At 70.8% G+C, this 55,902-nt stretch carries 53 protein-coding genes and 1 tRNA gene (2 of these 54 cut by a window edge); 29 read left to right on the top strand and 25 right to left on the bottom strand.

What is annotated here, in order from left to right; genetic code table 11:
* The 3 genes in view from ABIA35_RS14995 to ABIA35_RS14985 are tightly spaced (at most 32 nt apart) and all read right to left on the bottom strand, a layout consistent with a single transcriptional unit that may run on beyond the window.
* Nucleotides 1-1,516, bottom strand: partial view of an RNA repair domain-containing protein gene (locus tag ABIA35_RS14995; protein WP_370358280.1) — the 5' portion only. It extends 1,226 nt beyond the left edge of the window; the window shows 1,516 of its 2,742 coding nt (coding positions 1-1,516); the start codon lies at nucleotides 1,514-1,516; its stop codon lies beyond the left edge, outside the window.
* Between the two features lie 6 nt (nucleotides 1,517-1,522).
* Nucleotides 1,523-3,250, bottom strand: a complete 1,728-nt coding sequence (locus ABIA35_RS14990; protein ID WP_370358279.1) for an RNA ligase family protein — start codon at nucleotides 3,248-3,250, stop codon at nucleotides 1,523-1,525.
* A gap of 32 nt (nucleotides 3,251-3,282) precedes the next feature.
* Complete coding sequence (locus ABIA35_RS14985; RefSeq protein ID WP_370338507.1) at nucleotides 3,283-3,777, bottom strand: GNAT family N-acetyltransferase; 495 nt, start codon at nucleotides 3,775-3,777, stop codon at nucleotides 3,283-3,285.
* A gap of 233 nt (nucleotides 3,778-4,010) precedes the next feature.
* Between ABIA35_RS14985 and ABIA35_RS14980 the strand changes: the two genes are divergently transcribed.
* From ABIA35_RS14980 to ABIA35_RS14960, 5 genes are all read left to right on the top strand, one after another.
* A complete protein-coding gene (locus ABIA35_RS14980) occupies nucleotides 4,011-5,231 on the top strand; it encodes an MFS transporter (RefSeq protein ID WP_370358278.1) in 1,221 nt (406 codons plus the stop codon).
* Between the two features lie 208 nt (nucleotides 5,232-5,439).
* Entirely contained in the window at nucleotides 5,440-6,291 is an 852-nt protein-coding gene (locus tag ABIA35_RS14975) for an SDR family NAD(P)-dependent oxidoreductase (RefSeq protein ID WP_370338511.1), read from the top strand.
* Nucleotides 6,292-6,312: 21 nt separating this feature from the next.
* The gene (gene hemW / locus ABIA35_RS14970) at nucleotides 6,313-7,539 is read left to right on the top strand and encodes a radical SAM family heme chaperone HemW (RefSeq protein ID WP_370358277.1); all 1,227 of its coding nucleotides are present in this window, start codon (nucleotides 6,313-6,315) and stop codon (nucleotides 7,537-7,539) included.
* A gap of 13 nt (nucleotides 7,540-7,552) precedes the next feature.
* On the top strand, nucleotides 7,553-8,248 hold the full coding sequence (locus ABIA35_RS14965) for an MOSC domain-containing protein (protein ID WP_370338515.1): 696 nt from the start codon (nucleotides 7,553-7,555) through the stop codon (nucleotides 8,246-8,248).
* A 66-nt stretch (nucleotides 8,249-8,314) separates the two neighbouring features.
* Nucleotides 8,315-9,007, top strand: a complete 693-nt coding sequence (locus tag ABIA35_RS14960) for a DUF4232 domain-containing protein (protein WP_370358276.1) — start codon at nucleotides 8,315-8,317, stop codon at nucleotides 9,005-9,007.
* 24 nt (nucleotides 9,008-9,031) lie between these two features.
* Here ABIA35_RS14960 and ABIA35_RS14955 read toward each other — a convergent pair whose 3' ends face one another.
* Together ABIA35_RS14955 and ABIA35_RS14950 are read right to left on the bottom strand one after the other, a co-directional pair.
* Nucleotides 9,032-9,844, bottom strand: a complete 813-nt coding sequence (locus ABIA35_RS14955; protein WP_370358325.1) for a DUF3097 domain-containing protein — start codon at nucleotides 9,842-9,844, stop codon at nucleotides 9,032-9,034.
* 52 nt (nucleotides 9,845-9,896) lie between these two features.
* Nucleotides 9,897-10,748 (bottom strand): MBL fold metallo-hydrolase, encoded by an 852-nt coding sequence (locus ABIA35_RS14950; RefSeq protein WP_370358275.1) that lies wholly within the window; start codon nucleotides 10,746-10,748, stop codon nucleotides 9,897-9,899.
* 228 nt (nucleotides 10,749-10,976) lie between these two features.
* Here ABIA35_RS14950 and hrcA point away from each other — a divergent pair, with 228 nt between their 5' ends.
* From hrcA to ABIA35_RS14935, 3 genes are all read left to right on the top strand, one after another.
* Nucleotides 10,977-12,008: a heat-inducible transcriptional repressor HrcA gene (gene hrcA / locus ABIA35_RS14945; RefSeq protein WP_370338521.1), complete on the top strand. Its 1,032-nt coding sequence runs from the start codon at nucleotides 10,977-10,979 to the stop codon at nucleotides 12,006-12,008.
* A 123-nt stretch (nucleotides 12,009-12,131) separates the two neighbouring features.
* Complete coding sequence (gene dnaJ / locus ABIA35_RS14940; RefSeq protein ID WP_370339234.1) at nucleotides 12,132-13,253, top strand: molecular chaperone DnaJ; 1,122 nt, start codon at nucleotides 12,132-12,134, stop codon at nucleotides 13,251-13,253.
* 76 nt (nucleotides 13,254-13,329) lie between these two features.
* Nucleotides 13,330-14,073: a 16S rRNA (uracil(1498)-N(3))-methyltransferase gene (locus ABIA35_RS14935; protein ID WP_370338523.1), complete on the top strand. Its 744-nt coding sequence runs from the start codon at nucleotides 13,330-13,332 to the stop codon at nucleotides 14,071-14,073.
* 6 nt (nucleotides 14,074-14,079) lie between these two features.
* On the opposite strand, the gene ABIA35_RS14930 is transcribed toward ABIA35_RS14935, so the two are convergent.
* The 3 genes from ABIA35_RS14930 to ABIA35_RS14920 form a co-directional block, all read right to left on the bottom strand.
* Entirely contained in the window at nucleotides 14,080-14,784 is a 705-nt protein-coding gene (locus ABIA35_RS14930) for an ABC-2 transporter permease (protein ID WP_370358274.1), read from the bottom strand.
* Entirely contained in the window at nucleotides 14,781-15,665 is an 885-nt protein-coding gene (locus tag ABIA35_RS14925) for an ABC transporter ATP-binding protein (RefSeq protein WP_370338527.1), read from the bottom strand. Before ABIA35_RS14925 ends, ABIA35_RS14930 begins: the two co-directional genes overlap by 4 nt.
* 105 nt (nucleotides 15,666-15,770) lie before the next feature.
* Entirely contained in the window at nucleotides 15,771-16,163 is a 393-nt protein-coding gene (locus ABIA35_RS14920; RefSeq protein ID WP_370338529.1) for a GntR family transcriptional regulator, read from the bottom strand.
* A 198-nt stretch (nucleotides 16,164-16,361) separates the two neighbouring features.
* Between ABIA35_RS14920 and ABIA35_RS14915 the strand changes: the two genes are divergently transcribed.
* Nucleotides 16,362-16,685: a hypothetical protein gene (locus ABIA35_RS14915; protein WP_370358273.1), complete on the top strand. Its 324-nt coding sequence runs from the start codon at nucleotides 16,362-16,364 to the stop codon at nucleotides 16,683-16,685.
* 1 nt (nucleotide 16,686) lies between these two features.
* On the opposite strand, the gene ABIA35_RS14910 is transcribed toward ABIA35_RS14915, so the two are convergent.
* Complete coding sequence (locus ABIA35_RS14910; RefSeq protein ID WP_370358272.1) at nucleotides 16,687-17,187, bottom strand: GNAT family N-acetyltransferase; 501 nt, start codon at nucleotides 17,185-17,187, stop codon at nucleotides 16,687-16,689.
* Between the two features lie 24 nt (nucleotides 17,188-17,211).
* On the bottom strand, nucleotides 17,212-18,717 hold the full coding sequence (locus ABIA35_RS14905) for a N,N-dimethylformamidase beta subunit family domain-containing protein (protein ID WP_370358271.1): 1,506 nt from the start codon (nucleotides 18,715-18,717) through the stop codon (nucleotides 17,212-17,214).
* Between the two features lie 80 nt (nucleotides 18,718-18,797).
* Between ABIA35_RS14905 and ABIA35_RS14900 the strand changes: the two genes are divergently transcribed.
* Nucleotides 18,798-19,160: a histidine triad nucleotide-binding protein gene (locus ABIA35_RS14900; protein WP_370338537.1), complete on the top strand. Its 363-nt coding sequence runs from the start codon at nucleotides 18,798-18,800 to the stop codon at nucleotides 19,158-19,160.
* A gap of 82 nt (nucleotides 19,161-19,242) precedes the next feature.
* Here the strand turns inward: ABIA35_RS14900 and ABIA35_RS14895 are convergent, their stop codons facing one another.
* From ABIA35_RS14895 to ABIA35_RS14885, 3 genes are all read right to left on the bottom strand, one after another.
* Entirely contained in the window at nucleotides 19,243-19,596 is a 354-nt protein-coding gene (locus ABIA35_RS14895) for a hypothetical protein (protein ID WP_370358270.1), read from the bottom strand.
* A 130-nt stretch (nucleotides 19,597-19,726) separates the two neighbouring features.
* Nucleotides 19,727-21,127 carry an adenylosuccinate synthetase gene (locus ABIA35_RS14890; protein WP_370358269.1) on the bottom strand — a complete coding sequence of 467 codons (1,401 nt, stop codon included), beginning with the start codon at nucleotides 21,125-21,127 and terminating at the stop codon, nucleotides 19,727-19,729.
* A gap of 13 nt (nucleotides 21,128-21,140) precedes the next feature.
* Nucleotides 21,141-22,316: a hypothetical protein gene (locus tag ABIA35_RS14885; protein ID WP_370358324.1), complete on the bottom strand. Its 1,176-nt coding sequence runs from the start codon at nucleotides 22,314-22,316 to the stop codon at nucleotides 21,141-21,143.
* Nucleotides 22,317-22,503: 187 nt separating this feature from the next.
* Here ABIA35_RS14885 and ABIA35_RS14880 point away from each other — a divergent pair, with 187 nt between their 5' ends.
* From ABIA35_RS14880 to ABIA35_RS14850, 7 genes are all read left to right on the top strand, one after another.
* Nucleotides 22,504-23,727, top strand: a complete 1,224-nt coding sequence (locus tag ABIA35_RS14880) for a PhoH family protein (protein WP_370358268.1) — start codon at nucleotides 22,504-22,506, stop codon at nucleotides 23,725-23,727.
* 5 nt (nucleotides 23,728-23,732) lie between these two features.
* Nucleotides 23,733-24,212 (top strand): rRNA maturation RNase YbeY, encoded by a 480-nt coding sequence (ybeY, locus tag ABIA35_RS14875; protein WP_370358267.1) that lies wholly within the window; start codon nucleotides 23,733-23,735, stop codon nucleotides 24,210-24,212.
* 49 nt (nucleotides 24,213-24,261) lie between these two features.
* Nucleotides 24,262-25,539: a hemolysin family protein gene (locus tag ABIA35_RS14870; protein ID WP_370358266.1), complete on the top strand. Its 1,278-nt coding sequence runs from the start codon at nucleotides 24,262-24,264 to the stop codon at nucleotides 25,537-25,539.
* 154 nt (nucleotides 25,540-25,693) lie between these two features.
* A tRNA-Gly gene (locus ABIA35_RS14865) sits at nucleotides 25,694-25,766 on the top strand.
* Nucleotides 25,767-25,829: 63 nt separating this feature from the next.
* A complete protein-coding gene (locus ABIA35_RS14860; protein WP_370338549.1) occupies nucleotides 25,830-26,159 on the top strand; it encodes a cytidine deaminase in 330 nt (109 codons plus the stop codon).
* Between the two features lie 78 nt (nucleotides 26,160-26,237).
* Nucleotides 26,238-27,365, top strand: coding sequence for a GTPase Era (gene era / locus ABIA35_RS14855; protein WP_370338551.1), 1,128 nt, complete (start codon nucleotides 26,238-26,240; stop codon nucleotides 27,363-27,365).
* A gap of 100 nt (nucleotides 27,366-27,465) precedes the next feature.
* On the top strand, nucleotides 27,466-29,487 hold the full coding sequence (locus ABIA35_RS14850) for a cell wall-binding repeat-containing protein (protein ID WP_370338553.1): 2,022 nt from the start codon (nucleotides 27,466-27,468) through the stop codon (nucleotides 29,485-29,487).
* Between the two features lie 124 nt (nucleotides 29,488-29,611).
* Here ABIA35_RS14850 and ABIA35_RS14845 read toward each other — a convergent pair whose 3' ends face one another.
* The 4 genes from ABIA35_RS14845 to ABIA35_RS14830 are packed head-to-tail and all read right to left on the bottom strand — an operon-like array spanning nucleotide 29,612 to nucleotide 34,173.
* Nucleotides 29,612-31,033, bottom strand: coding sequence for a hypothetical protein (locus ABIA35_RS14845; protein ID WP_370358265.1), 1,422 nt, complete (start codon nucleotides 31,031-31,033; stop codon nucleotides 29,612-29,614).
* A 56-nt stretch (nucleotides 31,034-31,089) separates the two neighbouring features.
* On the bottom strand, nucleotides 31,090-32,070 hold the full coding sequence (locus ABIA35_RS14840) for a hypothetical protein (RefSeq protein WP_370358264.1): 981 nt from the start codon (nucleotides 32,068-32,070) through the stop codon (nucleotides 31,090-31,092).
* 8 nt (nucleotides 32,071-32,078) lie between these two features.
* Nucleotides 32,079-33,056: a GNAT family N-acetyltransferase gene (locus tag ABIA35_RS14835; RefSeq protein WP_370338559.1), complete on the bottom strand. Its 978-nt coding sequence runs from the start codon at nucleotides 33,054-33,056 to the stop codon at nucleotides 32,079-32,081.
* A 52-nt stretch (nucleotides 33,057-33,108) separates the two neighbouring features.
* Nucleotides 33,109-34,173, bottom strand: coding sequence for a M4 family metallopeptidase (locus tag ABIA35_RS14830; RefSeq protein WP_370358263.1), 1,065 nt, complete (start codon nucleotides 34,171-34,173; stop codon nucleotides 33,109-33,111).
* Between the two features lie 329 nt (nucleotides 34,174-34,502).
* On the opposite strand from ABIA35_RS14830, the gene leuA reads away from it, so the two are divergent.
* From leuA to ABIA35_RS14800, 6 genes are all read left to right on the top strand, one after another.
* A complete protein-coding gene (leuA, locus tag ABIA35_RS14825) occupies nucleotides 34,503-36,236 on the top strand; it encodes a 2-isopropylmalate synthase (protein WP_370358262.1) in 1,734 nt (577 codons plus the stop codon).
* Nucleotides 36,237-36,297: 61 nt separating this feature from the next.
* Nucleotides 36,298-37,662, top strand: a complete 1,365-nt coding sequence (locus ABIA35_RS14820; protein WP_370358261.1) for a zinc-ribbon domain-containing protein — start codon at nucleotides 36,298-36,300, stop codon at nucleotides 37,660-37,662.
* Nucleotides 37,663-37,776: 114 nt separating this feature from the next.
* On the top strand, nucleotides 37,777-38,508 hold the full coding sequence (gene recO / locus ABIA35_RS14815) for a DNA repair protein RecO (RefSeq protein ID WP_370338567.1): 732 nt from the start codon (nucleotides 37,777-37,779) through the stop codon (nucleotides 38,506-38,508).
* Between the two features lie 57 nt (nucleotides 38,509-38,565).
* On the top strand, nucleotides 38,566-39,462 hold the full coding sequence (locus ABIA35_RS14810; RefSeq protein ID WP_370339239.1) for an isoprenyl transferase: 897 nt from the start codon (nucleotides 38,566-38,568) through the stop codon (nucleotides 39,460-39,462).
* Between the two features lie 70 nt (nucleotides 39,463-39,532).
* Entirely contained in the window at nucleotides 39,533-40,066 is a 534-nt protein-coding gene (locus ABIA35_RS14805; protein ID WP_370338569.1) for a SigE family RNA polymerase sigma factor, read from the top strand.
* Nucleotides 40,063-40,866: a hypothetical protein gene (locus tag ABIA35_RS14800; protein ID WP_370358260.1), complete on the top strand. Its 804-nt coding sequence runs from the start codon at nucleotides 40,063-40,065 to the stop codon at nucleotides 40,864-40,866. Before ABIA35_RS14805 ends, ABIA35_RS14800 begins: the two co-directional genes overlap by 4 nt.
* 210 nt (nucleotides 40,867-41,076) lie before the next feature.
* Here the strand turns inward: ABIA35_RS14800 and ABIA35_RS14795 are convergent, their stop codons facing one another.
* From ABIA35_RS14795 to ABIA35_RS14780, 4 genes are all read right to left on the bottom strand, one after another.
* Nucleotides 41,077-41,517 (bottom strand): Fur family transcriptional regulator, encoded by a 441-nt coding sequence (locus ABIA35_RS14795; RefSeq protein ID WP_323748192.1) that lies wholly within the window; start codon nucleotides 41,515-41,517, stop codon nucleotides 41,077-41,079.
* A 76-nt stretch (nucleotides 41,518-41,593) separates the two neighbouring features.
* Complete coding sequence (locus ABIA35_RS14790; RefSeq protein WP_370338573.1) at nucleotides 41,594-42,514, bottom strand: metal ABC transporter permease; 921 nt, start codon at nucleotides 42,512-42,514, stop codon at nucleotides 41,594-41,596.
* A gap of 244 nt (nucleotides 42,515-42,758) precedes the next feature.
* Nucleotides 42,759-43,658: a metal ABC transporter ATP-binding protein gene (locus ABIA35_RS14785; protein ID WP_370358259.1), complete on the bottom strand. Its 900-nt coding sequence runs from the start codon at nucleotides 43,656-43,658 to the stop codon at nucleotides 42,759-42,761.
* Nucleotides 43,658-44,596 carry a metal ABC transporter substrate-binding protein gene (locus ABIA35_RS14780; protein ID WP_370358258.1) on the bottom strand — a complete coding sequence of 313 codons (939 nt, stop codon included), beginning with the start codon at nucleotides 44,594-44,596 and terminating at the stop codon, nucleotides 43,658-43,660. The genes ABIA35_RS14785 and ABIA35_RS14780 overlap by 1 nt, the downstream gene beginning before the upstream one ends.
* A 250-nt stretch (nucleotides 44,597-44,846) precedes the next feature.
* Between ABIA35_RS14780 and ABIA35_RS14775 the strand changes: the two genes are divergently transcribed.
* On the top strand, nucleotides 44,847-46,229 hold the full coding sequence (locus ABIA35_RS14775; RefSeq protein ID WP_370338577.1) for a glycine--tRNA ligase: 1,383 nt from the start codon (nucleotides 44,847-44,849) through the stop codon (nucleotides 46,227-46,229).
* A gap of 75 nt (nucleotides 46,230-46,304) precedes the next feature.
* Here the strand turns inward: ABIA35_RS14775 and ABIA35_RS14770 are convergent, their stop codons facing one another.
* Nucleotides 46,305-46,607: a hypothetical protein gene (locus ABIA35_RS14770; RefSeq protein WP_370358257.1), complete on the bottom strand. Its 303-nt coding sequence runs from the start codon at nucleotides 46,605-46,607 to the stop codon at nucleotides 46,305-46,307.
* 144 nt (nucleotides 46,608-46,751) lie between these two features.
* On the bottom strand, nucleotides 46,752-47,525 hold the full coding sequence (locus tag ABIA35_RS14765; protein ID WP_370338582.1) for a hypothetical protein: 774 nt from the start codon (nucleotides 47,523-47,525) through the stop codon (nucleotides 46,752-46,754).
* 239 nt (nucleotides 47,526-47,764) lie between these two features.
* Here ABIA35_RS14765 and dusB point away from each other — a divergent pair, with 239 nt between their 5' ends.
* The gene (gene dusB / locus ABIA35_RS14760; protein WP_370358323.1) at nucleotides 47,765-48,832 is read left to right on the top strand and encodes a tRNA dihydrouridine synthase DusB; all 1,068 of its coding nucleotides are present in this window, start codon (nucleotides 47,765-47,767) and stop codon (nucleotides 48,830-48,832) included.
* An 81-nt stretch (nucleotides 48,833-48,913) separates the two neighbouring features.
* Here dusB and ABIA35_RS14755 read toward each other — a convergent pair whose 3' ends face one another.
* Nucleotides 48,914-49,465, bottom strand: coding sequence for a YceI family protein (locus tag ABIA35_RS14755; protein ID WP_370338584.1), 552 nt, complete (start codon nucleotides 49,463-49,465; stop codon nucleotides 48,914-48,916).
* A 327-nt stretch (nucleotides 49,466-49,792) separates the two neighbouring features.
* Between ABIA35_RS14755 and ppdK the strand changes: the two genes are divergently transcribed.
* Nucleotides 49,793-52,510, top strand: coding sequence for a pyruvate, phosphate dikinase (gene ppdK, locus ABIA35_RS14750; RefSeq protein WP_370338586.1), 2,718 nt, complete (start codon nucleotides 49,793-49,795; stop codon nucleotides 52,508-52,510).
* Nucleotides 52,511-52,653: 143 nt separating this feature from the next.
* On the opposite strand, the gene ABIA35_RS14745 is transcribed toward ppdK, so the two are convergent.
* Nucleotides 52,654-53,121 carry a DinB family protein gene (locus tag ABIA35_RS14745; RefSeq protein ID WP_370358256.1) on the bottom strand — a complete coding sequence of 156 codons (468 nt, stop codon included), beginning with the start codon at nucleotides 53,119-53,121 and terminating at the stop codon, nucleotides 52,654-52,656.
* A gap of 55 nt (nucleotides 53,122-53,176) precedes the next feature.
* Here ABIA35_RS14745 and ABIA35_RS14740 point away from each other — a divergent pair, with 55 nt between their 5' ends.
* The 3 genes from ABIA35_RS14740 to ABIA35_RS14730 form a co-directional block, all read left to right on the top strand.
* On the top strand, nucleotides 53,177-54,094 hold the full coding sequence (locus ABIA35_RS14740; RefSeq protein WP_370338590.1) for a sigma-70 family RNA polymerase sigma factor: 918 nt from the start codon (nucleotides 53,177-53,179) through the stop codon (nucleotides 54,092-54,094).
* A 56-nt stretch (nucleotides 54,095-54,150) separates the two neighbouring features.
* Nucleotides 54,151-54,492, top strand: a complete 342-nt coding sequence (locus ABIA35_RS14735) for an EthD family reductase (RefSeq protein ID WP_370358255.1) — start codon at nucleotides 54,151-54,153, stop codon at nucleotides 54,490-54,492.
* Nucleotides 54,493-54,669: 177 nt separating this feature from the next.
* Nucleotides 54,670-55,902, top strand: the 5' portion of a protein-coding gene (locus tag ABIA35_RS14730) for a deoxyguanosinetriphosphate triphosphohydrolase (protein WP_370358322.1). The gene runs 63 nt beyond the window's last position; 1,233 of the gene's 1,296 nt are visible here — the first part of the coding sequence; it begins with the start codon at nucleotides 54,670-54,672; the stop codon falls past the right edge of the window.

The raw sequence follows: 55,902 nt of genomic DNA, 5'->3' as shown, positions 1-55,902 counted from the left end.
TGCCGATCGTCAGGTGCGGCGTGAACGTCTCGCGGCTTCGGCAGGCCGGGAACGCTTCGACCAGCGCGGCATACAGCTTCTGCCACGCATCGCCGGTGGGCCGCAGCCACAGGGTGCTGTCGCTGCGATGCGTGAAGTGCCGGACGTCGGCGAGCTCGGTCGCGAACAGGCCGACGGTGGCGGCGGCCTTGCCGAGCAAAGGGATCGCGGCATCGAACTCCGACTCGGAGACGAAGCCGAACAGCAGATTGACATGCGGGGGCCAACGCAGCACCTGGGGATCGAGCCGCTGCCGGACCTCCTGGATCCCGTCCCAGGACGAGACCGGCGGAATCCAGGCGACGGCGGTGCGAGCGGTCGGTGTCGTGTCCATCGCCGGCGTGTCAGCCGGGGCCGCGCCCGACATGCTCGTGGTCGCGACAGTGGGAGCAACCACCGCGGTGATCCCGTAGTGGTCCGAGACGAACAGCCCGTCGCCGCTCGGCACCTCGCCGATCAGCCGCGCGTCCGAAGCCGCGGCGCCCAGCAGCAGCACCCGGTCCAACCGCTTCGCCTGCCCGGTCAGCGACGACACCGCAGCCAGCGGATTCGCCACCGGATCGAACGTCGCGGTCTCGTCCGCCACCCCATGGACCTGCGTCCACGCGTCGGTCATGCCCAGGCGCGTGGCCGGAGCCTCGCTGTCGTCGTTGAAATCGCCGACCAGGACCACCGGCACAGCGTCGATGTCCCGCAGCCCGTCAGCCAGCTGCCCGAGCTGCTGAGTGCGCAGCCCCGCGCCGTCGGTGGAGTGATCGCTGCTCAGATGCGTGTTCGCGACCACGACCGGGCCGGCGGCCGTCTCCACGACCACCGCCGTGACCGCCTTGTACCGGGCCAGCGCGTGCCACCCGGCCTCGATCACCGGCAGCCGGCTGAGCACCAGCACCCCGCTGTCCGCGACATCCGCCGAGCGCGGATCGCCGCCGAGCGTCCACTCCGCGCGCACCCAGTCCTCGGCCAGCAGCATCTTCACCAGCGCCGGCTCGGCCTCCTGCAACGCGATCACGTCCACATCGGCGTCGCGCAAGGCCGCGAGCAGCATCGGACGGCGCTCGGCCGTGCGGATCAGGGCCCCGTCATAGCGGTCCCACAGCGTGTTCCATGTCAGGACACGCAGTTCGGCGCCGACTGTGGCGCCGGATGAAGGGCCGGTCGCCGGCTGCCAGCGACCGTCCACGAATGCGTGCGGCGTCCGCGGCTCGAAGAACGGGGCCGCCAGCAGCCGCGTCCGTTGCGCCAGCCCTGCCCCGGAGGCGTCCAGGGCATCGACCCCCGAAGCCCGGTCCCACACCAGCTGGCCGTCGGCCTCGAAGAACACCACCCGATGCCACGGGATGTCCCCCTGCGGATCGAACGAGGGCAGCGGCACCCGCTTCGGCTCCCGCCCGCGCTGCTCCAGCCCCATCACGAACCGCGACGCGTCGAACCGCGCGTCCCACCGCACGCGGTGATAGATCTCCTGACTGGTACGCATCGCCGTTCAGCCCTCCCAGATGGAGTACGCGAGAACGTCGTGGGCCGCATCGTCCGCGACCGTGTCGGCGTAGACCGTGCGATGCGCCTCGCCCGGATACGGCGGGTCGAAGCGGCGCAGCTGGGCCGCCAGCACCTTCGCGGGCACCGGATGCGCACGTTCCGCGTTCCGCTCCTGCACCACCGGCTCCGGAGCCAGATGCACCAGATGCTCGACCAGCGCATTGCGGCGCCGTGCGACGGCATCGACCAAGCCCCGTTGCTGCCGGGTCAGGGAGGTCGCGTCCCAGACCACGTCCGTTCCCCGCGCCAAAGCCTCGTCGAGCAGCCGCAAACCCTCGCTCAGCACTTCCTGGTTCGCCGACTGATCCGTTCGTGATCCGCGCGCCGTGCGCAGGTCGTCGAGGCTGACCAGCTCTGTGCCGGCCGCTGTGTCGGCGCGTCCCGCGAGTGCTTTCGCCGTCGAGCTCTTACCGCTCCCGGACACGCCGACCATGTGCAGCAGCTTCGGGAACGCCCCGTCCCGCCAGCGCCACGTCGCCGCCGTCGCCTCCTCGGACGAGGCGATGCGCCCCTCGGCGAACAGCTGACGCGCTTCGCCCCAGCAGCGGTCGGCCGCTCGCGGGGGAAGCTCGGCGAAGGCCTCGCGGCAGGCCAGCCGGAGCGTTCCGGGAAGCACCGCGAGATCATCGGCGAACAACACAGACCACGCGACGTTCTCCGCGGCAGCGGCATCCGGAGCGGTGGCGGCGGCGACGGCGTGGAGCACCGCCAAGTCCGTGCCGAACGCCATGCGGACGAGCCCCGCGCGCCTGTACTCGTCGTCGATAGCCGTCTGCACACGAGGAGCGAGTCCGACGACGTCCGCGATCCGCCGCACGGTCGGCATCTCCAACGACGCCGCGAGGTCTGCCATAAGCGCGGCGCGCGGCCGGTGATGCAGAAGCGCGGCGACGGAGCCGACCAGGCGCGCGTTGCCGTAGCAGCCGGCGGCGTCAAGACGCACATAGGCGTCGGCCAAGAGATCGTCGTGCTTAGGCGGCTCTGTAGAGAGCGCAGTGGCCAGTTCCTCGGCGCCGACGTCCATACCGCTGCGCACGGCCCAGAACGGAGCCTTGGCCCCGAGCTTGTTGGGCACCACCTCGGCATGCATCCAGTGCGTGTCGGTCTGCACATGAGACGGTCGGACCCACTTGGCGACTCGCTCCGCGAACTCCGTATAAGCGAATCCCTCTGCGGGACGCACTACGTAGCCCTCTTGGCGGGTCAGATCCAGTTTCAGCTGCTGCTGGATCAGCTTCTCGTCGAAGTCGCCGGCCCACAGGACGCGCGGCGTCGGAATCCCCAGTCCCTGAAGGAACGCCACCGTCGACATCCAGTCGAGACACTGGTCGCCGTCCCATACAGAGAACCCATAGAAGAACCCGTCCAGGTCCTCATAAGGGATCGAATGCTTGGCGAACAGGTTCTCGCCGGAGATCCGCCACCCTTCGGGGATCCGTGCGGCGATCCGGCTGTGCAGCGCCTTCACCCAGGCGCGCGACGGATGATGCGCGGAGTCCAAGGAACGCGCGTGCAGTCCGTCCGCGTAGAGAGTGGTGTTCTCCCCGTCCATCTTCTCGGTGACGACGACGCGGCGGCCTGCGAGCCCTGACAGATCCCGGGCACGCACGTCGTCTGCGGTGGCGCCGGGCGACCAGGGCAGATGAGGGGTGCGGGGATAGTGGACTCGCATTCCGCCACTGTAGGGACCGATCCCGTACGGCTCTACGGAATAACGACCCACACGTCCGTCGCCGTCCCGCCGGCCATCGGCGGTCGCACCTCCTCGTGCCAGGCGTCGCCGGCGACCTCCGAGGCCACGCGTCGCCAGAACTGCGCGCCCTCGACGTTGCGCTCCTGGAACGCGATCTCCCACGGGCCCGGATGCGCGGCCAGCACCTGCTTGACGAACTGCGTCCCGTATCCGCTACGTCGGGCGCCCCGCACGATGAAGAAGCTGTTGAGCACGCGCGCGGGCTGCTCCAAGGCTCGGACGAAGGCGAAACCCGCGGGACGGTCTCCGACGAGTGCCAGGTACGCGGCCCAGTTCTCGTCCTCCAACGCCGAATGCAGCCTCTCGGTCCGGAACGAGCCGTCGGGGTTGGGCAGCTGCTCGGCGAACTCCGACATGTCGTGGCGGAACATCAGCCACATGCGCTCCAGCGCCGCGCGGTCGACGGGATCGGCGGAGTCGGCGCGGCGTACCAGCAGTTCAGGCATGGGAATCTCCCGGAAAGGGTGTCAGGGAACAGAAAAAGCCTCCCGGAGAACCGGGAGGCCTGCAGATGCGAGGACAGTCTATCGTCCTGCGGCGGTAATGGTCTTTCCGGGGCGTGGGGCATGACGGTACGGTCTGGCTGTCAAGGCGTTGGCGAGATTGCGGCTGGGAAGATACCTTCGCCGCTGGGGAGGGTGTTTTGAGTTTGCTGCCACAGAACCGGGTTCAACGGACCATGGCCGTCGCCACGTTCGTCAACACGATCGGCAACGGCATGTACATGACCGTCATGGTCATGTACTTCACGCGGTCGGTGGGCCTGCCGGCCTCGCAGGTGGGCCTGGGCTTCACCATCGCCGGCCTGATCGGGCTGGCCGCCGGGGTTCCGGTCGGCCACCTCGCGGACCGGCGCGGGCCGCGGGAGGTGAGCGTGGTGCTCGGTCTGCTGGCCGGTGTGGTGATGGTGGGGTTCACCATGGTGCACAGCTTCTGGCAGTTTCTCGGGGTCGCGATCGTCGAGAACCTGGTCGCCTCCAGCAACCGGGCCGCGCGCGGGGCGATGATCGCGCGGTTCGGGGGCGAGGACAAGGCGGTGTTCCGGGCGTATCTGCGCTCGGTGACGAATGTCGGGATCGCGTTGGGCGGGGTGGCCGGCGGGCTCGGCCTGGTCTTCGACACGCGCGCCTGGTACGTCGGGCTGATCGGGTTCAATGCCCTGTCGTTCGTCGTGTCCTCGCTGATCGCGCTGCGCGTGCCGCGGATGGATCCGCTGCCGGTGCCGCCGGGGGCCAACCGGTGGATCGCGATGGGGGACCGGCGGTTCCTCGCCTCCGCGGGGCTGATCGGCTTGATGAGCATGCAGTTCGAGGTGCTGCTGTTCGCCGCGCCGCTGTGGATCGCCAAGCTGGGGCACGCTCCGCGCTGGACCGTCGGCGCGGTGCTGGTGATCAACACGGTCCTGGTGGCGACGCTGCAGGTGCGGATGAGCCGGGGCGTGGACACGGTCGCGAAGGGTGTGAAGGCCACCGTGCGATCCGGGTGGATCTTCGCCGGGGCCGCGGTGCTGTTCGGGTCGATCGGGTGGGTGCCGGCGTGGGCGGCGGTGGTGCTGCTGCTGGTCGCCGCCGCGGTGCACTCGCTCGGCGAGATCGTGCAGCAGGCCGGGGTGTTCGAGCTCGGGTACGAGCTGGCCGCCGAGCACGCGCAGGGGCAGTACCAGGGGCTGCTCTCGATGATGACCGGGGCCGCCATGTCGCTGGCACCGGGGGTCTTCGCGCTGGCGTGTGTGGACTGGGCTCCGGCCGGCTGGTTCGTGATCGGGGCGGTGTTCGCGGCCGCCGGGTGCGCGATGCCGCTGGCGGTGCGGATCCGGCCCCCGGCGCTGCTGGCCGCGATGGAGGCGGCTGTGGCGATGGAGGCGGGACCGGTCGCGGTCGCCGAGGTGCAGGCGGTCTGAGTCTGAAGGCGGGCCGGTCGACCGGGCTGACAGCTCGGCCTGACAGCTCGGGCTGATGAGCTCGGCCTGACAGCTTGGCCCTACAGATCGGGCTGGACAGATCGGCCTGATGAGCTCGGGCAGATAGATCGGGCGGGTGCCGTCTGCTTGCGGACACCGCCGCGGTCCGGTGCGATGATGCCGACAACGCCTCGGATGTGGAGTCCGCATGACCGCCTCGAAGACCGTTCTGATCACCGGCACCTCCTCGGGCATCGGCCTGGCCGCGGCCGTCGCCGCCGCGCGCGCCGGCTGGGAGGTCGTGGCCACCATGCGCGATCCGGGCAAGGCCGGCCACCTGCTGGCCCAGGCCGGTGCGGTCGGGGCCGCGGGCCGGATCCACGTCGAGCGCCTCGACGTCACTGACGCGGCGAGCATCGAGTCGGCTGTGGCGCGTGTGACGGCTGCGCACGGCGGGCTCGACGCGGTGGTCAACAACGCCGGGGCCGGTGTGGTCGGGACGATCGAGATCGCCGGGATGGATCCGGTCCGGGCGGCCATGGAGGTCAACTACTTCGGCGTCGTGGAGGTCACCCGGGCGGCGATGCCGCACCTGCGGGCGTCGAAGGGCCGGCTGGTCACGGTCACGAGCGTCGGCGGCGTGGTCGGGCAGCCGTTCAACGAGGCGTACTGCGCCGCGAAGTTCGCCGTCGAGGGCTTCATGGAGGCGCTGACCTCGGTCGCGGCGACGGTCGGGGTGCGGGTGACGGTGGTCGAGCCCGGCGCGGTGGCCAGCGAGTTCGTCGCCAGCCAGCGGCTGGACGTGCCGGCGCTGGTGGCCGGCGCCGGTCCCTACGGCCCGGCACTGCAGAGCTACATCGACCGTGCGCGCCAGTCCTTCAGCAACGCGCAGACCGCCGCGGAGGCCGCCACGACGGTCGTGGACGTGCTGGAGTCCGAGGACCCGCCGTTCCGGGTTCAGACCTCCGAGTGGGCCCGCGGGTTCGTCGGGACCAAACTGGCTGACGTCGACGGGTCCGCGGTGCAGGCGATGGTGGCGCAGTGGGTCGGAGCGCGGTGATCCGTAAGGGACAATAAAGGCATGCCAGGTGTCCTTCCCGACGGTGAACCCGTCCCCGCAGACGGATCGCTGCCGCCGCAGGCCCTCGCCGAGCCCGACCTGTCCGGCACCCCGCTCGCGTTCTACATCCACGTCCCGTACTGCGCGACCCGCTGCGGCTACTGCGACTTCAACACCTACACCGCCTCCGAACTCGGCGGCGGCGCCTCGCAGGCCACCTACGGCGCCACCGCGATCGAGGAGATCCGGTTGGCGCGCGAGGTGCTCGGCGGTGCGGACCTGCCGGTGCGGACCGTGTTCTTCGGCGGCGGTACGCCGACCATGCTCCCGGCCGCCGATCTCGTCGCGCTGCTCGGCGCGGTCCGGGACGAGTTCGGGCTGGCGCCGGACGCCGAGGTCACCACGGAGGCCAACCCCGAGTCGGTGAACCCCGCGTATCTGGCCGAGCTGCGGGCCGGCGGGTTCACCCGGATCTCCTTCGGGATGCAGAGCGCGCGCGAGCACGTGCTGCGGATCCTGGACCGCCGGCACACCCCGGGGCGGCCCGAGGCCTGTGTGCGCGAGGCGCGCGAGGCTGGGTTCGAGCACGTCAACCTCGACCTGATCTACGGCACGCCCGGCGAGAGCGACGACGACTGGCGCGCCTCCCTGGACGCCGCGGTCGGCGCGGCCCCCGACCACGTCTCGGCGTACTCGCTGATCGTCGAGGACGGCACCCGCCTGGCGGCCCGGGTCAAGCGCGGCGAGCTGCCGATGATCGACGACGACGTCCACGCCGACCGTTACCTGATCGCCGAGGAGGCGCTGAGCGCCGCCGGCTACTCCTGGTACGAGGTCTCCAACTGGGCCGCCTCGCCGCAGGGCCGCTCGCAGCACAACCTGCTCTACTGGACCGGCGCCAACTGGTGGGGCGTCGGCCCCGGCGCGCACAGCCACGTCGGCGGCACGCGCTGGTGGAACGTCAAGCATCCCAGCGCCTACTCGCAGCGCATCGCGGCCGGCCAGTCCCCGGCGCACGCCCGCGAGGTGCTGGACGCCGAGGACCGGCGCGTCGAGCGGATCCTGTTGGAACTGCGGCTGGACTCCGGCTGTGACATCAGCATCCTCAAACCGGCCGGCCGCAAGGCCGCGATCGGCGCCGCGGCCGCCGGACTGCTCGATCCGCGGTCACTGGCCGAGGGGTTTGCAGTCCTTACGCTCAAGGGAAGACTGCTGGCAGACGCGGTTGTCCGGGATCTCGTGGACTGAGAGGATGGGCGCCATGACCACTGTGCGCCCGCAAGCCCGCGACGGCCTGCTGATCAGTGTGAACGTGGGCCTGCCCCGCGATGTCGAGCTGAACGGCGAGGTCCGGCAGACCGCGATCTTCAAGGATCCGGTGCCCGGACGGGTGAAGATCGTCGACCACCACGTCGACGGCGACCGTCAGGCCGACCAGGTGAACCACGCCGGCGTGCACAAGGCGGTGTACGCCTACTCCCGCGAGGATCTGGACTTCTGGGCCGCCGAACTCGGCCGTGAGATCGAGGACGGATTCGTCGGCGAGAACCTCACCGTCACCGGCTACGACGTCAGCCACGCCGTGGTCGGCGAGCGCTGGCGGGTCGGCGGCGTGGAGCTGGAGGTCGCGCAGCCGCGGATCCCGTGCTGGAAGCTCGGGGTGCGGGCCGGCGACCAGAGCATGACCCGCCGCTTCGAGCTCGCGCTGCGGCCCGGCGCCTATCTGCGGGTGGTCGCCGAGGGCGACGTCGGCGCCGGCGACCGGCTCGAGGTGCTGTCCCGGCCGGCGCACGGCTTCACCGTCGCCGACGGTTCCCGCATCTTCCACCGCGACCGAGCCGAGGCGGCGCGGCTGCTGGAGGTCGCCGAGCTCGCGCCGCCGCTGAAGCAGTGGGCGCGCAAGCGGCTCGGGATCCCCGAGGACGGCGCCGGGGGCGGAAGCGAATCCGAGGCCTGATTCGGGCAACGCGACCCGAAGATCACACGTCACGGTGCAAAGGGGGATCTCTTTCAGGAGGAACTAATGCATCGGTTCTCTCGGTCCACGGGGGCGTTGGCGGCGGTGGCGGCCGTCAGCGCACTGACGATGGCCGGCTGCGGCTCCAGCACCAACACCAAAAGCGCGGGCGGCTCCGGCACCACGGTGACGACCGCCGCCACCAGCAGTGCTTCCAGTCCGACCGCTGTTTCAAGCCCGACCACAGCTTCGAACCCGACCAGCGCTTCCAGCCCGACCAGTGCCGGCGATCCGACCGGTACCTCCGCGGCGCCTTCCACGGCGCCTTCCACGACCGCCGGCTCCGCGGCCGGATCCGCGGATCCGGCGCACTGCGGCGGACTGGCCGAGAAGCTGGTGCCGCTGTCCGGTGCCGCGTCCGGGAACACGTTCACCGACCTCGTCGCCACCAACAACGGCACCACCGCCTGCACGCTGTCGGCGCAGCCCGACCTGAAGTACCTCGACGCGCACGATCAGCCGCTGGCGGTCTCCTTCAGCTCGGATCCGCAGCTGAAGCCGTACACCCTGGCCCCGGGCGCCTCGGCCGCGATGGTCATCGGTTACGGCAGCGACGGCAACGGCGTTTGCGTGGCGATCGCCGCCGTGCGCGTCACGCCGCCGGGTGACGACCTTCCGTTCGCCGGCCGGACTCACTGCGCGCACGACACCGCCTACGAAGAAGGCTGGGTCGCCGGGACGTACTCCGCCCCGCACTGAGGCTCGGCACGGCGCCCGGAGGAATCAGACTCCTGTCACAAAGTCGATCAGTTCCTCGACCCGGCCCAGCAGCTGCGGCTCCAGGTCCCGGAAATCGCGCACCGAGCGCAGGATCCGCTTCCAGGCCGCCGGGGTGTTCACCGGCCAGCCCAGGGCTTCGCAGACCCCTTCCTTCCAGGGGCGGCCGTGCGGGACCCGGGGCCAGGCCTGGATGCCCACGGCGGCGGGTTTGACCGCCTCCCAGACGTCGATGTACGGGTGCCCGACCACCAGCAGGTACTCGGCGTACGGGGAGCGCATGGCCGACTCCACGATGCGCGCCTCCTTCGTGCCCGGCACCAGATGGTCCACGAGCACACCCAGGCGCGCGTCGGGGCCGGGGCGGAAGGCGTCGACGATCGCCGCCAGATCGTCGACGCCTTCCAGGTATTCCACGACCACGCCCTCCACCCGGAGGTCGTCGCCCCAGACCTTCTCGACGAGTTCGGCGTCGTGCCGGCCCTCGACGTAGATGCGGCCGGCCCGGGCCACGCGGGCCCGCGCGCCGGGCACCGCGATGGAGCCCGAGGCGGTCCGCCGCGGCGTCGCAGGGCCCTGGGACGCCCGCGGGGCGACCAGGGTGACCGGGCGGCCGTCGATCCAGAACCCGGGGCCCAGCGGGAAGACCCGGTGCTTGCCGAGGCGGTCCTCGAGCGTGACCGTGGGGCCGCCGGGCGTCTTCTCGATCTGGATCACCGCGCCGCAGAAGCCGGTCTCGACGTCCTCCACGACGAGGTCGCGGACCGCCTCCACCTCCGTGGAGACCGGCCGGCGCCGGGCCGGGGCGAGGCCGGACAGGTCGCCTGAGTACTGCTTGCTGCGGATGTCGGGCTCTGGCACGCCCGCCAGACTACGGGAGCTCGCCGGACAGCTGGGCGTAGCCGCGCTTGACCGCCTGGGCGAAGTGCGCGGCGTCCTCGATCGGCCAGCTTCCGGCCTCCACCGCGCGCTCGACCGGGACGCCGTCGGCGTGCAGGGCCTTGATCTGCTCGGCCACCGCGGTGACGAATTCCTGTTGCCCCTGAAGGAATCCGCGGTCCGAGGGGTCGCCGTGGCCCGGGACGTAGGTGGCGTCCTGCCCGGTGAGCCCGCTCAGGGCGGCCAGCGTGAACGGCCAGTCCAGCGGGAAGGAGTCGCTGCCGTAGGCCACCGGGCCGGACTGCTCGATGAGGTCGCCGCTGATCGCGACCGCCGCGTCCGGCAGCCAGACCACCAGGTCGTTGTCGGTGTGGCCGCGGCCGATGTGGCGCAGTTCGGCGATTCGGCCGCCGAGATCGAGCGTGTGCTCGCGGGCGACGAGGTGGTCGGGTTTGCGGACCACCAGCTCGTCCAACTTCGCCTGCCACTCCGGGCCGCCCTCGCGCAGCAGGTACTCGCTGAACGTCGCGAACTCCGGGTCGGCGCGGTCGAAGTCCGGCAGGTTCTCGTGGCCCCAGAAGTCCGCCGGCGGCACCTGGTGCGGCACGTCGAAGGCGGCGTTGCCCCACATGTGGTCGAAATGCGTGTGCGTGTTGACGACCCAGCGCACCGGCAGCGGTGTGAGCTCGGCCAACTCCTCGCGCAGTTCCCGGCCCTCCTGGACGCTGCACCGGGTGTCGGCGACCAGGACGCCGTCCCCGCCCAGAACGGCGGTCACGGTGACGTTCACGGGGTCGAAGCGGCGGATGAAGACGCGGTCGGCGGTCTCGGTCCAGGTGGTCATGGCTTGATCTTGCCAGCGCTGGGCACATCAACGAAGGGCCGATGTTCGCCCGGGCGCGCGCCGAGCTTTCTGACCGGCGGGTTCGACCTGGGCCGCAGCCGAAAGCGCACGGGGGGAAGGAGCATTCGGAGGCTACACGCCGTTACACTGAAAGGAATGCCTTGGCACTCCACCTCGGTGAGTGCCAGGGACGGCGGCCGGCCGGGCCGAGAAGATGCGGAGGCGGGTGTGACGACCGAGAGCAGGCTCGACGAGCGCAAGCTCGACGTGCTCCGCGCCATCGTGCAGGACTACGTCGCCACCAGGGAGCCGGTAGGCTCCAAGGCCCTGGTCGAGCGGCACAACATCGGCGTGTCGCCGGCGACGATACGCAACGAGATGGCCGCCCTGGAGGACGAGGGCTACATCCACCAGCCGCACACCAGCGCCGGCCGGGTCCCCACCGACAAGGGCTACCGACTGTTCGTGGACCGGCTCTCGCAGGTCAAGCCGTTGTCCGGGGCCGAGAAGCGGGCCATCCACTCCTTCCTGGACGGCGCGGTCGACCTCGACGACGTGGTGGCGCGCACCGTGCGGCTGCTGGCCCAGATAACGCAGCAGGTCGCGGTGGTCCAGTACCCCTCGCTGAGCCGCTCGGCGGTGCGGCACGTGGAGCTGGTGCCGCTGACCCCGGCCCGGATCATGCTGGTGCTGATCACCGACACCGGCCGGGTGGAGCAGCGGATCGTGGACTGCGGCGCCCCGGTTCCGGAGTCCACCGTGGCCGACGTGCGGGCCCGGCTGAACGCCGAGGTCGGCGCCCGGCGCCTGAACGACGTGCCGACGCTGCTGGCCGACTTCGCCGAGCGCTTCGGCGAGGAGGACCGCGACTGGGTCGGAGTGGTGATCGCCACGCTGCTGGACGCGGTGGTCGAGCAGCGCGAGGAGCGGATAGTGATGTCCGGCACCGCCAACCTGGCGCGCTTCCGCCATGATTTCCCCGACACGGTTTACCCGGTGCTGGAGGCCTTGGAGGAACAAGTCGTGCTCCTGCGCTTGTTCGGAGAGGCACAGTCCGGTCTCACCGTGCGGATCGGACACGAGAACGCGCACGAGGGCCTGATCGGCACGTCAGTGGTGAGCACCGGGTATGGACGGGGCGAGCGGGACGTGGTCGCCCACCTGGGCGTGCTCGGGCCCACACGGATGGATTACCCCGGCACGATGGGCGCGGTCACCGCCGTGGCCGCGTATGTGGGGCGCATACTGGCTGAGACCTAAGCTTGAAAAGAGTCCTGCGGCGCGTAGCGCCTCTATGTGGGGCGGAGGTCGGGCGACGGGCGGGCACCACGTAGCGTGTAGTCGAGCAGTTTTTTCTGGGCGGAGTCTAGCGAGGGCATGTCGGTGTCGACGGATTACTACAGCGTTCTGGGTGTGCGGCGTGACGCCACGCAGGACGAGATCAAGAAGGCGTACCGGCGCCTGGCCCGTGAACTGCACCCGGACGTCAACCCGGATCCGGGGACGCAAGAGCGGTTCAAAGAGATAGGCATGGCGTACGAGGTCCTGTCGGACCCGCAGAAGCGCCAGATGTACGACCTCGGCGGCGACCCGCGGAGCGCCGGGGCCGGCGCGGGCGGCTTCGCCGGCTTCGGGTTCACCGACATCATGGACGCCTTCTTCGGCGGCCAGACCTCGCGCGGGCCGCGTTCGCGGGTCCGCAAGGGCAACGACGCGCTGATCCGGATCGAGATCGAGCTGGCCGACGCCGCCTTCGGCTCGGCGCGCGAGATCAGCGTGGACACCGCGGTGATCTGCGTGGCCTGCTCCGGCGAGGGCTCGGCCCCGGGCACCCACCCGGTCACCTGCGACATGTGCAACGGCCGCGGCGAGGTCTCCCAGGTCACCCGCTCGTTCCTGGGCCAGGTCATGACCTCCCGGCCGTGCCCGCAGTGCCAGGGCTTCGGCACGGTGGTCCCCTCGCCGTGTCCGGAGTGCAGCGGCGAGGGCCGGGTGCGCACCCGGCGCAAGCTGACCGTGAAGATCCCGCCGGGCGTCGACAACGGCACCCGGATCCAGCTCGCCGGCGAGGGCGAGGTCGGCCCCGGCGGCGGTCCGGCCGGCGACCTGTTCATCGAGATCGTCGAGCTGCCGCACCAGATCTTCCAGCGCCGCGGGGACGACCTGCACTGCACGATGACGCTGCCGATGACCGCCGCCTCGCTGGGCACGAAGCTGCCTCTGGAGACCCTGGACGGCCCCGCCGAGATCGACGTGCGCCCCGGCACCCAGTCCGGCCACGCGATCACCCTGCGCGGCCGCGGCATCCAGCACCTGCGCGGGACCGGTCGCGGCGACCTGGTCGTGCACGTCGAGGTGAAGACCCCGTCGAAGCTGGACCCGGAGCAGGAGGAACTGCTGCGCCGGCTGGCCAAGCTGCGCGGCGAGGAGCGCCCCTCCGGGGAGTTCGCGCCCGGGCAGCAGAAGCTGTTCTCGCGGCTGCGGGACGCCTTCAACGCCCGCTGACGCCGCCCCACGGCGAGCAGCGGGCAGCGGGCAAGCGCGGCGAAGAAGAAAAGAAGAACAGGGACAAAGGAATCACGTGAGCACCGCACCGGTCTTCTTCTGGCAGGACACTGAGACGGCCGGCCGCGGTGCTCGTGTGCGTCTGGACGGTCCGGAGGGCCGCCACGCGGCCCTGGTGCGCCGGCTCGCCGCCGGGGAGCGCGTGGACCTGGCGAGCGGCCAGGGCGTGGTCGCCGAGTGCGTGGTGGCGGTGGCGCACAAGGACTGGCTGGAGCTGGACGTCCGGGACGTGGTGCGCACCCCGGCCCCGGAGCCCCGGATCACCGTGGTCCAGGCGCTGCCCAAGGGCGACCGCGGCGAGACCGCGGTCGAGACCATGACCGAGATCGGCGTCGACGCCGTGGTCCCGTGGGCGGCCAGCCGGTCGATCGTGCAGTGGAAGGGCGAGCGCGGCGAGAAGGCGCTGAACAAGTGGCGGGCGACCGCCCGGGAGGCCGCGAAGCAGTCCCGCCGCGCCTGGTGGCCGGAGGTGACGGCGCTGCACTCGACCGCCGAGGTCGCCAAGCTGCTCGCGGACGCTGACCAGGCCCTGGTGCTGCATGAGGACGCTGAGACGCCGCTGGCGGGCCTGGACGTGGCCCGCACCGGCTCGGTGGTCCTGGTGATCGGCCCGGAGGGCTCCATCTCGCGCCAGGAGCTGGCGGCCTTCGAGGCGGCCGGCGCGCAGGTCTACAAGATGGGCCCGACGGTGCTGCGGACCTCGACGGCCGGGACCGCCGCGGCCACGGTGGTGCTGGCGAAGTCGGGGCGGTGGGGTTAGCCGGGATCAGCCCCTGTCCGACGCCGACGCCGACGCCGATGCCGATGCCGATGCCGACATCGGTGCCGACGTTGATGCCGATACCGATGCCGGCAGGCGCATCCGGCGGGGATCAACCAAGGTCGTGGCGACCATGGAGACCGCGAGCAGGGCCGCACCGCCGGCCGCGAACAGCGCGAAGCCCGTCGCGTCCGGCGTGTAGCGCAGGTGCAGGCGGGTGGCGGCGACCGCGACGATGCTGATCGGCAGGGTCGTGGCCAGCAGGCCGGACTTGGTGAAACCGAACCGGACGAACAGCGGGAACTGGATCGAGACGGTCAGCGCGAACGCCGCCCAGGACAGCGTCACGACGGTCGCGACGGTGTGCCCGCTGAACGCGTCGTGCTGTTGGCGGGCCAGGATCAGCGCCACGGGTGTGCCGAGCCCAACGGTGACGGCGAAGACCGCCGTCGCCCACAGGTAGTGGCCGAGCAGGAGCGAGCGCCGGGTCAGGGGCAGGACGGCGTAGAGAGTCTCGAGGTCCGAACGGTCGGAGACCATGAACGGGAAGCCGGCGGTCGTCGCGGCGCACAGCAGGACCAGCCCCGGCACGATGACCTCCGGACGGTTGATCATGATCGCCACCACCAGCAGCGGCGTGAAGATGACCTGGCGGCGGTAGGGCGCGATGGTGCGCAGATCCAGCAGGGCGGCGCGGGTGAGGGCTGTCATGAGTACTCCTCGGCGGGGACGCGGGTGTTCTCGCGCGATCCGATGTGGACGGCGATCTCCTCCAGGCTGGGCGGATCGATCACGACCCGGTCGCCGAGCAGCCCGGCGTCCTCGGTGGCGACCATCGCCTCCACGCCGACGCCGGTGCGCCGGAGCCCGATGAGCGGGACGCCGACGACGTCCGCGAGGTCGTCCGGGCCGCCGCGCACGATGCGGAAGCCGTCCAGGATCTCGTCCTTGGTCCCGGTGGCGACGATCCGGCCGTCGTGGATGAGCGTCAGGTAGTCGCCGATGCGCTCCAGGTCGGAGGTGATGTGCGTGGAGAACAGGATGCTGTGCCGCTCGTCGGTGAGGAAGTCGCCGAGGATCTGGGACAGCTCGTCGCGGGCCACCGGGTCCAGCCCGCTGGTCGGCTCGTCGAAGACGAGCAGCCGGGCGCGGTGCGACAGCGCGATCGCGATCATGAGCTTCACGGCCATGCCGCGCGACAGGTCCTTGACCCGGGCCCGGGCGTCCAGGCCGAACCCGTCGAGCAGGTCGTGGTACCGCGCGGTGTCCCAGCGGTCGTAGAACGGCCCGACGGCCCGTTCCACCTCGCTCAGCCGCCATTCCCCGACCAGGTAGGTGTGGTCCAGCACCACCCCCACGTCCTGCCGGAGCGCGACCGGGGCCGGGACCCGGTGCCCGAGCACCTCGATCTCGCCCCGCTCGATCCGCTGCATCCCCAGCAGGCACCGGATCGAGGTGGTCTTGCCGGCGCCGTTGGCCCCGACGAACCCCATGACATAACCCTGCGGAAGCGCGAAGCTGACGTCCCGCAGCCGGAATCGGCCCACTGTGGTCTGCACTCCGCGGAAGGCGAAGGCGAACTCTGGTTCCACCGGCGGTTCCCCCTGTGTCGTGTCGGTGTCGTATCGGCGTCGCATTGGCGTTGTATCGGTGCCGCATCGGTGTCGCATCGGTGTCGCATCGGCCGGCAAGCGATGTCAGGAAGCGGGTTCCTGCTGCTCGGCCCGGATCAGCGTGTCGAGGATCTCCACGAGGTCGTCGCGGCTCAGCCCGGCCGGGCCGGCGGCGTCGAGCGCCGCCTGGAGCCCGGCCTCCACCTGCCGGACCCGCTGCTCGCGGATCAGCCCGCGGTCCAGCGGCTGGACGAAGGCGCCCTTGCCGGGCACGGTCGCGATGAACCCCTCGGCGGCCAGCTCGGTGTAGGCGCGCGTGGTGGTGATGACGCTGATCCGCAGGTCGCGCGCCAGCGCCCGGACCGACGGCAGGGCCGCGCCCTCCTCGAGGCCGCCGCCCAGGATCGCCGCCCCGATCTGTTCCTTGATCTGCTCGTAGAGCGGCACTTGGGAGCTGTTCGACAAGACGACTCGCATGGCACCCTTCCCCGGCCCCGCGGCTTTATCTGTACATGCACAATATATACAGTCAGCACAGTAGGGGCGCAAGGCGCGCGTCCTAGTCTGGATGGCGCAGTGGGCGGCGCGACCTGATAGTTCGGCTGTTCGACTGGAGGGGATCACACACTCAGCCGTGCCCCGGCGACCGTGGGCACGCGGCGAGAGGAAGTTCCCATGTCCGTGATTCTGACGCTGAAGTTCTCCGGGAATCCGCAGGCGATGGAGCAGTACGCGAAGGACAACGCGGAGAAGCTCCACAGCGTCGTCGAGGCGGCGAAGCGCCACGGCCTCATCGCGCACCGGTTCTACGGCTCCGAAGACGGAAACAGCATCGTGGCACTCGACGAGTGGCCGGACAGGCAGAGCTTCGAGGCGTTCTTCGCCGAGCAGCAGTCCCAGATCGCGCCGATCATGGAGGGCGCGCAGGTCACCGGACAGCCCGAGCCGATCTTCTGGGAGGAACTGAAGACCGGCGACGCTTACGGGTGGGGATCCTGAACTACAGCCCCAGCCGCATGTGGCGGTTGGTCACCGCGTAACCGAGGCTCTTGTAGAGCCGGTAGGCCCGATCATTCGCGCCGTGCACGTTCAGCGCGACGGTCTGGGCGCCGAGGGCGCGCGCCGCGGCTGCCGCGGCCTGCATGACGGCCCGGCCGTAGCCCTCGCCCTGTACGTCGGGGCTGACGTGGATGTCGTAGATGAAGGCCTCGGTCGCGGGGCCTTCATCCACGGCGGTCCGCAGGGCTATCCACAGCGCGCCGATCTCACGCCCGGTCTGGGCGTCGCGGGCGATCCACAGATGGTTCGCGTGGCTGTCGACGCCGGCCGGGAGCAGGCCCCGGGTCACGTTCAGCGCCTGCCGCTCGGCGGTCTCGGGGGCCCAGTGCCCTTCGCCGACCTGGGCCGCCGCGTAGCCGGTCACCATCTTCGCTTCCCAGGCCGGGTATTCGTCGGCTGTCATCGGGTCCAGGCGTACGTTCCTGGTCGGCTTCGTCGTCATGGCGCCCGAATGTACCGCTGCCGGCTACGGCCGCTTCAGAGTGCGCTTCACCTTGCGGCCCACCCGCTTCACCACCGGCTTGGCCTTCGCGGACACCGCCGAGGGGCTGGCCTCGCGCTTCACGGCCGCGGTCAGGGCGGCGCGCCGGCGGGCCGAGCGGGAGGCCAGGCCGTCCCCGGCGGCGATGCGCGCCAGCAGCGCGGCGGTCGCGGCCTCGATGCGCGGGTCGGCGAAGCCCTCCCGGCCCAGGGCCATCGGCCAGAAGAAGGTCCCGGCGTCGAAGACCCACGCGCCGCTGGGCTTGCGGTGCAGCACGGTCTGCTGCTCGCGGGTGCCGTCGGCGCCGTCGGTGTAGGGCGAGCGGGCCAGGACGGCGAACTCGGTGCCGTCAGCCTTCTGGTACTTGTCGTGGACCGCGTCGGCCTCTCCGCCGACCAGGCCGGGGAAGGTGTCGCCCTCGCTCACGCCGGCCGCCTGCCAGAACCAGTGGTCGGCGTTCGTGACCACCAGCGGGGCGTCGCCCTTGACCAGGCTGACGTACTGCGCGCCCAGCAGTTCCTGCTCGGGCAGCCGCAGATCGCGCCACATCACCGTCTGCCCGGGGCGCTTGGTCTTGACCGGGTCCTGGCGGGACTTGAAGCAGGTGATCGTGGTGCCCTCGTAGCGGATGTGCCAGTAGACGTTGTTCGCCTGCAGGAACACCGTCGAGACGCCCGAGTCCTGGGCCTTCACCAGGGACTTGCGCATGCCCGCCGACCAGTACTCGTCGTGGCCGGGGAAGATCAGGCCCTTGTGGTTCAGCGGGTCGACGCGGCCCCGGTCCAGGTCCTCGCTCGTCGCGTACTCCATGTCGTAGCCCTGGCGCTCGGCCCAGACCACGAAGTCGTGGACCCGCTCGGCCTCGCGCGGCATCCCGGTCAGCTCGTAGGGGCGCTGGAAGGAGACTGATGACGCGCGCAGTTTGCTGGCCTGCTCGCCGCTCTCGTCGAAGCCGTAGTAGAGGTTCTTCCCGCGCGCGTTGTCGAACGGGTACATGTTGTAGGCCTGGTAGCAGGCGAAGGGCACGACCACCAGCCAGCTCGCGCGGCGGTGCAGATCGCGCACGGTGAAGGGCACGTAGTTGGCGCCCGCTGTGCCCTCTGCGTCCCTTGCGGTCCGCAGGACCGCGAGGTAGGCCCCGGACTTCCAGTCGGCCGGGACGTTGAGCCGCCACGTCGGCTCCCACAGACAGGTGATCATCCCGGTCTCCGGGTCCGTCACCGGCTCGGGCTGCGGTACCGCGGCGACCGGCGTGCTGCTGCCGAGCAGGCCCGCGCGGTGGTCCCCGTAGGCGCCGACCCGGTAGATCTCGACCGTGACGTCCTGCGGCTCGGCCACGGAGATGTGGAAGTCGAGCGACTCCCCGGGGGCCACGGCGGTGGCCGAAGCGAAACCCTTGACCGCGGCCCGGGCGTCGTCGCCCAGGTCCGGGACGTCGGGCGTGGTGCCGATCGCGGCGGCGGTCGGGGCGAAACCGTCCAGGAGGCGCATGGTGCCGTAGCCTATCGCCGGAAAGCCTCCCGATCAGCAGAGCACCAAGTACAGCCCAACGGGCGCCCCAGGAGGACACGATGGCCGACGGCCGACCGCAACCCGACTGTCTCTTCTGCAAGATCGTGGCCGGCGAGATCCCGGCGACGGTGGTCCGCGAGACGGAGCTCACCGTCGCGTTCAAGGACATAAACCCGCAGGCACCGGTCCACGACCTCATCGTGCCGCGGGCGCACTACGCCAACGCCGCCGAACTCGCCGCCGAGGCGCCCGACCTGGCCGCCGCGCTGTTGGTCGAGGCGCGCGAGGTGGCGAAGGCGGAGGGGATCGCGGCGGACGGCTACCGGACCGTGTTCAACACCGACGCCCACGCCGGGCAGACGGTGTTCCACGTCCACGCGCACGTGCTCGGCGGCGATTTCCTCGCGCACTTCGGGACCTGAGCGGGCGCCAGAGCTGCCCCGTCGCTAAACGGGGCAGCTCTGGATGGGGCAGCTCTGATCGGGACAGCGCCGGCCGGGACGGCTAGACCTTGCCGCCGCCCTCACAGGTCAGCTTGGTCGTGCCCGAGTGCGTCCCCGCGGAGTCGGTCCAGCTGACGGTGATGTAGTACGGCAGCGAACCGTCGACGCAGGTGCCCCAGAGCTCGCCGGTTCCCTGGCCGCGGGTGATGGGCGCCCCGCTCCAGGTGAGGTACGGGTTGCCGGGGACGTAGTACTCGCAGTTGTAGTACGAGATGTTCTTCTGCATGGTCTGCCCGGCCTGCTCGCAGGACGGCGGGGCGGCGGTGTCCGCCGTCGCGCTGCTCGGAGCGAAAGCCACGAAGCCGGCCGCCGCCGTCACGGCGATCCCCGTCGCGAAGATCCTTCTTGCACGCATACGAGCCTCCTGACAGAGGTGGGATGGTGCCGAGTCGGTCCTGTTCGACCTCGGTTCATCGTAGTGACCCGCCGATGAACGTCAATGTTCTGATTCGCTCCCGTTCCGGGGCGCCCTGCCGTGCGCCGCACTATTTCGCGCAGGGCAGGCGCGCGGCCTTCTCCCGCCACGTCGGGCCCGAGGAGACCACGCCGACCGGCGTCCCCAGCGCCTGTCCGATGACGTCCGGCCAGTCCCGCTCGTCCTGCGGGCCGTCCTCGTACACCGGCGTGCACGACGACACGGTCTTGGTGAGCAGCCGCTGATAGTCCAGGTCCGGCATCAGGCTGCGCGGGAGCTTCTCCATGGCCGGCACGTCCGCCGAGGCCTGGTAGGCCCGGCACAGGCGCCGGCCCTTCGCCCGAACGTCCGCGTGCGTGACCACCAACGCGTCGGCCCCGCCGCACACGTCGAGCGCGTAGCGATGCGCCACCGCGTCGAAGTGCCCGATCCGGAACGCCCCCTGCCACGTTCCGGTCTCGTTGTGCGGTTCCGGCAGCGTCGGGGCCAGGGCCGCGTCCTCGGAGACGAACGGTCCGGCGCCGTGCCGGGTGCTGTAGGTGCGGACCACGCCGAGGCGCGCGGCGCTCTCGACTTCTTGGCCGGACTCCTTCAGCAACGCCTCGGCGTTGGCGAAGGTGGTCGTCGACCACGTCGTGTGCGGGTGGAAGCCGTACCACTCGTCGAGCAGGACGCCCTGTGCGCCCTCGAAGACGCAGGGCCCGGATTCCAGGAGCGCGGCGAGATACCCTCCGCACTCCTCGTCCACGATCCGCACCCGCTGTGCGAACGCCTGGTAGACGTCCGCGCAGAATTCCGGGCTCGGCAGATCGGCGGGCAGACGCAACCCGGACAGCTCCAGATCGGCCGCGATGCGGGCGCGCAGCGCTGTCAGCTTCCTGACCAGCGTGGCGCGGTCCCGGCAGTCCCCCACGCGCGGTGGCATATCGGGCGAGACGGCCAGGGAGAAAGAGACCGTCTCGCCGATCCCCATGCCGCAGGTGCCGTGGCGGGTCGACCCGGGGGTGCGGTCTCGGGCGGATTCGCGTACACGGTTCGCGGCACGGTGGTACGGGGTGGTGATGAGCGCGCGGGAGTCTGCCGACAGCAGGGCGAACGGGTTGGGGATGCCGAGTTCGGCCAGGTGCGCGGCCTCGGCGGCCAGCGCGAAGGGTTCGACGAGCATGAAGCGGGACAGGTGCGTCGGCACGCCGTGGAAGGTGCCGGCGCCGAACTGCGCGAAGGTGTGGTGGCGGCCGTCGGGGGTGACCACGTTGTGGCCGGCCTGCGCGCCGCCGTTGAAGCGGACGACGGCGCGGATCCGTGACGCGGTGCGGGAATCAGTGCGGGAATCAGTGCGGGATTCGGTGCGGGAATCAGTGTCGGAATCGGTGTGTCCGGGGGAGCAGAGCCAGTCCACGGTCGAGCCCTTGCCGGCGTCGCCGTAGCCCAGGTCCACGACGATCGCGTGCTTCCTGCCGATCAGGTCCATGGTCAGGGCTCTCTTACCAGCGGCTTTCGGGCCGGTTGTCGTACTCGGAGGTGCCGTATCCGGAGTCGTCGTATGCGGAGGTGTCATGTCCGGCGTCGTACGTGTAGCCGACTCCCTGGGAGCGCAGGTAGCGCACCGCGGAGTCCGTCGAGACGCTGTCCCGGTCGCGCCGGTGGTTGCCGCGCCGGGCGTCCAGGTCGCCCAGCGCTCGCTCCACGGAGCGGCCGGCGCGGGAGCCGACGTTGCGCAGGTCGTCCAGGCCGGCGTCCAGGTCGATGCGGTCCTCGGCCAGGCCGATGGTCAGCGCGATGGTCTCGCAGACCGCGTCCAGGTCGTCGAGCTGGATGACGTTCTGGCCGAGCAGGGCGCGCCAGGCGCCGAGGACCTCGTCGTTGCCGGCGTAGGAGGAGCCCTCCGGGAGGATGTAGTAGACGTCGAACTTGCGCTTCAGGTCGCGGAGCACGTCCTCGATCGGGATGGCCCGGCCCCCGCCGCGGCCGGGGCGCTCGCCCTGGCGGCCTGGACGGCCCGGGTGGCCTGGACGACCTGGGCGGCCTGAGCGGTCGGGGTAGCCGGAGGTCTGCCCGAGGACGCAGGCCAGCTGCGTCGGGTTGACGTTCGGGTAGGGCATCTCGTCGCCGATGATGAACAGGTAGCCGCGCTTGCCGCGCTTCTCGTGGCAGTCCAGCGAGGTGTGGTGGGCCATGAAGTACATCGCCAGCTCGTACGACTCGCGCATCTGGCCCCCGCCGCCGCCCTCCAGGACGATCTCGCCGAGCTGGTCGTCCATGCGGTTGTCGGACTCGAACTGCCCGACCTGCAGGGGCACCCGGTCGGAGTAGGCGTCGCCGATCGCGCCGAACATGATCTGCGGGTGGTCGACGTAGCGCTTGCGCAGCAGCAGGCCGTGCAGGTCGGCGAGCTTGGTCTGCAGCACCCGGGGGACGCCGCCCATGGAGCCGGTGACGTCGAACAGCACGGAGACGGCCAAGGAGGTCGGGTGCTCGGCGCTGTCGCGGCTCTCGCGGACGCCGACGCTGTAGGGCTCAAGATCGGGGTGGGCCCGCCACTGGTTCCGCGGGGTGGTGCTGAGCACCCGGTCGTTGTAGTCGAAGGCGCTGCGGCCGTTCGCCTTCCGGTAGGCCTCCGCTGCCTCGTATGCGTTGTAGTCCCAGCGTCCGCTGCCCATCCCCATCGCCTTCTCAAGGTCGTCCATCGTTATCGTCTAATTGACGATAATAGGCCGGGCAGCGCATAGCGTCAAGGTGACGAAAAGGGGTGGCGCGCAAAATCTCCCGCCCTGGTCGCGGGGGTGCGGGCTAGCATGGAGGCGACACGGAGACAGGAGAGTGATCAAAGGCCGTACGGCCGTTCCTATGGCAGACAACACCGCACCGCGCTCGGGCAAGGGCCGCCAGTCCTCCGCCGCGGACCGCAACGGGAGGGCGGCCGGAACCGGCCGCGCGGGGGCGAACGGGGCAGGGGTGTCCTCCGGGTCCTCCGGGACCTCCAAGCCCGCCTCCGGGCCCGCTTCAGGGGCCGCACGCGCCGTCCGGGCCGACGAGGTCGCGCCGGGCGTCGTCCAGGCCAAGATCGAGATACCGTCCGGGCACCCCCTGGTCTCCGTCTTCGGAGCCGGCGACGGCCTGCTGCGGGTGATCGAGAAGGCGTTCCCGGGCGTGGACATCCACGCCCGCGGCAACCAGGTGACCGCCGCGGGCAGCCGCGGCGAGGTGGCCCTGGTCCAGCGCCTGTTCGAGGAGATGCTCCTGATGCTCCGCACCGGCGCCCCGCTGACCGAGGACGGCGTCGAGCGCTCGATCCAGATGCTCCGCAGCGGCGAGGCCGACGTCGACGGCCAGCGCCCGGCCGAGGTGCTCACGCAGAACATCCTGAGCAACCGCGGCCGCACCATCCGCCCCAAGACGCTGAACCAGAAGAACTACGTCGACGCGATCGACGTCAACACGATCGTGTTCGGCATCGGCCCGGCCGGCTCCGGCAAGACCTACCTGGCGATGGCCAAGGCCGTGCAGGCGCTGCAGAGCAAGCAGGTCAACCGCATCATCCTGACCCGCCCCGCGGTCGAGGCCGGGGAGAAGCTCGGCTTCCTGCCCGGGACGCTGTACGAGAAGATCGACCCGTACCTGCGGCCGCTGTACGACGCGCTGCACGACATGATCGATCCGGACAGTATTCCCCGGTTGATGGCGGCCGGGGTCATTGAAGTGGCCCCGCTGGCATATATGCGTGGCCGCACGCTCAATGACGCATTCATCATCCTCGACGAGGCCCAGAACACCTCCCCCGAGCAGATGAAGATGTTCCTCACCCGCCTCGGCTTCGGCTCCAAGATCGTGGTCACCGGCGACGTGACGCAGGTCGACCTGCCCGGGGGCACTGAGTCCGGACTGCGGGTCGTGCGCAATATCCTGTCCGGCGTGGAGGACATCCATTTCGCCGAGCTGACCAGTGCCGACGTCGTGCGCCACCGGCTGGTGGGGGACATCGTCGACGCCTATGGGCGCTTCGACGCTGTGCGCGACCGGGAGCGCGGTGACCACAGCCCTGGTGGGGACGCCAAGAGGAAGAGGCACTGAACCCCATGTCGATCGACATCGCCAACGAGACCGACTACGGCACCGAGCAGGGTGTGGATGCCGAGGAGCTGGTCGGGGTCGCCCGGTACGTGCTGGGCGAGATGGGCATCCACCCGATGGCCGAGCTGTCCATCCTGCTGGTCGACACCGCCGCGATGGAGCAGCTGCACATCCAGTGGATGGACGAGCCGGGCCCGACCGACGTGCTCTCCTTCCCGATGGACGAGCTGCGCCCGGCACGCGCCGAGGACGACAACGAGCCGGTGCCCGGCCTGCTCGGGGATGTCGTGCTGTGTCCGGAGGTGGCCGAGAAGCAGGCCAAGGACGCCGGCCACTCCACGGCCGAGGAGCTGCGGCTGCTCACCACGCACGGGATCTTGCACCTGCTGGGCTACGACCACGCCGAGCCGGAGGAGGAGGCCGAGATGTTCGGCCTGCAAAAACAGCTGCTACGAGGATGGAAGGCCAGGTCAGGCGCTCGATGAGCGGTCATAGACATCGGCAGGGCACTGGAGCGGCCGCCGGGGGCGGCGCATGAGTGCCCTGCTGTTCTGGGAGATCGTCGCGGTCGTGGTGCTGGTCGCGGTCGCGGGGTTCTCCGCCTGTGCGGACACCGCGCTGTCCCGCGTCTCGCGGGTGCGGGCCGCCGAGCTGGTCGAGCAGGGCCTGCCGCGCGCGGCCCGGCTCAAGCAGCTGGCCGACGACCCGGCCCCGGTCCTGAACCTGGTCCTCTTACTGCGCGTGGCCTGCGAGATCGCCGCGACGGTGCTGGTCACGGTGCTGTTCATGCGCCGGATCGACAGCACCTGGGGCGCCGGGTTCGCCGCGATCGGGGTCATGATCGCGGTGTCCTACATCTTCATCGGCGTGATGCCGCGCACCATCGGCCGCCAGCACTCGGTGCGGGTGGCCCTGGCCGTCGCCGGCCCCATGGCGCTGCTCACCCGGATCCTGGGGCCGCTGGCACAGCTGCTGATCCTGATCGGCAACGCGGTGACGCCGGGCCGGGGCTTCCGCGAGGGCCCGTTCGCCTCCGAGGCCGAGCTGCGCGCGCTGGTGGACCTGGCCGAGGCGAACAGCGTCATCGAGGACCAGGAGCGCCGCATGGTGCACTCGGTCTTCGAACTCGGCGACACGCTGGTGCGCGAGGTGATGGTCCCGCGCACCGACATGGTCTTCATCGAGCGGCACAAGACCCTGCGCCAGGCGCTGTCGCTGGCGCTGCGCAGCGGCTTCTCCCGCATCCCGGTGGTCGGCGAGAACGCCGACGACGTGGTGGGCATCGTGTATCTCAAGGACCTGGTCCGGCGCATCCACGAGCACCCGAGCGGGGAGACCACCGAGCTGGTGGAGTCCGCGATGCGCGAACCGGTCTGCATCCCGGACAGCAAGCCCGCCGACGAGCTGCTGCGCGACATGCAGGCCGGGCACATCCACCTGGCGGTGGTGATCGACGAGTACGGCGGCACCGCCGGCCTGGTCACCATCGAGGACATCCTGGAGGAGATCGTCGGGGAGATCGCCGACGAGTACGACGTCGAGCGGCCCTCGGTGGAGCGCCTGTCCCCGGACGCCGCGCGGGTCACCGCGCGCCTGGGCGTGGACGAGCTCGGCGACCTGTTCGGGGTTGACCTGGAGGACGACGACGTGGAGACCGTCGGCGGCCTGATGGCCAAGCGCCTGGGCCGCGTGCCGATCCCCGGCGCGCAGATCGAGGTGGAGGGGCTGCGGCTGACCGCGGAGTCCCCGGAGGGGCGCCGGCGGCGGATAGGGACGGTGTTGGTGAAGCGAGTCCCCCAGGACGACGCCTGACGCACCGCGGGGCGCGACACCGGCACGACGCCTGACGCCACGCCTGACGCCACGACAGGTGCGACGCCCGACGCGTCCCGGTAACCAGGTGGCGAACCCACCCCGGACATGGGCTATAGTTTTCCACGTCGCCAGGGAAACCCGGCAGGCGAATGCGGATGTGGCTCAGCTGGTAGAGCATCACCTTGCCAAGGTGAGGGTCGCGAGTTCGAATCTCGTCATCCGCTCAGCGAGAAGGCCCCGGAGGTTCCAGACCTCCGGGGCCTTCGGCGTTTCGATAGCGTTGGCCCATGACCGACAACCAGCTCGACCCCGAGAACGCCAAGCTCCACACCCTCGCCAAGGCCCAGCGGGCCCGCAACGGCGCGGCCGAGGGCGCGGCGCTGCGCGACGAGACCGGCCGTACCTATGTCGCCACCACCGTCGACCTGCCCGCGCTGAAGCTCTCGGCGCTGCAGACCGCGGTCGCGATGGCCGTCGTCAGCGGGGCCCGGGCGCTGGAGGCCGCGGTGCTGGTCACCGAGGACAAGCAGTTCCGGCAGGAGGACCTGGACGTGGTCGCCGATCTGAAGGGCTCCGGCACGCCGCCGCGCCTGTTCCTGGCCGACCCGAAGAACTGAGGCATTCGAAGCCCTGAGGCGTCCGAAGCCCCGAGGCGTTCGAAGCCCTGAGCGGCACACCCTCCCGAGTAAGGGACAATGGTTCCCATGACGAGCAGCGCGAGTGGACGATCCCGGTCCCGCCAGGCGGCCAACGCCGAGGCGGCCAAGAAGAAGGCCGAGCGCGTCAAGCGCAGCCAGAAGCTCGCCGAGAAGCGCGTCACCTCCGACCGGGTCCGGGACGCCGAGCCGGCGCCGACGGCGTACGGCCGCGGCGTCCGGGACGACTCCCCGCCGCGCTATGAGTTCCCCGACGACTTCCGGGCCGGGTTCGCCTGCTTCGTGGGCCGTCCCAACGCCGGCAAGTCCACGCTGACCAACTCCGTGGTCGGGGCGAAGGTGGCGATCACCTCCGGGCGCCCGCAGACCACGCGGCACACCGTGCGCGGCATCGTGCACCGCGACGACGCGCAGCTGGTCCTGGTCGACACCCCCGGCCTGCACAAGCCGCGCACGCTGCTCGGCGCGCGCCTGAACGACGAGGTGCGCGCCACCTGGGCCGAGGTGGACGTCATCGGGTTCTGCGTGCCGGCCGACGAGAAGATCGGTCCCGGCGACCGCTTCATCGCCGCCGAGCTGGCCCAGGTCCGGCGCACCCCGAAGATCGCCATCCTGACCAAGACCGACAAGGCCGCCAAGGAGCAGATCGCCGAGCAGCTGCTGGCCCTGGTCGAGCTCGGCCGCGAGGTCGGCATCGAGTGGGCCGAGGTGATCCCGGTCTCGGCCGTGCGCGACGAGCAGATCCAGCTCCTGGAGGACCTGCTGGTCAAGCAGCTCCCGGAGTCCCCGCCGCTATACCCGGGCGGGGAGCTGACCGACGAGCCGGAGGAGGTCATGGTCGGCGAGCTGGTCCGCGAGGCCGCCCTGGAGGGCGTCCGGGACGAGCTGCCGCACTCGCTGGCCGTGACCGTCGAGGAGATGACGCTGCGCGAGGGCCGCCCGGCCGACCGGCCGCTGCTGGACGTGCACGCGACGCTGTACGTGGAGCGCCCGAGCCAGAAGGCGATCGTCATCGGCCACGGCGGCGAGCGGCTGCGCGAGGTCGGCTCGCGGGCCCGGCAGCAGATCGAGGCGCTGCTCGGGACACCGGTCTTCCTGGACCTGCACGTGAAGGTCGCCAAGGATTGGCAACGCGATCCCAAGCAGCTGGCGAAGCTCGGCTTCTGAGTCAGGGCTCTGAAAAACCCGTCCGCCCCGGCGGGCAACCATGCCGCCTCCCGGTGAGTCTCAGATAAGGATTCACCTGCAAACAAGGGGAGGACGCATCATGAAATCGGTGAAGCACAAGGGGCTCGCGCTGGTCGCGGTGTCCAGTTCGGTGGTGGGCCTGGGCGTCGGGATGGCGGGGACCGCCTCGGCGCTGGCCTGGTCCAAGGCGGTCCCGGCGCCGACCGCGGCGCTGGACGTCACCGGGACGGTGTCCCAGGGCGCTCCGGGTGTGCTCACGGTGGAGACGAACAGCTCGGGCTCGGCCGGAGCGTCCTCGGTCACCACCGATTTCGGTGACGGCACCACCACCACCGCGCCGACCAACACGCACGACTACCCCGCCGGCGCGCTCAAGCAGACGTTGACCGTGACGTCGGTGAACAGCGACGCGCAGCTCACGGCCACGAGCCAGGTCGGCGTGGACGCGACCGACTCCTCGCACATCGTCTGGACGCACTCGGTCCCGCTGGCCCTCAACGCCCCCGGCGCCGTGGTGACCAGCCAGGGCACCAGCTCCTTCGACCTGACCAAGATCCTGCCGGCCGGCGCCGATCTGACCGGGCTGGCGGGCACCTGCGACCACGGCCGGGGCGCGCTGCCGCTGACCATCGACGCCAAGGCCAAGCTCGCGACCTGTGACTGGACCGGCGCCAAGGCGCCCGGCCAGCACATCGTGACCCTGACGTACAGCGACAACACCACCGGTCTGAAGTCCACCTCGCAGGAGGCCGTCGGGGTCGCGACCCAGCCGGTCTCCGTCTTCAAGACCGCGGTGCTGTCCCCGGGCCTGGTGCAGGCCGACCTCACGGGCTCGGGCGTCGACCCGGCTTCGGGGGCCGGCACCGGGACGATCAGCTGGGGCGACGGTTCGACCTCGGCCGTGGCGCTGCCGCTGGGCACCGACGCCCTGCAGAACCACACCTACACCACGAGCGGCACGAAGACGATCACCCTGTCGGTCACCGACAAGTTCGGGCAGCAGGCCTCCTCTACCGCGCAGGTGGACGTGTCGAAGCCGACCGTGGGCTACGCGCAGCTGACGCGCTTCGCCGGCTCCACCCGCTACGGCACCGGTGTCGCCGTCTCGCAGGAGGCCTTCCCGTTCGCGCACAGCGCCGGCGCGGTCGTCCTGGCCCGCGGCGACGTGTACGCCGACGCGCTCGGCGGCATCCCGCTGGCCAAGGCGAAGAACGGGCCGCTGCTGCTGACCCCCGGCGGGGTCGGCGCCAAGAGCCTGGACCCGAACGTCGCGGCCGAGATCCAGCGCGTCCTGCCGGCGGACAAGAAGCACACCGTCTACATCCTCGGCGGTGTCGAGGCGATTCCGCAGTCGATCCAGGACTACATCAGCAACACGCTCGGGTACAACGTCGAGCGCTTCGGCGGCGCGACGCGCTATGAGACGTCCCTGTCCATCGCGCAGAACCCGCAGGCGTTGAACAACCCGAAGCACGTCGTGGTCGCCCGCGGCGACGACTTCGCCGACGCGCTGGCCTCCGGCCCGCTGGCCTCGGACAAGTTCACCGACGCCTCCGGCGCCCCGGCGGCCATCCTGCTGAGCACCGGCAACGGCATCACCGAGCCGGTCTCGCTGAACCCGGTGATCGCGGCCTACGTGAGCGCCAAGGAGAACGCGCCGCACCCCGCCGGGCAGACGAACGTCGCCGCGATCGGCGGCGGCGCGGTGAAGGCGGTGGCGGCGATATCGCCGAACCCCGCGCTCTACACCCCGATATCCGGCGTCGACCGCTTCGACACCGCGGCGAAGGTCGCCGCCTTCGGCTGGGGCACCAGGCCCGCGGCGGTCGGCGTGGCCAGCGGCATGAACTTCCCCGACTCGCTGACCGGCGGCGCGCTGATGGCCCTGCAGGGCAGCCCGCTGCTGCTGAGCGACCCGGGGGCGGTCAGCCCGGCGCTCTCCTCCGCGACGTCCGCGGCGATCACCGCGGACAAGGCGTCTGTGAAGAACACGTACCTGTTCGGCGGCACGCAGGTCTTCACCGACAACGTGGCGCAGAGCCTCATCAAGCTCGAGGGGCTCAGCGCCGCGCACTACCGCATAGTGCAGCTGCCGTTCTAGGTCCGGCGGCAGGGACCTGACATGACGGTCCCGGCACCTGCTTCGGGTGCCGGGACCGTTCGCGTGTCGGGATCGTTCGCGTGCCGGGCTGCCGGATCAGCGATCAGCGACCACTGATCAGCGTTCAGCGCTTCTCGTTGGCGCCGAAGGACTTCGCTCCCTCGATCACCTCGCCGCGGAACTTCATCTCCACGATCAGCACGTTCTCCCGGATCCGCATCAGCTCCCCGGTCGAGATCTTGTGCATCTCGAAGTAGTTCACCAGGTGGTCGAACAGCGCCTTGCGCAGACGCTGCAGGATGTCGCGAGCGTCCGCCTCCTCCTGGTACTGGATCTTCGCCGCGTCCATGGTCCAGCGGCGCAGGGAGGTGCGGGCGCCGCGGTCGGGCATGCGGCCGGAGCGGATGCCGCGCAGGATGTCCATACGGGCGCGCTGTCGCAGGCGGCGGCTGACGGAGCGGATCAGCGGGCCGGTCCAGGCCTCGGTGAGGGCGGCGGGGAGTTCCATCAGGGCGTACCAGCGCGCGTGGGCCCGCAGGCCGCCGAGGGAGCGCGGCAGAGCCCCTCCGACCGAGGTGTACTTGCCCGACAGCGGAGCGGCTATCGCGGAGGCTATCTCCAGGGATATGCGGTCGTGCTGTTCGCGGATGCGGACGTGCATGGAGATCACGAGATTGCCGCCGTGGCGGACGGTCTGCAGGGTCAGGTACGTCTGCGCGCGGTCGCCGGGGTCGTTGATGCCGGCGGAGTAGATAAGGGCGTGGGCCTGGCGGGCGGGGCGGGCCTCCTTGCCGCCGGGCCACAGCCCGGCCACGCCGTTGGCCGCGTCGCCGCGGACGAACAGGTTGCTGACGATCGCCAGGTCCCGCACCCCGCTGTCGCGCCCCAGCTCGTTGCGCAGGTAGAGGTGCATGTCGGTGGCGTCGACGCGGTGCGTCTCCTTGGTGCCGGCGCCCTCGACGTAGGCCGGGACCAGGACCAGCGGGAGGTGGACCATGACCTTGTCGTCGACCAGCTCGCCGAAGCCGGCGAAGGGCGTCGGCGAGGCGGCCGCGTAGCAGATCACGTTCGTGCCCTGGTCGGCGACGATCTCCCCGTGCACGTCCGGGGGTAGCGGCGGCGCCGAGACCAGCGGCGAGGCCGAGGTGCGCAGCAGGGCGAAGGCGGAGTGCACCCGGATCCAGCGCGCGGTGGTGGCCAGCGTCCAGGCCAGGGCCGCCACCGACCCCAGGCCGCAGGCCACGCCGAACAGGGTCGGGGCGAAGTCCTTGGTGCCGCGCGTGACCAGCAGCGGCCCGGCGACGCAGAACGCGGCCATCAGCCAGCACACCAGCAGCGCGTGGTCCCGGCGTCGCCGGATCCGCAGCGAGTGCGCGGCGTGCTGCAAGATCGTGGGCAGGTTCAGCCCGACCGGCGGCCCGATGGCCGAGAAGCCGTCGCCGGTGAGCAGTTCCTCGGCCTCGCGGGCGAAGCCGAGGTCCCAGTACGTCTGCGCGCACAGCGTGCGGGTGGTCGCGTCCAGCGAGGCCACGGGCAGGTCGGCCACGCTGCGGCCCTCCCTCTCAGAGTTCTGCGTACCGCGGTGATTGCAGAATTCTGATATTAGAGGTCGAACTGCCAGTTGCTCCAGGCTTCGGTCCTGGCGTAGCCCAAGGCCTGGTTCACCCGGAGCATGGGGGTGTTGTCCGAGTCGTTCCAGGTGCTGACCACCTCGACCCTCGGCTCCCGCGTGAGCAGCGTCTGCGTCATGACCGCCTTGAGCCGCAGGCCCAGGCCGTGGCCGCGGAACCTCGCCGGAACGGCCGTGTGCCCGACGTCGGCCATCGGGAAGTCCCCGAACACCAGCGTCTCGTGCATCCCGGCGATCTCGCCGTCCGCGGTGAGGGCGGCGGCCACGTACGTCCGCGCGCCGCCGCGAAGGTTGTCCGCCTCGCTGGCACGGCGCCGCTCGGGCCGGGGCGGCGGTGGCTGGAAGCCCAGGTCCCCGGTCGGGGCGTCGCGCATCGCGTCCAGAGCGGTGACCAGCGGTACCAGCAGTTCCTCGGGTGTCGGGGTCTGCCACAGCTCGATCCGGTAGTGCGCGTTCTTCTCCGATGGCGCGGCCCAGGCGGCGTACTGCTCGTGGTCGATCGCCTTGAGGTCCAGCTGCGAGCGGAAATCCGCGGACACCGGCCGGCCGCCCTCGGCGGCGAAGATCGCCGCGTAGTCCTCGGCGTGCTCGCTGATGGCCAGGACCACGCGGGAGCAGCCGCGCTGCCGTCCATGCTCCCGGTACGCGTCGAGCAGCGGAACCGTGGCCCGTGCGCGGTCCTCGGGCCGGATCCAGATGTCGGTGTGGATCATGTCGCGGTTGCTGTCGTTGTCGTGCTGCATCAGGCCGTAGCCGACCGCCCGCTCGCCGTCGTAGGCGACCGCGCAGACCCGGTGGCGCACCGAGCGCGGGGTGACGACCCACCTCGTGAAGTCCTCGGTGGGCGTCGGATGCAGCGGAGCGTCGGCGGCGTTGCCGGCCTGGAACAGGGGGAGCACGACGGACAGGGTGTCGGGGTGCTCGACGCTGAGTTCGCGGATCGAGAGAGTCATCGAGGTCCTCAGAGCTCGAACTGCCAGGCGTTCCAGGTCTCGGAGATCTCGAAGCCCATGGCGTCGTTCACCCGGACCATCGGCACGTTGTCCGTGTTGTTCCAGGTCGAGATCACCTCGACGTGGGGTTCGTGTTCCAGCAGATGAAGCGTCATCGCCGCCTTCAGCCGCAGGCCCAGGCCGTGCCCGCGGAACTTCGCGGGGACGCCGGTGTTGCCTATGTTGGCCATCCGGAGGTCCGGGAAGACGACCATCTCGTGGAAGCCGGCCATCTCGCCGTCCTCGGTGAGGGCCGCGACGATGTACATCGGCGCGCCGGTTCCCAGCGAGGCGGTCTCGAACCGGCGCCGCCGCTCCACGTCCGGCGGCGGGTGCTCGAACTCGAGCTCGCCGTGCGGGGCGTCGCGCATGGCCTCGTTCGCCTCGACCATCGGGGCCAGCAGGTGCTCCGGTGTCGGCACCTTCCACAGCTCGATCCGGTACTGCGCGTTCTTCTCCGACGGTTCGGCCCACTTCGCGTACTGCGCGCGGTCGATCGTGGCCAGGTCCAGCTGGCGGCGGCGGTCGGAGTCCAGCAACCGGCCGCCGGCCGCGGTGAAGCGCGGTTCGTGGCCGGAGTGTTCGCTGGCGTCCAGCACCAGCCGCGTGGCGCCCCGGTTCCGGGCGTGCTCGCGGTAGGCGTCCAACAGCGCCGCGGCGACCTCGTCCCGCTCCGGCACGGCGATCCAGATGTCGCCGAAGATCAGGTCCGGATTGACGAGGACGTCGTGGCTCAGGTGGCCGCAGCCGACCGGGCGGTCCCCGTCGTAGGCGACCAGACAGGAGATGTGCCAGTCGATCCGCGGGGTGATGAGCCAGCGCACCATGGTCGCGCTGGGCTCGGGATGCCGTGGCGCGTCGGCGGCCATGCCGGCGCGGATCAGCGGAAGCAGGGTGGCGGCGGTGTCCTCGCCAGTGGGGTCGATGTCCCGGATCGTGATACTCATCGCCATCGATGCTAGGAAGCGGCCCGGCCGGTGGCGATTGGTTTTCCGCGCCCTACATGTGCACCGACACCCCGACCTCCCGCCACGCGGCGGCCACCGCGGACGCCTGCCGCGACCCGCGCCCGAACCGCGATTCGGCGGCGTGCACGGTCGCGGTCCCGAAGGTCGCGAACGTCGCGGCGGCCGGCAGCGCGGGGGAGGTGATCACGTCGTACCAGACCGCGCCGGCCCCCTCCCAGGACGTGCCGCCGATGCCGGTGGCCGCCAGGTAGAACGCGCGGTTGGGGATGCCGGAGTTGATGTGCACGCCGCCGTCGTCGTCGGTGGTGTCGACGTACCCTGCCATGGCGGCCGGTTGCGGGTCCTTGCCCAGGTGCGGGTCGTCGTAGGCGGTGCCGGGGTCCTTCATCGAGCGCAGCGCGACGCCCCGGACCGAGGGCAGGAACAGTCCCGCGCCGATCAGCCAGTCGGCGTCGGCGGCGTCCTGGCCGAGCTGGTACTGCTTGACCATCGAGCCGAAGCAGTCGGACACCGACTCGTTCAGCGCGCCGGACTGGCCGCGATAGACGAGGTTCGCCGTGTACTGCGTCACGCCGTGGGTGAGTTCGTGCCCGATGACGTCGACCGCGCCGGTGAAGCGGCCGAACACGGCCCCGTCGCCGTCGCCGAACACCATCTGCGAGCCGTTCCAGAAGGCGTTGTCGTACTGCACGCCGTAGTGGACCGTGCCCTTCAACGGCAGGCCCTGGCCGTCCACGGACCAGCGGTTGTAGACCCGCAGATAGAAGTCGAAGGTCGCGCCGAGGCCCTCGTAGGCCTCGTCCGCGCTGGGGTCGCCGGTCGCCGGCTCGCCCTCTTCGCGCACCTGCGAGCCCGGCAGGTGCTCGGTGCTGTGGTCGTCGTAGATCCCGCGGTCGTCGCGGCGCTCCAGGAACGCCGGCGGTGCCAGGTGCCGCTCGCCGACCCAGGGGACGGCGCCGCGGGTGAGGCGGTGCCGGGCGTCGGCGGTCAGCGTCCGGCGCGCGGCGTCCGCGACGTGCAGGCCGGAGCCGGCCAGCCGGGACAGCAGGTGCGGGGGGACGATGCCGCAGAACGCAGGGGGCGTGGCGCTGGTCATGGCGGTAACTATGGCCGGATTCGTGACCTTGGTCACGATTGCGCGGCGGGGGCGAGCCGGGATTACGCTGAACGGGTGAGGCTGGCGGGCAACTTCGCAGCTGAGGGCCCCGCGTGTCTCGGATCACGGACGCGTAGTGCGATTGGTGAGACGGTCGGGATAACGTAGCGGTGCTATGTGTGACTCCTGCCTGCGCGGCCTGCTCCTTCTTAGCAGCCGCGGCGAGGGCCTGTAAGTACTGACAGGCCGGCTCCCTCGTCGCGGCAGTTCGTGTTTTCCGCCGTCGGCCGTCCCCATCCGTTGGAGACCACCAGGGAGTCTTGAGCACGATGCGAGTAGAGCCGCAGCAGCCCTCCGGAATGCCGATCCACAAGTACGTGCCGTTCGAGCCGGTTGAGCTGCCTGACCGCAGCTGGCCCACCAAGGTGATCGACAAGGCGCCGCGCTGGTGCGCGGTGGACCTGCGGGACGGCAACCAGGCGCTGATCGACCCGATGTCCCCGGCCCGCAAGCTGAAGATGTTCGAGCTGCTGGTGGCCATGGGCTACAAGGAGATCGAGGTCGGCTTCCCGGCCGCCTCGCAGACCGACTTCGACTTCGTGCGCCAGATCATCGACGAGGGCCGGATCCCCGACGACGTGGTGATCCAGGTCCTGACCCAGGCCCGCGAGGAGCTGATCGAGCGGACCTTCGAGTCCGTGCGCGGCGCCAAGCAGGCCATCGTGCACCTGTACAACTCCACCTCCACGCTCCAGCGCCGGGTGGTCTTCGGCCAGGACACCGCCGGCATCACGCAGATCGCGGTGAACGGCGCCAAGCTGTGCCAGAAGTTCCACGACGCGATGCCCGCGCGCCCCGACGGCACCCGCACCGAGATCTACTTCGAGTACTCGCCCGAGTCCTACACCGGCACCGAGCTGGAGTACGCCGTCGAGGTCTGCAACGCGGTCACCGAGGTCTGGCAGCCCACCCCGGACCGCAAGGTGATCATCAACCTGCCGGCCACCGTGGAGATGGCCACGCCCAACGTCTACGCCGACTCGATCGAGTGGATGCACCGCAACCTGGAGCGGCGCGACTCCATCGTGCTGTCGCTGCACCCGCACAACGACCGCGGCACCGCGGTGGCCGCCGCCGAGCTGGGCTACCAGGCCGGCGCCGACCGTATCGAGGGCTGCCTGTTCGGCAACGGCGAGCGCACCGGCAACGTGTGTCTGGTGACCCTGGGCCTGAACCTGTTCTCCCAGGGCGTGGACCCGCAGATCGACTTCTCCGACATCGACGAGGTGCGGCGCACCGTCGAGTACTGCAACCAGCTGCCGGTGCACCCGCGCCACCCCTACGGCGGCGACCTGGTCTACACCGCCTTCTCTGGCTCCCACCAGGACGCCATCAAGAAGGGCTTCGAGCACCTGGAGCGGGACGCCGCGGCGGCCGGCAAGACCGTGGACGAGATCGTCTGGGCCGTGCCGTACCTGCCGATCGACCCCAAGGACGTGGGCCGCAGCTACGAGGCCGTGATCCGGGTCAACTCCCAGTCCGGCAAGGGCGGCGTCGCCTACATCCTGAAGACCGAGCACCAGCTGGACCTGCCGCGCCGCGCGCAGATCGAGTTCTCGCAGGTCATCCAGGCCAAGACCGACGCCGAGGGCGGCGAGGTCACGCCGGAGGAGATCTGGAACGTCTTCGTCGACGAGTACCTGCCCAACCCGTCCGCGCCCTGGGGCCGGATCCGGCTGCTGGGCCACCACGCCTCCTCGGCGAACGAGGGCAAGGACCAGCTGACCGTCGACCTGACCGTGGACGGCGCCGCCACGCAGCTGGACGGCGCGGGCAACGGCCCGATCGACGCGTTCACCAACCTGCTGTCCGGGGTCGGGATCGACGTGCGGGTGCTGGACTACGTCGAGCACGCGCTGACCTCCGGCGAGGACGCCAAGGCGGCCTCGTACGTCGAGTGCGCGATCGGCAGCCGGGTGCTGTGGGGCGTGGGCATCGACGCCAACATCGTGACGGCCTCGCTGAAGGCCATCATCTCCGCGGTGAACCGGGCTTTCCGCTGACCGGGACGTCTGTGAAAGGATTCCCTCCGTTCCGCAACGAGCGGGACGGAGGGGACTACCAATGATCATCTGGGGCTGGAAAACCGTCTTCCGGGTCATCGGCAGCGGGGTGTTCTCCTGCCCGACCTGCGGTACGGACCGGAACTACGAACGGCGCAAGGCACAGCGGTTCTTCACGCTGTTCTTCATCCCCCTGATCCCGCTGAAGACCGTCGGCGAGTTCGTCCGCTGCACGTACTGCAAGAACGACTTCCGCGACTCGGTCCTGGCCCGGCCCACCGCGTCGCAGTTCACCGACCTGCTGCAGAACACGGTGCGCGGGGTGATGGTCAACGTACTGCGACGCGGCGGCTGGGAGCACCCCGGCGCGCGCGCGATCGCGGTCCAGGAGATCGTCACGGCCGGCGCGGTCGGCTACGGCGAGCAGAACCTGGCCCAGGACATGCAGGTGGTCCCCGCGGACCTGACGCAGATGCTGGCGAGCCTGGCCGGCCAACTCCCCGACGCCGGCCGCGAGGCCCTGGTCGCAGGCGCCACCCGCGTCGCCGCCGCCGACGGCCCGGTGCAGCCGGCCGAGCGCGCGGTGATCGACTCGGTCGGCGCGGCACTGGGGATGAGCCAGGCCTATGTGGCCGGGATCGTGGCGGCGGTGCCGGCGGCGGTTGCTCCGGCGCAGGCTCCGGCTTGGGGTACCGGCGCACAGGTTCCGCCGCAGGCCCAGGCCCCGGCCCAGGCCCCGGCTTGGGGTACCGCAGCGCAGGTTCCGCCGCAGGCTCCGGCCGGTGCGGGCATGGAGACCATGATGATCCAGGCTCCGCAGCCGCCTTCGGCCACGGGCGCCCAGGACGCGGTGCCGCCGCAGGCTCCCGCGTCCGGCATGGAAACCATGTTGATCCAGGCGCCCCAGCCCGCTCCGGTGACCGGCTCGCACGGCGCTGTTCCGCCGCAGACTCCGCCTCCGGCCGGCGGTTCGGGCATGGAGACCATGCTCATCCAGGCTCCGCAGCCCGCTCCGGTGACCGGCTCGCACGGCGCTGTTCCGCCGCAGACTCCGCCTCCGGCCGGCGGTTCGGGCATGGAGACCATGCTCATCCCGGCGCCCCAGCCCGCCCCGGCGACCGGCAGCTACGGCGCGGTCCCGGTCCCGGTTCCGGTTCCGCCGCAGCAGGACACCGTTCCCGAGCCGCCGCCCACGCGGGTCGAGCCGCCGGCCAACGCGATGGAGACCATGGTCATCCCGGTCCCGCCGCAGCAGCCGACCATCCCGGCTCCGCCGCCGACCATGGTCGACAACTCGTCGTCGATGGAGACGATGGTGGTTCCGCTGCCGCGTCCCGTGGACCCGGTCGACGAGCCCACGCACGTCACCCGCGCCGACGACCCGGGACCGGCCGGGGGTTGGCCGCCGCCGCGTCAGGAGCAGTGATCTCGCTCACTTTCGCGGCCGCGGCGAGCTGACGGTGCCCGAGGGCCCGTGCCGGACGGACTTCCGTCCCGCGCGGGCCCTCCGCCGTCCCCGGCCGCCGCCTACACTGGGTCAATGCCCCTGCACCGCGATGAAGGCGTCGTCCTGCGTACCCGGAACCTCGGGGAGGCCGACCGGATCATCACCTTCCTCACCCGTGACCGCGGGCGGGTGCGGGCCGTGGCCAAGGGGGTGCGCCGCACGTCGTCGAAGTTCGGGTCGCGGCTGGAGCCCTTCACGTTCGTCGACGTCCAGATCTTCGAGAAGCAGGGCCGCGACCTGCACCTGGTCACCCAGGCCGAGACGCTGGCGGCGTACGGCGGGACGCTGGTCTCCGACTACCCGGCCTACACCGCCGGGCAGGCGATGCTGGAGACCGCCGAGCGGTTGAGTGAAGATGATGTGCCCGCCGTGCAGCAGTACCTCCTGCTGGTCGGCGGGTTGCGTACGCTGGCCTCAGGTGAGCACGCCGCCGGACTGGTCCTGGACGCGTTCCTGCTGCGCTCCCTGGCCATCGCCGGCTACGCGCCGTCCTTCGAGGACTGCGCGCGCTGCGGGGACCCGGGAGTGCACCGGTTCTTCAACCTTCCGGCCGGCGGGGCGGTGTGCCCGGACTGCAAGCCGGCGGGGTCGGTGGCCCCGGCCCGTGAGACACTCGCCCTGTTGGGGGCGCTGCTCGCGGGAGACTGGGGGACCGCCGACGCCAGTGCCGACAAGCACCGGCGGGAGGGCAGCGGCCTGGTCGCCGCCTACCTGCAGTGGCATCTGGAGCGCGGCCTGCGGTCCCTGCGCCTGGTCGAGCGCTGAGGCGGCGGTGGCGGGCGTGAGAGCACGACGTAGTACGAGATAGGTGGAGCGGTGAGACTGACCCGTCGGATCCTGGAAGAACGCCTCGCCAAGCGGCAGCCGGGCGTCAACCGGGACCCCTTCCCGCACAAGCGCGGCGCCCTGCCGCCGGACATCCCCCTGGACCTGGTGCCCCGGCACGTGGCCCTGGTGATGGACGGCAACGGCCGCTGGGCCAAGGAGCGCGGCCTGTCGCGCATAGAGGGCCACAAGATCGGCGAGGCCTCGCTGTTCGACGTGGTCGAGGGCGCGGTGCAGCTCGGCGGCATCACGCACATCTCCGCCTACGCCTTCTCCACCGAGAACTGGAAGCGCTCCCCGGAGGAGGTCCGCTTCCTCATGGGCTTCAACCGCGACACCATCCGCCGCCGCATCGGCGAGATGGACGAGCTCGGCGTCCGCATCCGCTGGGCCGGCCGCCGCCCCCGCCTGTGGAAGTCGGTCATCGACGAGCTGGAGTGGGCCGAGGAGCGCACCAAGGACAACAAGCTCCTGACCCTCACCATGTGCGTCAACTACGGCGGCCGCTGGGAGATCGCCGACGCCATGGCCGCCATGGGCCGCGACATCAAGGCCGGCCGCCTGGACCCGTCGAAGATCAACGAGAAGACGGTCACCCGCTACCTCTACGAGCCGGACATGCCGGACGTGGACCTGTTCATCCGCTCCTCCGGCGAGCACCGCACCTCGAACTTCCTGATGTGGGAGTCGGCCTACGCGGAGTTCGTCTTCGACGACACCCTCTGGCCGGACTTCGACCGCACCAACCTGTGGCGCGCCTGCGAGTCCTTCGCCAGCCGGGACCGCCGCTACGGCGGAGCGATCACGAACGAGGCGCAGTTCGCGGCCGAGGCGGACGAGCAGGAGTACGAGTACAACGAGAGCGAGTACGCGGACCCTGATGAGGTCGCGTGACGCATAGCGGTTCGCGGGCATAGCGAACGGACCCCCTCGCACTCCTATTGAGTGAGAGGGGGTCCATTCTGTGAGAGCTGCTGATGAGGCCGAGTTCCGCGAGTACATGGCGGCACGTTGGCCGGCGCTGGTGCGCACGGCGTATCTGCTGACCGGTGATCGGCACAGTGCTGAAGACCTGGCGCAGACCGCTTTGGAGAAGGCGGCTGTGGCGTGGGGCAAAGTGCGGCGTGCGGACAACGCAGATGCGTACGTGCGCCGGATCCTGGTGAACACGCACCTGGCGCGGTTCCGACGCAAACGAGTCGTGGAGATCCTGGACACGGAGACCCCTGAGGTTCCCTCCACGGATTCCGCGCAACAGATCGCTTTGCGCGATGAACTGTTGAAGGCGCTGGCCACCCTTCCTAAGAGGCAGTGCGCAGTAGTGGTGCTGCGCTATTGGGAAGACCTCACCGAGGCGCAGACCGCTGCCATCCTCGGGTGCTCTGTGGGAACCGTCCGGAGCCAGGCTTTCAAGGCCCTCGCCAAGCTGCGGGTCAGTCCTTTGCTGAGGGAGTCGGACCCTCTCTCTTTCGATATGAGCGAGGAGGGAAGGGCATGAACGACATCACACAGTCCGCATTGGAAGGCGTGCTCACAGCGCGGGCCGAGAGCCTGACCGTGGGGTCGGCGCCGGTCGACGCGGTGCTCGCCGGGGCGCGGCGTCGCGGCGCGCGGCGGCGGGCGACGGTGGCCGCGGCCGGGGTGCTGGCGGTCGCGGGGGTGGGAGCCGAAGTCGCGGGTCTCGGCGGGTCGGGGTCGGTTTCGGCGGGCGCCGGCGTGCGGCGCTGGGTTCCGGTGGTGACCCAGCAGGTCGGGCTCGCCGCCGGGCAGCGGCCGATGTCCGGCGAGCAGGTGATCGCCAGCGGAACGGTGGACGGGGCGCCGTGGCAGGCGGTGATGACGGAGAAGACCGATCCGGCCGCGACCGACCCGATGTTCGCCGCGGCCCTGCTGAACCAGAAGGTGGTCGGGGCTGCCAAGATGACCTGCGTCCACGTCGCCCTGTGGGTGGCCGGGGCCCTGTCCGGAGACGGGGCCGGCTGCGGCCAGGAGGCCAGTCCGACCGTCGGTGAGATCCTGCCCGGCTTCTACGTCGAGGGCACCAAGACACAGGCCACGTTCATGGCCATGGTCTCCGGGGACGACACGAAGGTCGTGTGGTCGGGCAAGGACGGCTTCCGGCAGGAGGTGGTTCCGTTGGCGACACCCTTCCCGGGGGTGAGACTGGCGGTCTTCCCGGACCGGGTGCAGATGCTTCCCGGCGACGATTTCGCCGAGTACAACAGTGCCGGCGCGGTGGTCTCCCGCTTCGATGTGCCGGCCCGCGGTGTGCCGCTGCCGGACAGGCTGCCGTCCTGAGAGCTGCGGTCCTGAGACAAGTCCGAGGGCGCTCCGCGGTCATGCGACGACCGCGGGACGCCCTCGGACCGTCCCAAGCTACCGTGCCGGGCCGGGGCCGTGCCCCGCGCGGTGGCGGGCTCGGCGTGTCTCAGATCCAGCGTGTTCCAGGCCTGGCAAGTACCAGGCCCGCCGTGTTCCAGACCCGGCAAGTACCAGGCCTGCCGTGCCTCAGTGGTCCCCGCAGGTCCCGAAGATCTCCAGCGTGTGCGACACGTCCGAGTACCCGTGCTCGGCGGCGACCCGGGCCGCCCAGCTCTCCACCACCGCCGGGCCCTCGACCTCGACGGTCTTGCCGCACTCGCGGCACACCAGGTGGTGGTGGTGCCGGGGGGTGGAGCAGCGGCGGTAGATCACCTCGCGGTCGCCGGTGCGCAGCACGTCCACCTCGCCGGCGTCGGCCAGGGACTGCAGGGCGCGGTAGACGGTGGTCAGGCCGACCGACTCGCCGCGCTGCTTGAGCAGGTCGTGCAGGTCCTGGGCGCTGCGGAAGTCGTCGACCTCGTCCAGCAGCGCCGCGACCGCCGACCGCTGGCGGGTGGAGCGGCCCTGGGCCGGCAGGCCCCGGCCGCTGTCGCCGTGGTGGTCGCCGGAGGTGTCTGCGGTACTCACTGTCCTTCTCCTAGCGCTTGGCGTGCGGATCGGTGCGCGGTGCCGGGGGGTCGGCCGGCCGGGGGGCGGCCCGATGTCATTGTGGCAGGGTCATTGTGGCAGGCTCTGGGTGGTTGCGAGCGGCTTGTTCGGCCGCGGGATCGGGTTCGTGCGCGGGCGGCCGCACCCGGGAGCCGCTCCGGCCCCGCCCCCGGCGCACCAGGCCGGCGCAGATGCTGGCGATCATGAACACCGCGATCGCGATGAGCACGATCGACGCGCCGGGCGGGGTGTCCGCGTAGTACGACATGGTGACGCCGGAGAACGCCGCGCCGACCCCGACCACCATCGCCGCCCCCATCGTCGCGGCGAAGGCCCGGGTCAGCTGCTGCGCGGCGGCCACCGGCACCACCATCAGGGCGCTGACCATGAGCACCCCGACCACGCGCATGCCCACGGTCACCGTCACCGCGGTGGTCACCGCCATCAGCAGGTTCAGTGACCGCACCGGCAGCCCGGCGACCCGCGCGAACTCCTCGTCCTGGCACACCGCGAACAAAGCCCGCCGCAGCCCCAGCGTGACCAGCAGCACCCCGACCGCCAGCGCCGCGATCGCCCACAGGTCCCCGTCGGAGGTGGACAGGATCGAGCCGAACAGATACGAGTTCAGGTTCGCGTTGCCGCCCGACAGCGAGATCAGCATCGACCCGCCGGCCAGCCCGCCGTAGAAGAGCATGGCCAGCGCCACGTCCCCGCTGGCCTTGGCCCGCTCCCGGATCAGCTCCACCGCCGCCGCCCCGGCCACCGCCACCAGCACCGCCCCCCACACCGGCGAGGTCTTGGTCAGCAGGCCCAGCCCCACACCGGTGAGCGCGACATGCCCCAGCCCGTCACCCATGAGCGCCAGCCGGCGCTGCACCAGGTAGGTGCCGATGGCCGGCGCGGCCAGTCCGATGGCCAGCGCCGCGAGGAACGCGCGCTGCATGAAGGGCAGGCTGAAGATGGTGTCGTTCAGCATGCGGGGCCTGCTTTCGGGGTGGGGGAGGGGGCGGCCGGGGGTGAGGGCGCGAGCGCCGAGGCCGACTGCGACTGCGGCGAGGCCGGCAGCGTCGAGCTATTCGCGACGGTTGCCGCACTCAGCCGACCGGTGCCGGCGTGTGTGGCCGTCGCACTCGGCCGACCGCAGCCGGCGTGCGTGGCCGTCGCCCCCGGCTGCCCGGTGCCGCGGCCGGCGCGCGGGACCGGCGGCCGGGCGGCGCGCCTCATCCCCGTCCGTCCTTGCTCGTCAGCGCCTCCACCGGCGCGTGTCCCGGCGGGCACTCCGGCGTTCCCGGCGCGTCGGCCGGGCCGCCGTGCGGGTGCACGTGGTCGTGGACGTCGTCGTCGTCATGGTCGTGGCCGGGGGCCTTGTGGCCGTGGCCGGCGTCGGGTTCGCCGTGCTCGACCGGGGCGCCGTCGTAGCGGACCACGCCGGCGCGCAGGACCACCGTGCGGTCGATGAGCGGGGCCAGCGGGCCCAGTTCGTGCAGGACCAGCAGGATGGTCGTGCCGTGCGCGGACAGGTCGGCCAGGGTGTCGGCGAAGGCCTGCTGGCTGACCAGGTCCACGCCGGCCATCGGCTCGTCCATGATCAGCAGGTCCGGGCGCCGGGCCAGGGCCCGGGCGATCAGCACGCGCTGCTGCTGGCCGCCGGACAGCGATGCCACCGGGTCGCCGAAGCGCTCCAGCATGCCCACGGTGGCCAGGGCCTCGCGGACCGCGCCGCGGTCGCCGCGGGTGCGGCGCCGGATCCAGCTCCGCGGGCTGAGCAGGCCGGAGGCCACGACCTCGCCGACCGTGGCCGGGACGCCGGCCGCGGCCGTGGTGCGCTGCGGTACGTACCCGACCCGCTGCCAGGCCTTGAACGCCGGCAGCGGCGTGCCGAACAGGTCGATGCGCCCGCTGTCCACCGGGTAGAGGCCGACGACGGTCTTGACCAGCGTGGACTTGCCCGAGCCGTTGGCCCCCAGCAGCGCCACGGTCTGGCCGCCGGGCACCCGCAGGTCCACGCCGTGCAGGATCCGCCGGCCGCCGAGCGAGACGGTCACGCCGTGCGCGGCCACCACCGGCGGGGGCGCCTCGCCGGGCGCGGTCACGGCCACGGCCGGGGTCCGCCGGGCCATCACGAGCACCCCAGCGCGAGGCGCAGCGCGGCCAGGTTGTCGCGCATGATCGAGAGGTAGTCCTGGGCCGAGGGATCCTTGACGCCCTCGATCGGGTCGAGCACCGCGGCCTTGGTCCCGGTGTCCGCCGCCAGCGTCCGGGCGGTCTTGGGGCTGGCCAGGGTCTCGAAGAAGACCGTGGTCACGCCCTCAGTCTTGATCAGGTGCTGGATCTTCGCGAGGTGGGCGGCGCTGGGCTCGTCGTCCGGCGACAGCCCGGCCAGCGGCACCTGCACCAGGCCGTAGCGCTCGGCGAGGTAGCCGAAGGCGGCGTGGCTGGTGACGATGTCCTTGCGCGTGCAGTGCGCGAGCCCGGCCCGGTAGTCGGCGTCCAGGGCCTTGAGCTGGGCGTCCAGCGTGGCCTGGTTCGCCTGGTAGTCGGCGGCGTGCGCGGGGTCGATCCGCTGCAGCTCGGCCGACACCGCGTCGGCGATCCTGCCGAAGTCGACCGGATCGAGCCAGACGTGCGGATCGGCGCTGTGCGCGTCGCCCTCGCCGAGGTCGCCGTGGTCCTCCAGGTGCACCACGGTCGCGGTGTCCAGGGCGGCTCTGGGCTTGTTCTCGGCCACGGCGGCGTCCACGGCGGGCTGCAGCCCCTTCTCGTAGATGGCCAGGTCGGCCTGGCTCACGGCCCCGACCTGCGACGGCGTCAGCTCCAGGTCGTGCGGCTCGGCGCCGGGCTTGGTGAGGTTGCGCACGGCCACGTGCTCGCCGCCGATCCGCTCGGCGAGGTAGGCGAAGGGGTAGAAGCCGGCCACGACGTCGAGCTGCCCGGCGGCGGCCTGGCTGCCGGACTGCTTCAGGCAGCCGCTCAGGGCCAGCACCACCACCAGGACGGCGGCCACGCCGGCCGCTCGGAGGCGGCGGATGCGGCGGGTGCCGGTGGTGCGGGAGAGCATGTGTCCATGGTCTCTGAAAATGAAAATGATTGTCAATTTTCCCGATTGGCACACGATGGGGCGCGATGGGGCGTGCCGGGGCGCGGTGCCGCCGGAGCCCGCAGCCCGCGGCCGGCCCCGGTGCTGACCTGCGCCGGAAACCGTTCCTAAACCCCGCCGCGATCACGCTAAGCTGGGCCATCATCCGAAACCCGGCATCCGGCCGGGCTTCGCCACCGTGGATGCGGTGGCAACAAGAAAGAGAGCGACTGTGGCCGCCGACAAGATCGAGACCATCGTCCGGCTCGCGAAGAGCCGTGGCTTCGTGTTCCCCTCCAGCGAGATCTACGGCGGCACGAAGGCCGCCTACGACTACGGGCCCCTCGGCGTGGAGCTCAAGGAGAACATCAAGCGCCAATGGTGGAAGACCATGGTCACCGGCCGTGAGGACGTCGTCGGCCTGGACTCCTCGGTCATCCTGGCGCGCGAGGTGTGGGAGGCCTCCGGCCACGTCAAGGAGTTCACCGACCCGCTGACCGAGTGCCAGTCCTGCCACAAGCGCTACCGCGAAGACCATCTCATCGAGGCCTTCGAGGCCAAGCACAAGCGCGCGCCGGAGCGGGGCCTGGCCGACATCAACTGCCCGAACTGCGGGAACAAGGGCACGTTCACCGAGCCCAAGGTCTTCAACCTGATGCTGCAGACCCACCTGGGCGTCACCATGGAGGACGCGGGCCTGGCCTACCTGCGCCCCGAGACCGCGCAGGGCATCTTCGTGTCCTACAAGACGGTGCGGGACGCCTCGCGCAAGAAGCCGCCGTTCGGCATCGGCCAGATCGGCAAGTCGTTCCGCAACGAGATCACCCCGGGCAACTTCATCTTCCGGACCCGCGAGTTCGAGCAGATGGAGATGGAGTTCTTCGTCAAGCCCGGCGAGGACGAGCAGTGGTTCGAGTACTGGCTCAACGAGCGCTACAGCTGGTGGACCGACCTGGGTCTGAAGCCTGAGAACCTGCGCTTCTTCGAGCACCCGCAGGAGAAGCTGTCGCACTACTCCAAGCGCACCGTCGACATCGAGTACCGCTTCAACTTCGGCGGCCAGGAGTTCTCCGAGCTCGAGGGCATCGCCAACCGCACCGACTTCGACCTGTCCACGCACTCCAAGCACTCCGGCGAGGACTTCACCCAGTTGGAGCAGGAGACCGGCGAGCGCTGGACGCCGTTCGTGGTGGAGCCGGCGGCCGGTGTGAACCGCGGCATGCTCGCCTTCCTGCTCGACGCCTACGCCGAGGACGAGGCCCCCAACGCCAAGGGCCAGATGGAGGTCCGCAAGGTCCTGCGCCTGGACAAGCGCCTGGCCCCGGTGAAGGCCGCGGTCCTGCCGCTGTCCCGCAACGCCGACCTCTCGCCCAAGGCCCGGGACCTGGCGCAGCTGCTGCGCAAGAACTGGAACGTCGAGTTCGACGACGCCGGCGCCATCGGCCGCCGCTACCGCCGCCAGGACGAGATCGGCACCCCGTTCTGCATCACGGTGGACTTCGACACCCTCGACGACCAGGCCGTGACCGTGCGCGAGCGGGACTCGATGGAGCAGGAGCGGGTGTCCCTGGACAAGGTCGAGGGCTACCTCGCCGCCCGCCTGATCGGGGCCTGAGGCTCCGGCACGCAGGCCTGAGGCCGCGACCTATATAAGGGTGGGCCGCCGGAGGTTTCCGGTGGCCCACCCTTGTCAGTGCGAGCGGCGCCGCACGAAGGGGCGCGCGAGGAAGAACGCCGCCACCAGCATCGCCAGTCCGGCGGCGCCGTGCACGGCCCACACCCCGGCGTAGGTCGGGCCGCCCCAGGAATCGCGGGTGTAGCCGGGCAGGCCCAGGTCAGGGCGCAGCGGGTAGCAGATGTTGGTGAAGGCCAGCCAGACGAGGTAGCCGGCGAGTGCGAACGCGGGCACTGCGAGCAGGGCACGAACAGGGCCGGGCAGAGTGCTTAGAGTGCCCAGAGTGCCGCGGTCGGACTTCACTGTCGTCGAGGTCATGCCTCCAGCCTGGCGTTTCGCCCCCGCCGAAACGATCGTGCGAGCACGAGTCTTCCGGGGTGGGGTTAACCGAACCCCGCTGGGCCGACCGAACCCCACCCCGCCCGGCGCGTCGGTGCGCCAGTGCCTCAGTGCCTCAGTGCCTCAGTGTCCGTGGTGGTGCTTGTCCGAGGGCGGCGGGCACAGCGCCGACGCCTTCACGACCGACTCCCCGTTGACCTGCCACTGCCCCTTCACGCCGGTCGGCACCATGCTGTACTCGATCCGGTCGCCGAGGGAGTCCTTCGGCTGGAGTGCTTTGCCCGGGGTGTGGGTCTGGACGTTGCCGCGCACCACACCGGACAGGTCTTCGCAGAAGCCGACGGTCGCCTGCTCCGGCGTGAGGTTCTCCACCACCACGTTCGACAGCACCGAGAAGCCCACCGGCTGCTGCTTGGCGCTGATCCACGCCTGCGCCCAGCTGTGTGCCTGCTGGTAGCCGGTGCCGGTCCAGTAGCGCTTCAGGTCCGCGGTGCCGGCCTCGGCCGGCTGGTACGCCGCGGCGTACATCGCCTTGTACGCCTGCGTCGCGTTCCACAGCACGATGTGATGTGTCAGATCCTGGAAGGCCGGGGTGGTCGCGTAGAACACCTGAATGGTGTTCGGCAGCTGTATCCCCGGCTTCGGCGCGTTGTGGTGCGAGCTCGACTCGGTGTCCGGGCTCTGCCCGTTCGCCGCCGGCTGCTGCTCCACCGTCGAGGGCGGCGGGACGTCCGCGGCGTGCGGATTCGTGTTGCACGCCGAGATCCCGGCCGCGATGAAGACCCCCAGTGCGCCGGCCAGCATGCCCTGCGCCAGTTTGTCGCGCCCGCGCTCCGGCCCCCGCCCCCGCGGGCCGTTCGCGTCCGCACCGCTGCCACCGGTGCGGTTCCCTCTCACCACTTCTCTACTCACTCTCGCCCACCCGCTGTTCTGCTGTTCCAGCGGTGTCCCCCCGCCGGTTTCTTAACTCTTTCCTTATGACGTTCAGACTAACGGGCCGGTTGTCACAAGGCCGACTGGAATATCCGAACGGGTGCTCCGCCGCGCTATGGGATCCTGGAAGGGTGACTTCCCCAGACAAACAGACTCTGACTCTGGGCTCCCTGCCCGTTGCGCCGCCCGTGGTGCTGGCCCCGATGGCCGGCATCACCAATGTGGCGTTCCGCCAGCTGTGCCGCGAGCACGGCGCCGGGATCTACGTCTGCGAGATGGTCATGACCCGCGCCCTGGTGGAGCGGAACGAGAAGACCCTGCGCATGGTGACCTTCGCCGGCGACGAGAAGCCGCGCAGCCTTCAGTTGTACGGAGTGGATCCGGTCACAGTCCGCAAGGCGGTGGAGATGATCGCCGCCGAGGACCTGGCCGACCACGTGGACATGAACTTCGGATGCCCCGTTCCGCGCGTTACACGCAAGGGAGGGGGCGCGGCTTTGCCGTACAAGCGCCGCCTGTTCGGCCAGATCGTCGAGTCCGCGGTCCAGGCCGCCGCCCCGGCCGGCATCCCGGTCACGGTCAAGATGCGCATCGGCATCGACGACGAGCACCACACCTTCCTGGAGGCCGGCCGCATCGCCCAGGACGCCGGCGCGGCCTGGGTCGCCCTGCACGGCCGCACCGCGGCCCAGCGCTACAGCGGCGAGGCCGACTGGACCGCGATCAAGGCCTTGAAGGACGAGCTGGAGGTCCCGGTCCTGGGCAACGGCGACATCTGGGAGGCCGACGACGCGCTGCGCATGATGAACCAGACCGGCGCCGACGGCGTGGTGGTCGGGCGCGGCTGCCTGGGGCGGCCCTGGCTGTTCGCCGACCTGGCTGCCGCGTTCGAAGGACGCACCGAGCGCAAGCTCCCCGCCCTCGGCGAGGTCATGGCCACCATGCGCCGCCACGCCGAACTGCTCGCCTCCTGGCTCGGCACCGAGCGCGAGGGCGTCGTGGACTTCCGCAAGCACGTGGCCTGGTACCTCAAGGGCTTCCCGGTCGGCGGCGACGTGCGCCGGGGCCTGGCGATGTCCTCCTCGCTGGCCGAGCTCGACGGCTTCTTCGCGCACCTGGACCCCGACACGCCGTTCCCGACCGACACCCTCGGCAAGCCGCGCGGGCGCACCAACTCCCCGGGCAAGGTCACGCTGCCGCACGGCTGGCTCGACGACCGGGACGACGACACGGTGCCGGCCGGGGCCGAGATGGAGGACTCCGGCGGCTGACGGCCCCCGAACCGCCTCCGGGCAGCGAAGAGCGCCGGAACCCTCCAGGCGGTCCCGGCGCTCTCCTCGGAGATCCCCGGCTCAGCTCTTCTTGATCGCCGAGATCTCCAGCTCCAGCTGGATCTTGTCGCTGACCAGCACGCCGCCGGTCTCCAGCGCCGCGTTCCAGGTCATGCCGAAGTCCTTGCGGCTGACGCTGGTCTTGGCCTCGAACCCGATGCGGGTGTTGCCGTAGGGGTCGACGGTGGTGCCGAGGAACTCCACGTCGAACTCGACCGGCTTGGTGACGTCCTTGACGGTCAGGTCGCCCCGCAGGACGAACTGGTCCTCGCCCTTGGCGGCCACGCCGGTGGACTTGAAGGTCATGTCCGGGAACTTGTCCTGCTCGAAGAAGTCGCCGGAGAGCAGGTGGCCGTTGCGCTGCTCGTTGCGGGTGTCGACGCTGGCGACCTTCACCGAGGCCTCGGCGCTGCTCTTCTCGGGGTTCGCGCCGTCGATGTGGATCTCGCCCTCGAACTCGTTGAAGCCTCCGCGGACCTTGGTCACCATGGCGTGCCGGGCGATGAACCCGACCGTGCTGTGCGCCACGTCGAAGGTGTAGTCGCCGGTCAGGGACGCGTAGTCGGTGCTCATTTGGTGCTTCCTCCTGGTGGGCTCGGTGCGGGACCGCGCCGAGCGATCTTGGTTGAGGCTTCAACTAACCTATCGTCCCGCACAGCACACCTTGCGGCACATTCATTCCCGGCGGTTCCCCGGGAGGTCCGCATGGGTGACGCTCCCCACGCCCTGGGTGAGGCGGCTCACAGGAACGAAACGCTTGAATCGGGGTATAGCCCTGGCGAACACGCCGGGTCGACGCGCTACGCTCCGCAGCGTCAGGGCAATGCGGCGGGACACCCCCTCAGTCCGTCCCGTCGCCGCCGCGGTGTGTGCCACACAGATCAGTCAGGGAGTATCTGCGTGACGAAGTTCGTGTACGACTTCACCGAAGGCAACAAGGACCTCAAGGACCTGCTCGGCGGCAAGGGCGCCAACCTCGCCGAGATGACCAACCTCGGGCTGCCGGTCCCTCCCGGCTTCACCATCACCACCGACGCCTGCCGCGTCTATCTGGAGCACGGCCAGGAGCCGCCGGAGCTGCGGGAACAGGTGTCGGAGTACCTCGACGCGCTCGAGGCGAAGATGGGCCGGAAGCTGGGGCAGGCCGACGGGCCGCTGCTGGTCTCGGTCCGCTCCGGAGCCAAGTTCTCCATGCCGGGGATGATGGACACGGTCCTGAACATCGGATTGAACGACGAGTCGGTGCTCGGGCTCGCCGCCCAGGCCGACGGCGCCGAGAACCAGGGCAGCGCGCAGCGCTTCGCCTGGGACTCCTACCGGCGCCTCATCCAGATGTTCGGCAAGACCGTCCTCGGTGTGGACGGCGAGCACTTCGACGAGGCGCTGGAGGAGGCCAAGCGGGCCAAGGGCACGCACAACGACCTCGACCTGACCGCCGAGGACCTGCGCGCGCTGGTCGAGTCCTTCAAGGCGATCGTGGAGAAGGAGGCCGGCCGCGCCTTCCCGCAGGAGCCCCGCGAGCAGATGGACCTGGCCATCCGGGCCGTGTTCGACTCCTGGAACGGCGACCGCGCCAAGCTCTACCGCCGCCAGGAGCGCATCCCCAACGACCTGGGCACCGCCGTGAACGTGTGTTCCATGGTGTTCGGCAACCTGGGCATGGACTCCGGCACCGGCGTCGCCTTCACCCGCGACCCCGCCTCCGGCCAGACCGGCGTCTACGGCGACTACCTGCAGAACGCGCAGGGCGAGGACGTCGTGGCCGGCATCCGCAACACGGTGCCGCTGGACGAGCTGGAGCGGATCGACGCCTCCTCCTACGCCGAGCTCACCGGCATCATGACCACGCTCGAACAGCACTACCGCGACCTGTGCGACATCGAGTTCACCATCGAGCGCGGCAAACTGTGGATGCTCCAGACCCGCGTCGGCAAGCGCACCGCCGCCGCCGCGTTCCGGATCGCCGTCCAGCTCGTCGACGAGGGCCTGATCAGCCAGGACGAGGCCGTGGACCGGGTCACCGGCGCGCAGCTGGCGCAGCTGATGTTCCCCCGCTTCGACGAGAACGCCAAGACCGAGGAGATCGCCCGGGGCATGAACGCCTCGCCCGGCGCCGCCTCCGGCAAGGCCGTGTTCGACTCCTACACCGCGGTGAAGTGGTCGCGCTCGGGGGAGAAGGTCATCCTGATCCGCCGCGAGACCAACCCCGACGACCTGAACGGCATGATCGCGGCACAGGGCATCCTCACCTCCCGCGGCGGCAAGACCTCCCACGCCGCCGTCGTCGCCCGCGGCATGGGCAAGACGTGCGTGTGCGGCGCGGAGTCGCTGGACGTGGACACCAAGCGCCGCCGGATGACCGCGCCGAACGGCGAGGTCGTGGAGGAGGGCGACGTCATCTCCGTCGACGGCACCTCCGGCCGGGTCTACCTCGGCGACGTCCCGGTCGTCGCCTCCCCGGTCGTGGAGTACTTCGAGGGACGGCTCGGCGCCGACTCCCCGAAGGCCGACGACCTGGTCAAGGCCGTGCACCGGATCATGACCTGGTCCGACGAGCGCCGCCGGCTGTACGTCCGGGCCAACGCCGACACGCCCGAGGACGCCGCGCGCGCCCGGCGCTTCGGCGCGCAGGGCATCGGCCTGTGCCGCACCGAGCACATGTTCCTGGGCGAGCGGCGCGCGCTGATCGAGCGCCTGATCCTGGCCGAGGACGACGAGGAGCGCGAGGCCGCGCTGGCCGAGCTGCTGCCGATGCAGCGCGACGACTTCGTCGCCATCTTCACGGCCATGGGCGGCCTGCCGGTGACCGTGCGCCTGCTGGACCCGCCGCTGCACGAGTTCCTGCCGGACATCACCGAGCTGTCGGTGCGGGTGGCGGTGGCCGAGGCCAAGGGCGAGGAGAACGAGAACGACCTGCGCCTGCTGCAGGCCGTGCACAAGATGCACGAGGCCAACCCGATGCTGGGCCTGCGCGGCGTCCGCCTGGGCCTGGTCATCCCGGGCCTGTTCATGATGCAGGTGCGGGCCATCGCCGAGGCCGCGGCGCAGGTCGCCAAGGCCGGCGGCGTGGCGCGGGTGGAGATCATGGTCCCGCTGGTCGGCGCGGTCCAGGAGCTGGAGATCATCCGCGACGAGGCCCAGCAGGTCCTGGCCGAGGTCAAGGAGCGCACCGGCGCCGACGTCCGCAGCCTGATCGGCACCATGATCGAGCTGCCGCGCGCGGCCCTGACCGCGGGCCAGATCGCCGAGGCCGCGCAGTTCTTCTCCTTCGGCACCAACGACCTGACGCAGACCACGTGGGGCTTCTCCCGCGACGACGTCGAGGGCGCCTTCTTCTCGGCGTACCTGGACCGCGGCATCTTCGGCGTGTCGCCGTTCGAGACGCTGGACCGCGAGGGCGTCGGCAGCCTGGTCCGCATCGCGGCCGAGGAGGGCCGCAAGACCCGCCCGGACCTGAAGCTCGGCGTATGCGGCGAGCACGGCGGCGACCCGGACTCGGTGCACTTCTTCCACGAGGTGGGGCTGGACTACGTGTCCTGCTCCCCGTTCCGGGTGCCGGTGGCCCGGCTGGAGGCGGCTCGGGCGGCGATCGAGTCCGCGGGGAGCGACTCGCGCTGAGTGATTCGTGCTGAGCGGGTGAGCTCGAGCGCTGAGGATTGAGCACTAAGGGTTGAGCGCTGAGGGTTGAGCGCTGAGCTCCGACAGGCCGGGTGTCCGCGAGGGCGCCCGGCCTGTTCCGTTTGTCTACCGCTTCCGTTTGTCTACCGCCCCACCGATCCGTCGATCATCTCCCGCATGATGTCCAGGTGCCCGGCATGCCGCGCCAGCTCCTCGACCGTGTGGACCAGAATCCATCGCAGGGTCCGGTCTTCGCGTGCTGATACCGCGTCGAGGTCGTCGAGCGTGGCCCAGATCGCGTCGGCCCGTGCCGCCGTGGCGCGGTAGGCCGCTACGCATCCTGCGACGGTGTCCGTCTCCGTCACGTCCATCCCCAGTTCGGGGAAGGGATCGCGGCCCAGGAACGCCCACTCCACCCACACGAGTTCCGCGCCGGTCAGGTGCTTCAGGATGCCCAGCGGGCTGGTGCCGGAGGGGACGGCGGGCTTGCGGGCGATGTCGTCGGGCAGGCCTTCGACCTTGCGGATGATGGCTTCGCGCAGGTAGCGCATGAAGGCCAGGAGGGTTTCCTTCTCTCCGGCGACGACGGCGGGCGGTCCCTGATCGCTCATGGCGGCAACGGTAGCGGTCGGCGGCTTTGTCGGAGGTGTCGTTTAGCCTGGGTCCGTGGACGAGCGCGTTGATCTCGAAGCGCACCGGGCCGAGCTGACGGCGTACTGCTATCGCATGCTCGGGTCCGTCCACGATGCCGAGGACCAGGTGCAGGAGACGTTGCTGCGTGCCTGGAAGGCCCGCGACCGCTATGACCCGGCCCGAGCCTCCGTGCGGACCTGGCTCTACCGCATCGCCACCAATGTCTGCCTGACCGCGCTCGAATCGCGCGGGCGCCGGCCGCTGCCCTCAGGCCTCGGCGCCCCGAGCCGCGATACCGAGGCGCCGCTGCGTCCGGCGCTGGACGTCCCGTGGCTCGAGCCGTTCCCCGACGCCCGCTTCGACGCCGATGCCCGGGCCGACCTGCGGCTGGCCTGGGTCGCGGCGGTGCAGGAGCTGCCCGCGCGGCAGCGGGCCGCGCTGGTGCTGCGCGATGTGCTCGACTTCTCCGCCGCCGAGGTCGCCGAACAGCTCGGCTCCACGGTCGCGGCGGTGAACAGCGCGCTGCAACGGGCCCGCGTGACCGTCGACGGTCTCGGCGGGGCCGCCGAGGTGCGCGAGGCGCCCGATCCCGATCGGCACGCCGTCATCGAGCGCTACATCCACGCCTTCGAGGCCGCGGACGTGCCGGCGCTGGTGAAGCTGCTCGCCGACGACGTCGTCATGGAGATGCCGCCGGTCCCGCTCTGGTACCGCGGGCGCGAGCACTACGGCTTGTTCATGGAGCGCGTCTTCCGGCTGAACGGCACCGGCTGGCGCGCCGTCCCCACCTCGGCCAACGGCCAGCCCGCGCTGGCCGCCTACGCCCCGAGCCCGGGCGGCGGCCACCACCCGCACACGCTCCAGGTCTTCACCGTCGTCGGCGGCCTGGTCACGGCCAACGTGGTGTTCGCCGATCCGGCCGTGTTCGACGTTTTCGGCCTGCCGCGATGAGTCCGGTCGGTGCCGCCGGTATGTACCGGTGAGACACCGACCGAGAGGAACCCGCCGTGACCACCAGCCCCGCCACCCCTGCCACCCCCGCCCGTTTCCTCGTCTTCTGGGAGCGGCCGACCGACCCCGAGGCCTTCGAGCGCCACTACCGCGAGGTGCACATCCCGCTGGCCCGGCGGATCCCGCTGCTGCGCTCCTACGCCATCAGCGACAACCCGGTCCCGGTCCGGGGCGAGCCCTACTTCCGGATCGCCGAGCTGCGCTGGGACTCGATGGACGACCTGCGCGCCGGGATCGACTCGCCGGAGGGCAAGGCGTGCGCGGATGACGTCGAGATCCTCGCGCGGTACGCCACGGTCCGCAGCATGGTCCTCGCCCCATTTGAGGAACTGCTCTAGAAACAACAAATCCATCGCGGGGTCGCTATAGAGATTCGTGCTGTAAAAGAATGACCAGAGCGGCCGTCCCGGGAGCCCGACCCGGGGTGGCCGCTCGTCTGAGCCGCGTGAACCGCGACGCCGCCGAGTCTTCGGTTTCTGTTGGCCCGCGCGGGTTACCGTGGGGCGGTGACTGATCTGAGGACGACGCCCGCCGATGCGTACAGCGACGCCGACCGGGAGCGTCATCTGCCGGACCATCCCAGCAACGTGCGGCGTACCGCCTTCGAGCGGGACCGGGCCCGGGTGCTGCACAGCGCGGCGCTGCGCCGGCTGGCGGCCAAGACCCAGGTGGTCGCGCCGGGGTCGAGCGACTCGGCCTTCGGTGCCTATCTGGACAGTCCGCGCACCCGCCTGACCCACAGCCTGGAGTGCGCGCAGATCGGCCGGGAACTGGGCAAGGAGCTCGGTGCCGACCCGGATCTGATGGAGGCCGCCTGCCTGTCCCACGACCTGGGGCACCCGCCGTTCGGCCACACCGGCGAGGAGGCGCTGGCCCTGGCCTCGGCCGAGTGCGGCGGCTTCGAGGGCAACGCGCAGTCCTTCCGGATCCTGGTCCGGCTGGAGGCCAAGGCACTCGGCCCGGAAGGCGAGCCCGGCGGGCTGAACCTGACGCGGGCCGCGCTGGACGCCGCGACGAAGTACCCGTGGACCCGCGCCGAGGGCCAGGCGCGCGGCACCGGGAAGTTCGGCGTCTACGCCGACGACGAGCCGGTCTTCGCCTGGATGCGCACCGGCGCGGTGCCCGGCCGCGGCTGCTTCGAGGCGCAGGTGATGGACTGGTCCGACGACGTGGCCTACTCCGTCCACGACCTCGAAGACGCCCTGCACGCCGGCTACCTGGTCCCCAAGGCGCTGCTGTCGCTCACCGAGCAGGCCGAGCTGTTCGAGCTCGCCGAGATCCGCTACGCGCCGGGTGCCAGCGCGCCGGAGCTGTGCGAGGCCCTGAACCGGCTGATGGCCCTGGACTACTGGCCCGGAGACTACGACGGCTCGTTCGCCGCGCAGGCCGCGCTGAAGAACGCCACCAGCAGCCTGATCGGCCGGTTCTGCCAGTCCGCGGCCGCCGCCACCCGCGAGGCCGCCGCCGGCGATGCCGACAGGGCCGCGGTCACCGGACCGCTCACCCGCTACGCCGCCGACCTCGTCGTGCCGCGCGAGATCCGGCTGGAGTGCGCGCTGCTCAAGGCGATCACCGCGCGCTACGTGATGCAGCGCGACGACGCGCGCGAGCGCCGCCGGTTGCAGCGGGAGCTGGTCACGAGCCTGGTCGAGGGCCTGTCGGCGCTGCCCGATCACCTGGAGCCGGCCTTCCGCGCCTGGTACGCCGCCGCCATCGACGACTGCACCCGGCTGCGGGTGGTCGTGGAT

The organism is Catenulispora sp. MAP12-49 (assembly GCF_041262705.1).
Classification (GTDB): domain Bacteria; phylum Actinomycetota; class Actinomycetes; order Streptomycetales; family Catenulisporaceae; genus Catenulispora.
Note: the sequence above shows the minus strand (reverse complement) of the source record. Positions and strands in the feature narration are given on the sequence as shown.

Coding starts and splice junctions, on each gene's coding strand:
- ABIA35_RS14990 (WP_370358279.1), bottom strand. CDS start 3,250: ATGCGAGTCCACTATCCCCGCACCCCTCATCTGCCCTGGTCGCCCGGC.
- ABIA35_RS14985 (WP_370338507.1), bottom strand. CDS start 3,777: ATGCCTGAACTGCTGGTACGCCGCGCCGACTCCGCCGATCCCGTCGAC.
- ABIA35_RS14980 (WP_370358278.1), top strand. CDS start 4,011: ATGGCCGTCGCCACGTTCGTCAACACGATCGGCAACGGCATGTACATG.
- ABIA35_RS14975 (WP_370338511.1), top strand. CDS start 5,440: ATGACCGCCTCGAAGACCGTTCTGATCACCGGCACCTCCTCGGGCATC.
- hemW (WP_370358277.1), top strand. CDS start 6,313: ATGCCAGGTGTCCTTCCCGACGGTGAACCCGTCCCCGCAGACGGATCG.
- ABIA35_RS14965 (WP_370338515.1), top strand. CDS start 7,553: ATGACCACTGTGCGCCCGCAAGCCCGCGACGGCCTGCTGATCAGTGTG.
- ABIA35_RS14960 (WP_370358276.1), top strand. CDS start 8,315: ATGCATCGGTTCTCTCGGTCCACGGGGGCGTTGGCGGCGGTGGCGGCC.
- ABIA35_RS14950 (WP_370358275.1), bottom strand. CDS start 10,748: ATGACCACCTGGACCGAGACCGCCGACCGCGTCTTCATCCGCCGCTTC.
- ABIA35_RS14930 (WP_370358274.1), bottom strand. CDS start 14,784: ATGACAGCCCTCACCCGCGCCGCCCTGCTGGATCTGCGCACCATCGCG.
- ABIA35_RS14920 (WP_370338529.1), bottom strand. CDS start 16,163: ATGCGAGTCGTCTTGTCGAACAGCTCCCAAGTGCCGCTCTACGAGCAG.
- ABIA35_RS14915 (WP_370358273.1), top strand. CDS start 16,362: ATGTCCGTGATTCTGACGCTGAAGTTCTCCGGGAATCCGCAGGCGATG.
- ABIA35_RS14910 (WP_370358272.1), bottom strand. CDS start 17,187: ATGACGACGAAGCCGACCAGGAACGTACGCCTGGACCCGATGACAGCC.
- ABIA35_RS14905 (WP_370358271.1), bottom strand. CDS start 18,717: ATGCGCCTCCTGGACGGTTTCGCCCCGACCGCCGCCGCGATCGGCACC.
- ABIA35_RS14900 (WP_370338537.1), top strand. CDS start 18,798: ATGGCCGACGGCCGACCGCAACCCGACTGTCTCTTCTGCAAGATCGTG.
- ABIA35_RS14895 (WP_370358270.1), bottom strand. CDS start 19,596: ATGCGTGCAAGAAGGATCTTCGCGACGGGGATCGCCGTGACGGCGGCG.
- ABIA35_RS14890 (WP_370358269.1), bottom strand. CDS start 21,127: ATGGACCTGATCGGCAGGAAGCACGCGATCGTCGTGGACCTGGGCTAC.
- ABIA35_RS14885 (WP_370358324.1), bottom strand. CDS start 22,316: ATGGGCAGCGGACGCTGGGACTACAACGCATACGAGGCAGCGGAGGCC.
- ABIA35_RS14880 (WP_370358268.1), top strand. CDS start 22,504: ATGGCAGACAACACCGCACCGCGCTCGGGCAAGGGCCGCCAGTCCTCC.
- ybeY (WP_370358267.1), top strand. CDS start 23,733: ATGTCGATCGACATCGCCAACGAGACCGACTACGGCACCGAGCAGGGT.
- ABIA35_RS14870 (WP_370358266.1), top strand. CDS start 24,262: ATGAGTGCCCTGCTGTTCTGGGAGATCGTCGCGGTCGTGGTGCTGGTC.
- ABIA35_RS14860 (WP_370338549.1), top strand. CDS start 25,830: ATGACCGACAACCAGCTCGACCCCGAGAACGCCAAGCTCCACACCCTC.
- era (WP_370338551.1), top strand. CDS start 26,238: ATGGTTCCCATGACGAGCAGCGCGAGTGGACGATCCCGGTCCCGCCAG.
- ABIA35_RS14850 (WP_370338553.1), top strand. CDS start 27,466: ATGAAATCGGTGAAGCACAAGGGGCTCGCGCTGGTCGCGGTGTCCAGT.
- ABIA35_RS14840 (WP_370358264.1), bottom strand. CDS start 32,070: ATGACTCTCTCGATCCGCGAACTCAGCGTCGAGCACCCCGACACCCTG.
- ABIA35_RS14835 (WP_370338559.1), bottom strand. CDS start 33,056: ATGAGTATCACGATCCGGGACATCGACCCCACTGGCGAGGACACCGCC.
- ABIA35_RS14830 (WP_370358263.1), bottom strand. CDS start 34,173: ATGACCAGCGCCACGCCCCCTGCGTTCTGCGGCATCGTCCCCCCGCAC.
- leuA (WP_370358262.1), top strand. CDS start 34,503: ATGCGAGTAGAGCCGCAGCAGCCCTCCGGAATGCCGATCCACAAGTAC.
- ABIA35_RS14820 (WP_370358261.1), top strand. CDS start 36,298: ATGATCATCTGGGGCTGGAAAACCGTCTTCCGGGTCATCGGCAGCGGG.
- recO (WP_370338567.1), top strand. CDS start 37,777: ATGCCCCTGCACCGCGATGAAGGCGTCGTCCTGCGTACCCGGAACCTC.
- ABIA35_RS14800 (WP_370358260.1), top strand. CDS start 40,063: ATGAACGACATCACACAGTCCGCATTGGAAGGCGTGCTCACAGCGCGG.
- ABIA35_RS14790 (WP_370338573.1), bottom strand. CDS start 42,514: ATGCTGAACGACACCATCTTCAGCCTGCCCTTCATGCAGCGCGCGTTC.
- ABIA35_RS14785 (WP_370358259.1), bottom strand. CDS start 43,658: ATGGCCCGGCGGACCCCGGCCGTGGCCGTGACCGCGCCCGGCGAGGCG.
- ABIA35_RS14780 (WP_370358258.1), bottom strand. CDS start 44,596: ATGCTCTCCCGCACCACCGGCACCCGCCGCATCCGCCGCCTCCGAGCG.
- ABIA35_RS14770 (WP_370358257.1), bottom strand. CDS start 46,607: ATGACCTCGACGACAGTGAAGTCCGACCGCGGCACTCTGGGCACTCTA.
- dusB (WP_370358323.1), top strand. CDS start 47,765: ATGGCCGGCATCACCAATGTGGCGTTCCGCCAGCTGTGCCGCGAGCAC.
- ABIA35_RS14755 (WP_370338584.1), bottom strand. CDS start 49,465: ATGAGCACCGACTACGCGTCCCTGACCGGCGACTACACCTTCGACGTG.
- ABIA35_RS14745 (WP_370358256.1), bottom strand. CDS start 53,121: ATGAGCGATCAGGGACCGCCCGCCGTCGTCGCCGGAGAGAAGGAAACC.